Consider the following 41,173-nt stretch of genomic DNA (forward strand, 5'->3'; position numbering starts at 1 on the left):
CCCTTGCTGCTGATGTGGGGTGAGTACGACGTCACCGCCGACCCGCGGCCGCTGGTGGCGCGATTGACTGCCGGTCATCCGAATCGCGGGGGCGCGGTGGTCAATGGCGCCGGTCACTGGACGCAGTACGAGCGCGCCGACGAAGTCAACCGTCAGCTGCTGCGCTTCTTCGACTGATGCCGATGTAGCGCACGCGGCCCGTGTCCTTCCAGCCGCGCAGCGCTGTTGCTGGGCTTGCCCTCTGCAGTTCGCACGGATCGCAGGGCGGAGTAAGTGAATCTGGCATCGTGCCGGCAATGATCGCCTGAGAGTGTTGCAAAGAAGTGGTTGGGGTTTTCGGAATACTGTATAAAAATACAGTTAACGATTCATCATGGGCCTCCCTTCCTTCGATTCCTTTTCCCCGTCCGCGCGCCAGAACGTCTGGCGCGGTGACGAGCTGGGCAGCGCCGACATGCCCGTGCTCGGCACCGGCCACCCCGCGCTCGACGCCGAGCTGCCGGGGGGCGGCTGGCCGATCGGCGCGATGACCGAGGTGCTGCAGGCGGCACCTGAAGCGCATGTCTGGCAACTGCTGCTGCCGGTGCTGTCTCGCGCGGTCGAAACGCGGGGCGGGCCGGTGGTATTGATCGGCGCACCTTACGAGCCCTTCGGCCCGGCGCTCGCCGCCGCGGGGTTGCCGGTCGAGGCGCTGATGTGGGTGCGCAGCGAGGCGTCTGCCGCACGGCTCTGGGCTTGCGAGCAGGCCTTGCGTTGCGCCGACGTGGCGGGCGTTCTGGCGTGGTTGCCGCAGGCGCGCGTGGGCGAGTTGCGCAGGCTGCAACTCGCTGCGGCACAGCATGAGGGGCTGTTGTTCGTCTTCAGGCCTGAATCCATGGCGCAGTCGGCTTCACCGGCGCGGTTGCGGCTGCAGGTGGTTCCGGCAGAAGGCGGGCAGATGGATGTCCATTTGCTGAAGCGCCGTGGCCCGCCGCTGGCAATGCCCTTGACTTTGCCCGCCCGCAGCGAGCGCATGACGGCGTTGCTGGCGGCCAGCCAGTTGCGGCGCAAGCGGCGCATGCAAGAACTGCAAGGCGCGCAAGAAGAAGCAAATCCCGGCACGACCGTGGTCCGTCTGGACTTGCGCAGGAAGGAGGGGCAATTGCATGCAATGGATCGCGTTGCGGTGGCAGCCTGAAGAAGACAGGGCACCTGTGGCTGCAACGGCACCGATGCCTGGCGCGCCAGCCGCCGACACGCCTGTCGCTGCGCCTCCTTCCATCGAAACCCTCGGCTGGTGGGCGCTGCAATTCACGCCGCGTGTCACATGGCTCGACGAAGCGCTTCTGCTCGAAGTCTCGGCCTGCGAGCGGCTCTGGGGCGGGCAGCAGTCGTTGATGCGCCTGATGACCGCTTGGAACCCGGCGCCCGGCACGCGCATCCAGAAAGTGCAGGGCGCCAATGGCTTGATCGCGCTGGCACGGCTGCGGCTGTTCGCGCGCGGCCACAAGCCGCCCGTCGATGTGCCGGCCGCCTTGCCGCTCGGCGCGCTCACGGCTGCACGCGAGCATCTCGACGTGCTGGAGCGCATGGGCTGCCGCACCTGGGGCGACGTGGCGGCGCTGCCGCGCGGCGGTCTTTCGCGGCGCTTCGGCACGACGCTGCGTGAGACGCTCGACATGGCGTGGGGCTTGCGCCCAGAGAAGCACACGTGGCTTACCTTGCCCGATGTGTTCGACCAGAAGCTCGAACTGCCGGCGCTGGCCGAGAACGCGCATGAACTCATGTGGTCGGCCAACCGCTTGTTGTCGGCACTGCAGATCTGGCTGCGCGCGCGCCAGCGCGGCGTGCTGGCGCTCGAACTCGAATGGACGCTCGATTTGAGACGCTTCAACGGGGTGAACCTGCCGCCGCATCAGAGCATCACCGTGCGTACCGCCGAGCCCACGCAAGACATGGCGCATCTGCGCAAACTGATGAGTGAGCGGCTGGCGCTGACCCAGCTCGGTGCGCCTGCGAGCTGGTTGCGCTTGCGCTCGCTCGACACGTCGCCCTGGGCCGGCGCGAGCACGAGCTTCCTGCCTGAAGACAACCGCAAGGGCGACAAGCTGCACGAGCTGGTGGAGCGGCTGAGTGCGCGCTTGGGGGCGCAGCAGGTGCAGGTGCCGGTGGCCCTGGCGGACCATCGACCGGAGGCGATGCAGGCGTGGGGCCCGGCGTTGCGGAGGGGGCTTGCTACGGGCCGTCGCGGGGGGAGCCCCCATCCCTGCCTTCCCCCCAGGGGAGAGGGCGTAAGTACCTTTCCGCCCTGGCTGCTGCGCCAGCCGCTGCGCCTCGAAATACGCGCCGGGCATCCCTGGTACCACGGGCGGTTGCGGCGACTGGTCGGTCCGCAGCGGCTCGAAGGCGGGTGGTGGGCCGACGACCATAACGAAGGCGGCGAGCCGATGGCGCGCGATTATTACGTCGCGGAGAGCCCCGAGGCCGGTCTGGTCTGGGTTTATCGCGAGCGAACTTCCGCCTTGCGCGGAACGAATGAAACGCGCTGGTTCCTGCAGGGGATCTATGCCTGAACTCAGCGACAAACAGTTGATGGCGCGCCGTCCGGCCAAGCTGCATCCACTGCCACCGAAACAGCCGCCAGAGTTATCTACGTTACCAACGCTGCCCGACTACGCCGAGCTGCATTGCCTCACCAACTTCAGCTTTCAGCGCGGTGCCTCCCGACCGGAAGAGCTGGTCACCCAGGCCTATCACCTGGGCTACAAGGCGCTGGCGATTACCGACGAATGCTCGGTCGCCGGCATCGTGCGGGCGCATGTCGCCCTGCGCGACCATCCGCAGGCGCTGGACGACTACGAGCATGAGCACGCCGACGAACCACCGCTCACGCGCAACCCCGATTTCCGGCTGCTCTTCGGCAGCGAGTTCGGCTTCGACCGTTTCAAGCTGGTGGCGATTGCGCATGACCTCGAAGGCTGGGGCAATCTCTGCGAATTCATCACCGCAGCGCGTACCACCAGCGCGCCCAAAGGCGAATACCGTGTGACATGGCCGGGGGGCGGCAGCGATGAAGTTCAGGTCGGCCACGAAAAAAAGACCGAAAGCGAGGTCGCATCGCTGCAGCACTGCGAAATCCTTCTTGCGCCGCATCGCACGGTCGACGTCGACGCTTTATCGGCCGACGTCGCGCACGCCCAAACCTTGTTCGGCGACCACCTCTGGATCGCCGTCGAACTGCTCAACGAGATGGACGACGACCTGTGGCTGCTCACGCTCGAGCAGGTCAGCCAAGCCACCGGCGTACCGTTGGTCGCGGCTGGCGACGTGCACATGCACAAGCGGTCGCGCAAGCCACTGCACGATGTGGTCACTGCAATCCGCGAGGGCAGGAGCGTGGCCGAATGCGGCTTCGCGCTGCAGTCCAATGCCGAGCGGCATCTGCGCCCACGCTTGCGGCTGGTCGACTTGTACCCGCCGGAATTACTGGCCAACACGCTGGTGGTGATGGACCGCTGCCGCTTCGACCCGGACGAAATCAAGAAGCACTACGCGTACCCGCTGGAGCTGCTCGGCAACGGCGAGACGCCGGCGCAAACGCTCGCGCGCAAAACTTGGGAAGGCGCGGCAGGACGCTATCCGCAGGGCGTTCCCGCGTCGGTGAAAAAGCAGATCGAGCACGAACTCGCACTCATCGAGGAGAAGCGATACGAGATGTTCTTTCTCACCGTGGAAGACATCGTCCGCTTTGCCAACGAACAAAAAATACTGTGCCAGGGTCGCGGCTCATCTGCCAACTCGGCGGTGTGTTATTGCCTGGGCGTCACCGCCATCAACCCGATGGTCGGCCATCTGTTGTTCGAGCGTTTCTTGAGCCGCGAGCGCAACGAGCCGCCCGACATCGACGTCGACTTCGAGCACCAGCGGCGCGAAGAAGTCATCCAGTACATCTACGACAAATACGGCCGCGAGCGTGCCGCCATCGCCGCGGTGGTGATCTGCTATCGCTCCCGCAGCGCCTTGCGTGATGTCGGCAAGGCGATGGGTGTCGACGAGCGGCTGGTCGACGAATTCGCCAAGGACCATTACTGGTTCGACACCACCATCCTCGACCAGCATCTGGCCCAGGCGATGGAGCGCTCGGGCGTGCGCGAGCCGCCGCGCAAGCTGGCGCAATGGCTCGAGCTCACGAATGAACTCAAGGGTTTTCCGCGCCACCTGAGCCAGCACGTCGGCGGCTTCGTGCTGACCCACACCAAGCTCACCCGGCTGGTGCCGGTCGAGAAGGCGTCCATGAAAGACCGCTCGATCATCCAGTGGGAAAAAGACGATCTCGAAGCCATGGGCATGCTCAAGGTCGACGTGCTGGCGCTTGGCATGCTGAGTGCCATCCGGCGCGGGCTCGACTTCACGAACCAGTGGCGTGGCAGCTCGCTGGAAATGCATCAGATCCCCAACGACGACCCGAAGGTGTTCGACATGATCTGCGCGGCCGACACCGTCGGTGTGTTCCAGATCGAGAGTCGCGCGCAGATGTCGATGCTGCCGCGCCTGCAGCCGCGTTGCTTCTACGACCTGGTGATCGAGGTGGCTATCGTGCGGCCCGGACCGATCCAGGGCGGCATGGTGCATCCGTACCTGAAGAACCGCGAGAAGCTGCGCCGTGGCGAAGAGATCGAATACAAGTATCCCGATCTCAAGAAGGCTCTAGGCCGGACCCTGGGCGTACCGATTTTTCAGGAGCAGGTGATGCAGATCGCAATGATCGCGGCGCGCTTCACCCCCGACGAAGCCGATGCCTTGCGGCGTGCCATGGCGGCCTGGAAGCACACCGGCCACATCGAGAAGTTCCAGAACAAGCTGATCGACGGCATGGTCGACAACGGCTACGACCGGCCCTTTGCCGAGGCCATCTTCAGTCAGGTCAAAGGCTTCGGTGAATATGGCTTTCCGGAGAGCCACGCGGCCAGCTTCGCGTTGCTGGTGGCCGTCAGCAGCTGGCTCAAATGCTACGAGCCGACCTGCTTTCTGGCCGCCATGCTCGACTCGCAGCCGATGGGTTTTTACTCGGCCTCGCAACTGGTGCAGGACGCGCAGCGCCATGGGGTCGAGGTGCGGCCGGTGGATGTGACGGTGAGTGAGATGGACAGCACGTTGGAGCCTGTGGTGACGGAACAGAGCGGCCATCCCGCAAAGCAAAATCATCCAGCAGTGCGGCTGGGCCTGCGCCGCATCGGCAGTCTCAGTGCAGCCGGTGCCCATCGCCTTCTCCAGGCCCGCGCATTCGCCCCGTTCACCAGCACTGAAGACCTCGCAGTGCGTGCCGACCTCGACGCGCGCGACATGGCCGCGCTGGCGGCATCCGACTCGTTGATGGCCTTGTCGGGCCATCGCCGCCAGCAGGTATGGGATGCCACGGCGCAGCGTCGCGCGCCGGCCTTGCTCAAGGGCGTGCCGATCCACGAAACGCCTTTGCTGCTGCCGCCCGGCACTGAAGGCGAAGAGATCGTCGGCGACTACGCATCCATGAACCTCACGCTGCGGCGCCATCCGCTGGCGCTGCTGCGGCCCCGCATGGCGCGCCTGAAGTTGCTGAGTGCGGCCGAGCTGCACGACCTGCCGCACGGCCGGGTGGTGCGTGCCTGTGGCATCGTCACCATGCGGCAGCGTCCGCAAACCGCCAAGGGCACCATCTTCGTCTCGCTCGAAGATGAGACCGGCATCGTCAACGTGATCGTCTGGAACGACCTGGTCGAAGAACAGCGCGAACCGTTGTTGAAGTCCAAGCTGCTCGCCGTCAAGGGCGTGTGGCAGCGCGACGTGGCCAGCGGCGGCAACGTGCGGCATTTGCTGGCGCAAGGCTTCAAGGACTTGACGCCGTGGCTCGGCCGACTCGCAGGGCAAAACAAAAGCAGAGATTTCCATTGACCAATCAACGCCATTCATCTCGCACCATGCTGGCCGAATCCATCGCTCACGAAGTACCTGTCGACTCGCTTCCGGGCGACATCGTGCTTAGCCGCACCCACGCGCGTCGCTTGCGCGATGTGTACCGATCTTCCGGCTGGCCGTGTTGCGATGCGATCGAGGTCGATCTGCTCGCTGCGGGTTTGCTGGAGCGCGTGCGGTCGGCGCTGGGGTATGAAACATTGCGCGTCACCGACCGCGGCATCGCGCACATCGCCGCATCGCTCGTCGTCAACCGCGCGGCGCTGTCGGCGCACGAGGCGCTGGTCGAGCGTGTGGCGCGCGAGATGACGCGCGCTGGCCGCATCGCCTGGCGCAACCTGAGTTTGCGTGCACGGCTGGCGGGCACCAACGAAGGCGACCCGCATCGCTGGTGCATCGCGCGGCCCGATGTTTTTTCGATCCGCAACACCAGCGTCGAGGCGTATGCCCAACCGATCGTTCACGAAATCAAGGTGCGTCGCTCCGATCTTCTGTCGGACCTGAAGAAGCCCGACAAGCGCGCGGCCTACCTCGATCTGGGTGGCGAGTGCTGGTACGTTTTGGGCTGCGACGCGCGCGGGCGGCCGATCGGTTCTGCCGACGAAATCCCTGTCGAATGCGGCGTGCTGATGCTTGAAAACGATCGACTCGTGGTGGCGCGTGCGGTGGTGCATCGCTCGCAGGCCCGCATGCCGTTCGCAGTCTGGATGGCGCTGGCCAAGGCGCAGCCGGTTCCGGGCTTCGAAGAAGATCTTCAGGTTCCGCTGACCGACTGCGCAACGCTGCCTTCGGTCCGTTGACCAGGGCCTGTTGCTTGCATGGCGCTCCTGTCCGACTCCCTCCCTGCTGACGTAGCGACGCCGCCACGTCCGGCGCTCGACCTCACGGTGTCCGTCAAGTCGCTGTGCGCCTTCGCCGCCAAGGCCGGCGATCTCGACTTGCGCTTCGCGCCCGCGCCCAGCGCGCAGGAAGGCATCGCCGGCCATCACCTCGTTCAATCACGGCGCGGGCCGGGGTTCCAGGGCGAGGTTTCGCTGTCTTCGAGCTTCGGCGGCCTGCGGGTGCGGGGTCGTGCCGATGGCTTCGATGCCGAGCTGGGCCGTGTCGAAGAGATCAAGACGTTTCGCGGGGAGTTCGACGCGATCAAGGGCAATCACCGCGCGTTGCATTGGGCCCAGGCCCGCACCTATGCCGCAATGCTGTGCGAGAAGCACGCGCTGGCCCACATCACGGTCGCGCTGGTCTACCTCGACATCCATAGCGGCGACGAAACCGTGCTTGAAGAACAGCGCACGCGCGCCGATCTGCAAGTTGAATTCGAGGCGCTTTGCAGTCGCTTCATGGCATGGGCGTGGCAGGAGTCTTTGCATCGCGCTGCGCTGGCGCGTGACCTGTCGTCTCTCGCGTTTCCGCACGCCGGCTTTCGACCCGGTCAGCGTGAACTGGCAGAAGGCGTCTACCGCGCCGCCGCGGCCGAGCGTTGCCTGATCGCGCAAGCACCGACCGGTATCGGCAAGACGATTGCCACGCTCTTTCCCTTGCTGAAAGGCTGGACCGCGCATCGCACCGACAAGCTGTTCTTCCTGACCGCGAAGACCTCCGGCCGTGCCGTGGCGCTCGACTCGCTGCGCGTGCTGCGCAAAGACTGCCCCACGTTGCGGGTGCTCGAACTCGCCGCGCGAGAGAAGGTCTGCGAGTACCCGGGCCGCGCATGCAACGGCGACGCGTGCCCCTTGGCGGCCGGCTTCTACGACCGCTTGCCGGCAGCACGCAGCGAGGCGGTAGGGCAGTCATTGCTGAACCGCGAAACGGTGCGAAACGTCGCGTCGGCGCACCGCGTGTGCCCGTACTTTCTGGCGCAGGAACTGGTGCGGTGGAGCGATGTCGTGGTCGCCGACTACAACTACTACTTCGACGGCAGTGCGTTCCTGTACGCGCTCATGATCGACGAAGAGTGGCGCGCCGCGGTCCTGGTCGACGAGGCACATAACCTGATAGAGCGGGCGCGCAGCATGTACTCGTCCGAGCTCGACAGCGCCGCGCTCGCCGTTGCGCTGCGCGTGGCACCGCGTCACATCAAGCAGGCGCTCGACAAGCTGGAGCGCGAGTGGGATTCGCTGCAGCTGGCGCAGCGCGGCGCGACGCCATCCGCCTTTACGCCGTACGCCATCCGCGACCAGATTCCAGAACGCCTGCATCGCGCGCTACAGGAAGCCATCGGCGCCATGTCCGACCACTTCGCGGATCACCCGGCCGAGGCCAACGGCCCGATGCAGCCGTTCTTCTTCGACATGCTTCGCTTCGTACGTCTGTCTGATGAGTTCGGCGAGCACTCGGTACTTGAAAGCACGATCGATGCACATCCTGACGGCCCCTGCGGTTTCGCGATCCGCAACCTGATCCCGGCGTATTTCCTGAAGCCGCGCTTCGAACGTGCGCTGTCTGTCGCGTGCTTTTCCGGAACGATCGCGCCTTTCGCGTTCTATCGTGATGCACTCGGCATGCCGCAAGGCACCGCACATCTCGATGTCGGCTCGCCGTTTCAAACGCACCAGCTCACGGTGCGCGTGGCAATGCAGATCTCGACGCGCTACCGTGACCGCGATCGATCGCTGGAGCGGCTGACGAAGATCATCGCGGCGCAGTACCAGCAACGACCCGGCAACTACCTGGCTTTCTTCAGCAGCTTCGACTACCTGGACAGTGCGTGCGATGCGATGGCCGCGCGCTATCCCGACGTGCCGATGTGGGCGCAGTCGCGTGGCATGCGGGAGTCTGAACGCGAAGCCTTCGTCGCGCGCTTTGTCGCCGGTGGGCAAGGCATCGGCTTTGCTGTGCTGGGAGGCGCTTTCGGTGAAGGAATCGACCTGCCCGGCGAGCGTCTGGTCGGCGCCTTCATTGCGAGTCTCGGACTGCCGCAGCACAACGAATTGAACGACGTGATGCGCGAGCGGATGCAGGAGCGCTTCGGGCAGGGCTATGAATACACGTACCTCTATCCCGGCCTGCGCAAGGTCGTGCAGGCGGCGGGCCGCGTGATTCGCACCGAGCAGGATGCGGGCGTGTTGTATCTGCTCGACGATCGGTTCGCGCTGCCCGAGGTGCAGTGCCTGTTGCCGCCGTGGTGGCGCATCGAGCTTCACTGACCGCGAGCGATCAATGAAGCCCTGCTTCGCGCAGCGCGACGGCGCTTGGCTCAGCTCACGCCGAGATGCGTTCGCACTTCTTCTGCGGATGTGCCGACTTCGGCCACTGCAAGACGCAGCGCCTCCTCGGTTACCCCGAGCCGCTGGGTCCATTGCTCTACCGCAGCGATCTGGGTCACATCGACCGCCTGGCCGGGATTTGTCGGCACGACGATGTCATCGGACTGAGTCATGGTTTGCTCCTTCGTTTGCATGGACGCAATCTTCAGTCGCGCGATGCAGCCCCCAGGACAGACGCGTGCCACGGACCGTGCAGGAAAACGCCCTTACATCCCAAAAGATTGCTTCAGGCGTTGACCCGCGTAGTCCTGCGCTTCCTTGGCCTTTTGTACTACTGCGGCCATGGCCGGTGCGCCGGCGTGCCGACTAGCGGTAGCCCGCTTCGTTGGGGTTGTGGATGATCCAGATCAGATAGCCACTAGAGAAATCGCCCATGCCGCCGCCGGCAAAAATCAGTCGGCCCTGACCCTTGTAGGTCATTTCGAAGCGATGACGGTCGGCGCCGAAATAGAACGGAATCCAGGCCTTGCCGGTCATGTAGGCGCCCTGGTCGGTCGGCGGGCCAGCGAGGTCCGTGACCTGTCGCAAGGGCATTCCGATCTGGAGCTTGGTGAACTTGCTGCCGGGTGCCGGGTTGCCGGTGATTTCGCCTTCGTAGTCGTTCAAGCCCTTGACCGTGCGACCGCTGCCGGCCTCGACCTTGGACGAGTCCGTCACGTTCCCCTTGGCATCGATGCCGGGCTTGGCGCCTCCAGCGTAGGGCGCAGGCGCTGCGGCCGCCGCAGCAGCAGGCGCTGGCGCGGCCGCAATCGGCGCGGCGACTGCAGCGACTTCAGGTGCGCAGCGGTCGAGGTCGACGATCTTCTGTTTGCTTCGGGGCAGATAGCGGTAGTCGCGGACCTTGGCGGTGACGGCGCCGCCCGTGTAGCCGGGCGCGACCGATCGGCACACGAAAAAGGTCTGGTCGGTGCTGTCGACCGCATACGCGCCTGCAGGCACGTTGTGCCCGGTGGCTTTGGCAAGGTCGACGCTGACCGACTTGCCGACCAGGTCCTGCTTCACCTGCTTGCCGGTGCCTTCACCGATGAGGTCCGACAGCGCTGCGTATTCAATGCCTTCGCGCACTGGCTTCACTGGCGCGGCGCGGGCGGGCGCTGGTGCAGCTGCAGCCTGCGCAGTCGATGCAGGCGCGTTGGCAGGTGCCGGCGAGCGCGTGCCGCAACCTGCGCAGAGCGCCAGGATGGCGGCGGCCACGGTCATCGCCGACATGGATGAAGTGGTCGAAGCGTTCGGAGTGGTCAAGGGGGCAAGAGGCCGGGTCGTCGGAGTCACAGTCATTCCTTTTGAGCTATCGAGCTGCGCATTTTGCCGATGTTGTCGCACGCCAAACGAGTTCCTGCCAAGTTGTCCGGTGCACCAAACCAAGGATTCACGCGCCAGAACAGCGCATGCCTTCGGCATTCAGAAGACTCATCGCGCAAAAAGGCCGGCATGGATGTTGCGTGATGTCCATCAGTGTTCCGACGGCACCGTCGCCGCGGCCAACATATTGCCTCCGCCAATGGCGGCGGGATCCGAACGAACTGAGAGCATCGATGCTCGACTGTTCGTCTGTTCCAACCCGATTTGCATCCGCATCCAGCGAGCGGGGGCCGTGTCGACTCTGTCCTGACAGCGTCGGCCACCGCTCCCTTTCACCGGACCGGCTGCGTGCAGGACACGACATGAAAATCGCAGTGATTGGCCACGGCATGGTGGGCCACAAATTTCTCGAACAGCTCCATGCGCTCGGTATCGCCGATGCACAGGTCACGGTGTTGTGCGAGGAGCCGCGCCCGGCCTACGACCGGGTTCATCTCTCTGAATTTTTTGCCGGCAAGACGGCTGAAGATCTGTCTCTGGTCGAGCCGGGCTTCTTCGAGCGCACCGGCTTCACCTTGCGACTGGCGGCTCGCGCAGTGGCCATCGAGCGCCGCGACAACACCGTCACCACCGCCGACGGCGAGGTGGTGCACTACGACAAGCTGGTGCTGGCCACGGGGTCGTCGCCCTTCGTGCCACCGGTGCCCGGCCGCGACCGCCCCAACTGTTTTGTCTATCGCACCATCGAAGACCTGGAAGCGATGAAGGAATGTGGCGCCCGCTCAAAGACCGGCGTGGTCGTGGGCGGCGGCTTGCTGGGACTCGAATGCGCCAAGGCGCTGCGCGACATGGGCCTGGAAACGCACGTCGTCGAATTCGCCCCGCGCCTGATGGCGGTGCAGGTCGACGAGGGCGGTGGCCGCGCGTTGCGCAACAGCATCGAGGCGCTCGGCCTGCACGTGCACACCGGCCGCAACACGGTCGAGATCGTCGACGGCGCGACCGCACGGCACCGCATGGTGTTCGCCGACGGCACCTATCTGGAGACCGACATGATCGTGTTCTCCGCAGGCATTCGTCCGCGCGACGAATTGGCGCGGCAGAGCGTGCTGGCGATCGGCGCGCGGGGCGGCATCGCGGTCGACACCCATTGCCGCACCAGCGACCGCAACGTCTACGCCATCGGCGAATGCGCGGCGTGGAACGACCAGACCTTCGGCCTGGTGGCACCGGGCTACGACATGGCGCGCGTGGCCGCCAAGCACATCGCCGGGCAGGACGACGCCGCCTTTACCGGCGCCGACATGAGCACCAAGCTCAAGCTGATGGGCGTGGACGTGGCGAGCATCGGCGACGCGCACGGCAAGACGCCCAAGTCGCGCGCCTACCAGTACATCAACGAGCACAAGCAGATCTACAAGAAGATCGTGGTCAGCGAAGACGGCAAGCAACTGCTGGGCGCGGTGCTGGTCGGCGATGCCGCCGAGTACGGCACCCTGCTGCAACTCGCGCTCAACGGCATCACGTTGCCGGCCGATCCGGAGTTCTTGATCCTCCCGTCGAGCGACGGCAAGGCCAGGCCCGGGCTCGGCGTGGAGGCGCTGCCCGACAGCGCGCAGATCTGCTCGTGCAACGACGTCAGCAAGGGTCAGATCTGCGCGGCGGTGGGCGAGGGCGTCAGCACCGCCGCCGGCATGAAGGCCTGCACCAAGGCTGGCGCTTCTTGCGGCGGCTGCGTGCCGCTGGTCACGCAGGTCATGAAGATGGAGATGGCAAAGCGCGGCATGGCGGTCAACAACCATCTGTGCGAGCACTTCGCGTATTCGCGCCAGGAGCTGTATCACCTGGTGCGCGTCGGCGAGATCAAGACCTTCGGTGATCTGCTGGCCCAACACGGCAAGGGCCTGGGTTGCGATATCTGCAAGCCGACCGCAGCCAGCATCCTCGCGTCGTGCTGGAACGACTTCGTCTTGAAGAAAGACTTGGCGAGCCTGCAGGACAGCAACGACTATTTCCTTGGAAACATCCAGAAGGACGGCAGTTATTCGGTGGTGCCGCGCATGCCCGGCGGCGAGGTCACGGCCGATGGCCTGATCGCCGTCGGCCAGGTCGCAAAGAAGTACGGCCTGTACACCAAGATCACGGGCGGCCAGCGCGTGGATTTGTTCGGTGCGCGCGTCGAACAGCTGCCGCCGATCTGGGAAGAACTGATCGCGGCCGGCTTCGAGTCAGGCCATGCTTATGGCAAGTCGTTGCGCACGGTGAAGAGCTGCGTCGGCTCGACCTGGTGCCGCTACGGCGTGGACGACAGCATGGGCATGGCGATCGAACTGGAGAACCGCTACAAGGGTCTGCGCACGCCGCACAAGATCAAGTTCGGCGTGTCGGGTTGCACCCGCGAATGCGCCGAAGCACAGAGCAAGGACGTCGGCATCATCGCCACCGAAAAGGGCTGGAACCTCTATGTGTGCGGCAACGGCGGCATGAAGCCGCGCCACGCGGAGTTGATCGCGTCCGACCTGAGCAAGGCCGAGCTGGTCAGGCTGGTCGACCGCTTTTTGATGTTCTACGTGCACACCGCCGACCGGCTGCAGCGCACCAGCACCTGGCGCGACAACCTCGAAGGTGGGCTCGACTACCTGAAGGACGTGCTCATTCTGGACACGCTGGGGCTCGGCGCCCAACTCGAAGCCGAGATGCAGCACGTGGTCGACACCTACCAGTGCGAGTGGAAGACGGCCGTCAACGACCCGGCCACGCGCCAGCGCTTTCGCTCCTTCGTCAACAGCGACAAGAAGGACGAGCACATCGTGTTCGTCGAAGAGCGCGGCCAGATCCGGCCGGCCCGTGCCGAAGAGCGCAAAGCGGAGGCCGAAACCTCCGCCGCCAACTCCACCGCCACCGCCAGCGCCTGAACATCCGAGGACATCTCACCATGACCACTGAAACTTTCCACTGGACTGCCGTGTGCGCGGCCACCGACATCCTGCCCGACACCGGCGTGTGCGCGCTGGTCGACGGCGTGCATGTCGCGATCTTCCACATCGGCCAGGCAGGGCAGTTCTTCGCGATCGACAACGTCGACCCCAAGTCGCGGGCCAGCGTGCTGTCGCGCGGGCTGGTGGGCAGCCTGGGCGATCGCATCGTCGTCGCGTCGCCGCTCTACAAGAACCACTTCGACCTGCGCAACGGCGAATGCATCGAATCCCCGGAGTACTCGGTGCGCGCGCATGCGGTGCGTATCGAACAGGGGCGCGTGCAAGTCGCATTGGCCTGAGCGCATCGCCCGCCCGATCTCTTCTCGTTATTTTTCTTTCTCTCTGCTTCAAGGAATCCCATGGCCTATCTAGCCCCCGCCGAGTTCGTGACCAAGATGGTCGATGCCGGTGAATCCAAGCTGCTGATGTCGACGCGCGACACGCTGATTCGCTCCTACATGGCCGGTGCCATCCTGGCGCTGGCAGCGGCCTTCGCGGTCAGCATCACCGTCAACACCGGCAACGCGCTGGTCGGCGCGATGCTGTTTCCGGTCGGCTTCATCATGCTGTACCTGATGGGCTTCGACCTGCTGACCGGTGTGTTCACGCTGGCACCCTTGGCCGTGCTCGATAAGCGCCCCGGTGCCACGTGGGCCGGCGTGCTGCGCAACTGGGGTCTGGTGTTCGTCGGCAACTTTGCCGGCGCGCTGACGGTCGCGGTGTTCATGGCGATCATCTTCACCTTCGGCTTCAGCGAGGCGCCCAACGTCATCGGCGCCAAGCTCGGCGGCATCGGTGAGGCCCGCACGCTGGGGTATGCCGCACACGGCGCCTCCGGCATGCTGACGCTGTTCATTCGCGGCGTGATGTGCAACTGGATGGTCTCGACCGGCGTCGTCGCCGCCATGATGTCGACCACCGTGTCGGGCAAGGCCATCGGCATGTGGATGCCGGTCATGATCTTCTTCTACATGGGCTTCGAGCACTCGGTCGTGAACATGTTCCTGTTCCCCACCGGCCTGATGCTGGGTGGCAAGTTCACGCTGCTGGACTACCTGATCTGGAACGAGATCCCGACGGTGCTGGGCAACCTGGTCGGCGGACTGACCTTTGTCGGCCTGACGCTCTACGCTACCCACTACAAGACCGCACCCAAGCGCGTCTTGCGCTGAAGCCTCGCTTGCGCAAAACATTGCGGGTCACGCTCGGTCAGCATTCGCTGACCGGTACCAAGTCAGTCAACCAGGACTTTCATGGTGCAATGCTGCCGGAGGGCTCGCTGCGAACGTCCAAAGGCATCGCGGTGGCGATGGCCGACGGCATCGGCTCCAGCCGCGTCAGCCAGGTCGCGAGCGCGGCGGCTGTGCGCGGCTTTCTCGACGACTACTACGCGACCTCCGATGCCTGGTCGGTGCGCCGCTCGGCCCAACGCGTACTGAGCGCCACCAACTCGTGGCTGCACGCGCAGACGATGCGCAGCGACGCCCGCTTCGACAAAGACAGCGGCTATGTCTGCACCTTCAGCGCGCTCATCTTCAAGGGCCGCGACGTGCACATGCTGCACGTTGGCGACGCACGCATCTATCGGCTGCATCCGCACGCGCTGGAGCAACTCACCGAGGACCATCGCGTTCACCTGTCGTCGGTCGAGTCGTACCTGGGGCGGGCACTGGGCGCCGACTCGAACGTCGACATCGACTACAGCGACTGGGCCGCCGAGGTCGGCGAGATCTACTTGCTGGCGACCGATGGCGCCTATGCCCATCTGGACGCGGAAGCCGTGCACGACGCGCTCGCCCGATGCGGCGACGACTTCGACGAAGCGGCTCGGCTGCTGGCGACTGCAGCACGGGACAAGGGCAGCGACGACGATGCCACCGTGCAGCTGTTGCGCATCGACGAACTCCCGGCCGCCGACGCCGCGCAGCTGCAGTCGCAGCGGCAGGCCCTTGCCATATCGCCGCCGCTGGCGCCACGGGCACGCTTCGAAGGCTTTACGCTCGTGCGCGAACTGCAGGTGAGTGCGCGCAGCCACGTACACCTTGCGGTAGACGACGCCACCGGGCAGCAAGTGGTGCTCAAGCTGCCTTCTGTCGACATGCGCGAGGACACCGACTATCTCGATCGCTTCGTGCTCGAAGAGTGGGTGGCGCGGCGCGTCGACAGCCCGCATGTGCTGAAGGCGAGCGCCATCGACCGGCCGCGCGACCATCTGTACGTCGCGATGGAATACGTCGAAGGCCAGACGCTGGCGCAGTGGATGGTCGACCACCCGAAGCCGAGCCTGGACAGCGTGCGCGGCCTCATCGAGCAACTGGCGCTGGGGCTGCAAGCGCTGCATGGCCGGGAGATGCTGCACCAGGACCTTCGCCCCGAAAACGTGATGATCGACCGCACCGGCACGGTCAAGATCATCGACCTCGCTTCGGCCCACGTGGCGGGCTTGGCCGAGAGTGCCGGCGCGCGCGATGCACTCGCCATCGTCGGAACCTTGCAGTACACGGCGCCCGAATACTTCGTCGGCCATGGCGGCAGCGTTCGCTCCGATCTGTTTTCCCTGGCCGTCATCGCCTACCAGATGCTCACGGGGCAATTGCCGTACGGCCTGCACGCATCGCGGGTCCGTTCACCTGCCGACGTCGCTCGGTTGCGCTACCTGCCGGTGCGCCACTTTCGGCCCGACCTGCCCGCATGGATCGATGCCGTGATGCAAAAGGCACTGCACCCCAATCCCGCGAAGCGGCAAGAGGCGGTATCCGAATTCGCTCACGACCTTCGCGCGCCCGGACAGGAGTTTTTGCAAACGCGGACCTTGCCACTCATCGAAAGACACCCAGTGCGGTTCTGGCAGTGCACCACCGGGCTGCTGGTTGTTATCGTTGTCGTTTTGCTGGGCCTGCGCGTTTTGGGGCACTGAGCGTTTTTCGATAAGGATTCACGATGTCGACAGCGACCCCCACGATGCCATCTGCTCCTCCTTCGGTTTCCGTGCCACAGCGTTTCCTGGAGCGTGTGCAAGACCTGCTGGCCGACGGGCAACGAAAAATACTGGGACTCGTCGGCCCGCCGGGTGCCGGCAAGTCCACGCTGGCCGTCGCGTTGCAACGCGAGTTCGCAGCGCTGTCGCAAGTGGTGCCCATGGACGGCTTCCACCTCGCCAACATCGAGCTGCGGCGCCTCGGTCGCGCCGACAGAAAAGGCGCGCCGGACACCTTCGATACGGGTGGCTACCTGAGCTTGTTGCAGCGGCTGCGTCAGCAAGACAAGGGCGAGATCGTCTATGCGCCGGAGTTTCGCCGCGACCTCGAAGAGCCGATTGCCGGCGCTATCGCGGTTCATGCCAAAACGCAACTGGTCATCACCGAAGGCAACTACCTGCTGCACGACCAGGGCGGCTGGGCCGGCGTCGCGGAGCTGCTCGACGAAGTCTGGTTCGTCGATGTCGACGACGGGCTGCGAAACGATCGACTCGTGCAGCGACACCGGCAGTTCGGCCGCAGCCACGAAGCGGCACTCGCCTGGGTCGCCGGCACCGACGAACCCAATGCGCGCCTGATCGACGCCACGAAAACGCGCGCCGGTGTCGTTTTCAGCTGGGGCGAATGACCGCAGCTTGCCGACCGAACTCAGGTCGACGTCTTGTCGAGCTTGAGAAACAGATCGCGATCCGGCGCGAAGTTGGCGTGCAGCGGCAGCAACGCGCCGCCCAGCGCGCGCGCGTCCGAGCCGGTGGTGCCGGGTAGCACCTCGGGGCATTCGACGCCTTCCCAGTTGTAGCGATGCTTCGCCTTGTCGATGGCGTCGAGCATGGCGGCCAGCATGTTGCGGCTGAACGAACCATCGACGATCACGCCTTCCAGGTCGAGCAGGCACGCCGCGCCGTGGATCGCAAAGACGATCGCGTGGGCCGCTTCGTCGAGCCACTGCTGCGTGATGGCGCGCCATGGCGCTTGCAGTGCGCGGTCGTCGGCGACAGCGGATGGGTCGAGCCGGGCGGCCTCGTACAGGCGCTCCAGCGTGATGAGAGACGCCACACTCAGCAACTGCGGTGGCGCGGCTGTGTCGCCCGGCGCCGCACGATTCAGCGCCAGTGAACCCACCGCGCCCGCATTGCCGTTGAGCCCGCCCTGCAGATGGCTGTCGATGACCAGTCCACCGCCGATAAAGGTGTCCACGAAGACGTAGACGAAGCTGCGCACGCTCCGGCCGCGGCCCGCCACCAGCTCGGCGACACATGCTGCCGCCGTGTCCTTGACGAAAGTCACCGGCAACCCCGAAAGCTCCGCGACCTTGGCGCGCACGTCGGTACGGTTCCAGGCCAGGGCGCGCTTTGCATCGATGCCCATCAGCGCCTGCCAGCCGCCGAGCGACAACGGCGCCGCGATGCCGATGCCCTGCAATCGCTCAAGCCCCGACGCACCGAGCAGCCCGCGAAACTCCGCCAGCCGCAAGTCGATTTCTTCGAACACCGCCTCCGGGGTCGGATAGTCGTAGGCCAGGCTGCGACGCGCACGCACCGCGCCGGCGAAGTCGACCAGCAGCATGTCGAGGCTGCGGCGCCCGAGCTTGATACCGATGGAAAACGCGCCGTCCGGATTCAGTGCCAGCGGCACCGACGGCTGCCCGACCTTGCCGCGCAGCAAGGCGCCGCGCAGCAGCAGTCCGTCTTCGATCAGGCGCTTGGTGATGAGCGAAATGGTCTGCGGCGTGAGTTGGGTGAGCCGTGCCAGCGCCGCGCCGGGGAGGGCGCCGTGGTTGCGGATCGCCTGCAGGACTACGCGCTCGTTGTATTGCCGCAGCCCGCCCTGGCTCGACCCGCGAGGGCGCAGCCGGCTGGCCTCTTGTGCGAGCTCACCCGCCACGTTCACGCGAGGCATTCGGCGGGCAACTGCTCGGGCGGCAACGCGCCTGTCATCACTGCCACCGTGTCGCTCATGCTGATCTTCTTCGGATTCAGCACCGCACCGCGCTTGCCCAGTCGCGCCACGTGGATGCGATCGGCAATCTCGAAGACGTGCGGCATGTTGTGACTGATAAGCACCACCGGCAGCCCCTTGTCGCGCACCCGGCGGATCAGCTCCAGCACCATATTGCCCTCCTTGACGCCGAGCGCCGCGGTCGGCTCGTCGAGGATGACGACGTGGTGCGCGAACGCCGCTGCGCGCGCCACCGCGACGCATTGCCGCTGCCCACCCGACAACGTTTCGACCGCCTGCGTCATCGAGCGGATGCCGACCTTCAGGTCGTTCATCCGCATCACGCTTTCTTCAAGCATCCGCTTCTTGTCGAGCATGCGCAGCACGTTGCCGGCAAAGCCCGGGCGGCGGATTTCTCGACCGAGAAACAGGTTCTCGGCGATCGTCATCGCGGGCGCGACGGCCAGGTCCTGGTACACCGTTTCGATGCCGACACGGCGCGCGTCGATCGGCCCCTTGAAGTGGATCACCTTGCCGTCCAAGATGATCTCGCCTTCGTCCGGCACGGTGGCGCCGGAAAGGCACTTGATCAGCGACGACTTGCCCGCGCCGTTGTCGCCGATGACAGCCAGGATCTCGCCGGCACGCAGCTCGAAGTCGGCGCCGTCGAGTGCAACGACTTGTCCATAGCGCTTTATCAGCCCCTTTGCCTGCATCACGATGCGCGGGAGAGTGCTCGCGTCCATCAACGTGCTCCTTTGCGCGACAGCTGGTCCACCGTCACCGCGACGATCACCAGGATGCCGGTGATCAGCACCTGATAGACGGAAGACACGCCCATCAACGTCAACCCGTTGCGCAGCACGCCGACGACGATCGCACCGACCAGCGAGCCGAGAATCATGCCCCGCCCGCCGAACAAACTTGTGCCGCCGAGCACCACCGCGGTGATGGCGTCGAGGTTTTCCGTCTGCCCCGCGTTTGGGTCGCCGACACCGGTGCGCGCCACCGACAGCAGCGACGCGATGCCGTAGAAGACGCCGGCCAGCACATACACGCCGAGCAGCACGCGCTCCGGTGGAATGCCCACCAGCCGTGTCGCTTCCGGGTTGTTGCCCACCGCATAGATGTGCCGGCCACTGGCGGTTTCACGCAGCCAGAACCACACGCCGAGGTACAGCAGGATCATCAGCACCGTGCCGTAGGCGATGTTGGTGCCGCCCAGTGCGAAAGTGCTGCCGAGCCAGTTCATCATCGGCGGCACCTCGGTCACCGTCTGCGCGCCGGAATAGAGCTGCGTGATGGCAAAGGCAATGTTGAAAGTGCCCAGCGTCACGATGAAAGGCGGCAGTTTGATGCGCGTCACGAGCAGGCCGTTGAGCAGCCCGAAGGCGGCCGTCACGCCGATGCCCGCCACTATCGCCAGCGGCGCCGGCAAGCCGAGGTCGGCCGCCAGCTTGGTCATCACGATGCTGCCCAGCGCCATGATCATTCCGCACGACAGGTCGATGCCCGCGGTGAGGATGATCAGCGTCTGGCCGATGGCGATGACGCCGACGACCGTCACCTGCTGCAGGATCAGCGAGAAGTTCTCGCCGCTGAAGAAGCGATCGGTCGTGGTGCCGAAAGCAATGCACGCGATCAGCAGTGCGATGAACGGGCCGAGCTGCCCGATCGGGGGCAGTTTGCCCTTCACTTACTTCTTGCCCCAGCAGAGATCGGTGCCGACCTTCACGTCCTTGCTGTCGACGCCGGTCACCGGCTTGGCTGAGATCAGCGTCACGCCGGTATCGGTATAGCCGCTGGCCTTCTTGCCGGTGGTGGCGTAGTCGATGCCGGCGGCGACGCCCATCGCGGCCATCTTCAGCGGGTACTGCTGCGAGGTCGCGGCGATCTTGCCGGCAGAGACGTCCTTGATGCCGTCGCAGCCGCCGTCGACCGAGACGATCATCACGCCTTTCTCTTTGCCGGCCTTCTGCAGCGCGTTGTAGGCACCGGCCGCGGCGGGCTCGTTGATGGTGTAGACCAGGTTGATGTCGGGGTTCTTCTGCAGGCAGTTTTCCATTGCCGTCTGGCCCTTGGCGCGGTCACCGAAGCTGTCGGCCATGCACACCACTTCAGCCGGCTTGGCCAGTTCGTTGATCTTGGCGTCGAAGCTCTTCAGGCCAAAGCCCTGCAAAAAGCCGTTGTGGCGTTGCGCGCCGACCGGGTGGCCCGGCAGCAGGTCGAGCGTCGCGATCTTCACCGGCTTGCCCGCCATTGCCGCCTTGGCGTACTGGCCGATCAGGACGCCGGCCTGGTAGTTATCGGTCGCAAAGAGGGCGTCGGTGGCGCTGGCCGGATCGGTCGGGCTGTCGAGCGCGATCACCATCACGCCCTTGTCTTGCGCCTTCTTGATGGCGGGAATGATCGCCTTCGAATCGTTGGGCGTGATGAGGATGGTCTTGGCACCGGCTGCGATCATGTTTTCCATCGCGGCCACCTGGCCGGCGTTGTCGCCGTCGGCCTTGCCGGCCCCTGACAGCAGCTTGGCGCCCTTGGCCTTGGCCTCCGCGGTGGCGCCTTCTTTCATCTTCACGAAGAAGGGGTTGGTCTCGGTCTTGGTGACCAGGCCGATGATCGGCTCGGCTGCATGGGCGGGCGCCCAGGCGGCGAGGGCGGCAGAGGTCAGGGCGGCGGCGAGGGTCAGCTTGATCATGGGTTTGTCTCCAGTTGTGGTCGAAAAGTATTGGCAAGGCACGCCAGAGTTTCGGGACTTGGAGTAAATAAATCAAGTGGATTGATTAATGGAAAACCCGGTGATAGAGAGGCGACCGACAAACGGTCCTTGTCAGCAGAAGCGGTGCACTGGAGAGGCGGGGGATCGAGCGGATGTCAGCGGTTGCTGAGGGCTCTTAAGGTGCGCGTGATGCGCCTGTGATGGAGCGGGCGAAGAGAATCGAACTCTCGTCAGTTGCTTGGGAAGCAACAGCTCTGCCATTGAGCTACGCCCGCGGTTCGAGGCGAATTCTAAACGGGCGACCTGGCGCGCAACTCGGCCGGCTTACCCATAACGTGCTTCTCAATAAGAAGTCATTTCAAAGGCCGGAAATCCTCTGGCCTGCCGCCTGGATCTGGCGGCAGGACGCCGCTTACGAGCAAGAAGTACGTTGTTAACCGCCAGCGCAACCGTATAGAGCGCTCCTAAAGCCAACGCCACCCGCATCGCCACCCTGCGCTTTGCCAGCTTCAAACGAGAGAAGGGCAGCAGCGGGCCTGCCGCGAAGCGATAGAACCATTCGCCGGCTACGTTGGGTGGTTTGCCTTGAAGCGCTCGTCGCACGTGGTGCCCTTGCCATGGCTTGAACGACCCGACGGCGTGTGACAAGTGCTTTCCGCCTGGTGCGAGATCCATAGCCTCCGGCCCGAAGGTTTCTAGCCGGGTGGTGGAAAGCGACAACGCGAAGTTCAGCGCGTCTTCATCCGCCGAGTGAAAGAGGTGATCGGCCTCGCCGACCCGGCGCTGTTGCAGCGATCCGCCGCTGTACGCAGCAACGATCCCGCAGATCCGCTGCCATGCGCGCAGCACGTCGATCTGCGCTCGTGCAACGCCGACGAAGCCCGCGTTGTAGTACCGCTCCAGCGGCCGCACTGGCTTCTCTCCATGGCCAGCGAAGAACGCCTGCCACCGCGCTCGTTTCGGGTGATGCGAAGGCATCGACCAGTTCAGGTCCTCGACCAGGGCGACCCCATCCGGCGTGACCCACTGCTCGATTGCAGTCCAGTCGCATTTCACGACCATGTCCGGGTCCATGTAGCTCACCGCACCCACATCGGGTGCGAGCCGTTCCAGGACGTCGAGCATGAAAGTCGGCTTGTAGAAGGTCAGGCTTACCGGCGGATTGAGCTCGACGGTTTGTAGCTGGATCGTTGGCGTGACCTGCAGGCATTTGGTCACGGCATCAAACCCGTCTGCATCGACGATCCACGACGGCAGTGGGCCCCGATGCCCGACCCAGACCGTCCCTTGGTAGCCCGCAGCCGAAAGCGAATTCACCAGCCCGGCAACGCCGTAGTGGTAGTGGCCTTCGAAGAGCGTGCAGACAGCGGTTTCCATTGACAGAAATGATCCCGTAAATAAGGCGGTCGAGGTAAACATCTTTGTCGTTTGTCACATCGCATCGCCACAATTGCAAACAATGTCACGTCGCAATGTGGTTTACCCTAGCCACAAGTTCACAGCGAGCCGAAAAAGTCGCACTTTAGTTCTATCTAATGCCATAGACTACGGTCGAGTTACTTTTAGTTTCAGTGGTTAAAAATTGGTTAACTATTGGTTTCCGGGAGATTTGATGCTGTCTAGTTCCGCAACCGGCTTCCGCGAAAGCCCGCTGATCGCTCTTGGAAGGGTCAACCCGTTGTTGGGCTTGATCCTGCGAGCGGGCGACCTTGGCATCTTTGTAGCCAGTGGAATGTTGGCCTTCGCAGTTCGATTCGGCAGCGTCGAGATGGGCGCCGACTACATGCACACCATCAGCCGTGGCGTGCTCTTCGCCGTCATCGTCCTCAACGGCAGTTCGCTGTACCGGCGCTGGCGTGGCCGCTCGACGGCCGCGGAGCTCCTGAAGGTAATGACGCTTTGGCCGCTCATGTTCTGCCTGATGGCGGTGTATGCGCTTGCGATGAGAGATGGTCACGACACATCACGCTTATGGTGGGGTGGTTGGTTCGGCCTGAGCATCACGGGGGCCTTGCTTTTGAGAATGGCTGTTGGGGCAGCCGTGCGCTGGGTCAGCGCTCAGAAGATAGATACGCGTATTTCTGTCGTGGTCGGCGCAAACCCCGAGGCACAGGGCTTGGTCGATGCCATTCGGCGAGACGATTCGTGCGGAATCGAAGTCCGTGGCTGGTTTGCCACGCATGCCGACCGCGGGGAATTGACCGGTGCGCCCATGCTCGGGCGGCTAGATAACCTTGGCGAGTACGTCGCGTCACGCAACGTCGACCTAGTTTGGCTGGCATTGCCCATGCGCGATCAAGCGAAGATCGCCTTCGCTCTCGACCAGCTAAAGCATTCAACAGCAGACATCAAGCTGGTGCCCGATCTTTTCGGTTTGCATCTGTTGAACCACTCGGTCGAAGAAATCGCCGGCTTGCCGGTGATCACACTGCAACAAACGCCGTTGTTGGGCAGGGCACGTCTAATCAAGGCGGTCGAGGACTTCGTCTTGTCGACGTTGATTCTCTTCATGATCTCTCCGCTGATGATCACGATTGCTATTGCAGTCAAGCTCAGTTCGCCTGGGCCTGTGTTCTATCGACAGCAGCGCGTGAGTTGGAACAACAAGACGTTCTACATGTTGAAGTTTCGGTCGATGCCGACCGATGCGGAGCAAAAAACCGGTGCGGTTTGGGCCAGAGCCGGCGAATCACGGTCGACGCAAGTCGGCGCATTCCTGCGCAAGACGAGCCTCGATGAATTGCCTCAGTTCCTCAATGTGTTGTTGGGTGATATGTCCATCGTCGGACCGCGTCCGGAGCGACCTGTATTCGTCGAGCAGTTCAAGAACGAGATCCCTTCGTATATGAAAAAGCACATGGTCAAGGCCGGCATTACTGGGTGGGCACAGGTCAATGGCTGGCGCGGTTCCACAGATTTGACCAAGCGCATCGAGTGCGACATCGAATACATCGAGAACTGGTCGCTGGGCTTCGACTTGAAAATCATTGTCTTGACGCTGTTCAAGGGCTTTATCAACAAGAACGCCTACTGACGTGAAGGTTGCCATCGTTCACTACTGGCTGGTCGGCATGCGCGGTGGTGAAAAAGTTGTAGAAGTGCTGTGCGATCTGTATCCCGAGGCAGATATCTTCACGCTGGTGTGCGACCCGGCTGCCATCTCCGAGAAGCTCAAGCGCCATCGCATCACGACATCGTTCTTGCAAAAACTAGGCGGCGTGCGGCATTACCAAAAGATGCTGCCGTTGATGCCCTATGCCCTGGAGTCTTTCGATCTCACTGGCTACGACTTGATCATCTCCAGCGAGTCAGGTCCGGCCAAGGGCATCATTCCAGGTCCAGACTCCACTCATATTTGCTACTGCCATTCGCCGATGCGCTACATCTGGGACTTGTATCCGCAGTACCGTTCCGCGGCGGGATCTTTGACTCGTGCCTTGATGTCGCTGACTGCGCCGTCGCTGCGCCAGTGGGACGTAAGCACGTCGCATCGCGTCGACCATTTCATTGCTAACTCCGCCTATGTGGCGCGAAGGATCGAGAAGTATTACCGACGCACTTCCCATGTCGTGAACCCGCCCGTCAACCTCGCACGCTTTGAGCCGGTCGATGCACCGGGGGACTACTACCTGTGTGCAGGTCAGATCACGCCTTACAAGAAGGTTGAAATCGCCGTGGAGGCGTGCACCCGCATGGGTAGGCGGCTTGTCCTTATCGGTTCGGGTGCAGGCCCAGCGCTCCGGCAGCTTGCTGGCCCTACCGTCGAGTTTTTAGGCGCTGTCGACGACGCCACCATGGCGCATCACTTCGCTCATTGCAAGGCGCTTCTTTTCCCTGGGGTCGAAGACTTCGGGATCGTTCCTTTGGAAGTGATGGCGAGTGGGCGGCCCGTTATAGCCTATGCAAAAGGCGGCGCACTAGAGACAGTCGTCGAAGGCAGCACGGGCTTGTTCTTCGCCGAACAAACCACAGAAGCCATGGTCGACGTGATAGAGCGTTTCGAGGCTGTTGCAAGCTCATTTCGCTCCGAGGTGGCTCACTCGCATGCAGCCACTTTTGATACGGTCGTATTCCGGGCACGGATGGCCGAGCTTATCGGCTCGTTGGTTGCCACGCCCCCACGGCTTGCAACCTGACAGGGCGGCCACATGGAGCTAATCCCGGTCGGCATATTCTGGAGCGTTGCGCTGTGGGCCTTGTTCCAGAAGAAGCAGGTGTTGATTTACCTGTTCTTCGCATCCATGCCGTTCGGTTCTTTTGCTGCAATCCCCACCGAGTTGACCGCGGGGCTGACCCTGACGCCGACACCTATCGTCGCCCTGCTGCTGATAGCGCGTGAACTTGGCAATGCACGCGGCTTGACGAAAGCGCTAGACGCTGCCTTGAAGTCATCCGGCTTGCTGCTGCTGTTTCTTTTTTGGCTAGTGGCCGCTATCGTCACCCTGTTCATGCCGCGCTTTTTTGCCGGTCAGGTCGAAGTGGTGCCAGTGCGCGCGGGCGCATTGGCCTCGGACACGGCAATGCTCGCGCCCACTGTTCAAAACCTCTCTCAGTTGGTGTATGTCAGCATCTCGGTACTGGCCGTTTTTGCCTTCGCAAGTGTCTTGCGCGGCGAGGGCATGCGCCGGCACGCCCTGAGTGCTTTGTGCCTGGGTGCGGCCTTCACGGTCTTTACGGGATTTCTTGATTTTGCGTCGCAATACTTGCCTCTTCAGTCGTTCATGGAAGTCTTTCGCACGGCCAGCTACGCACTTATTACCGAGGCAGAAGTTCAGGATGTCAAGCGCGTCGTAGGCTTGATGCCTGAGGCATCGTCTTTCGGCAGTCTCTCTTTGAATTTTCTGACGTCGCTCTACTTTTTTCGACGGGCGATGCGGTCCGGGCATCTTCGTGATCGCGTGGTTCCGGCTTTGATGGGCTTGCTGCTCCTGCTCGTGTGGATGTCGACCTCATCGGCAGCGTATCTTGGTCTGGGCCTTTTCGGCGCGGCGGCGGCTGCGGAGTGGTGCTGGCGATTCTTCGCGTCAGACCGCAATCACTATCTTCGCCATGGTCTTATGGGCGAGTTTTGGTTAGGTGCCGTGGCCGTATGGGCCATTCTTCTGGTCGTTATCGTTGTCCCCAACGTGCTGACTCCACTGCTAGACATGGTCAACGTGACGGTGCTGCAAAAGGCGAACACCAGTTCGTTCGAAGAGCGAGGAATGTGGACCCAGATGTCCTGGAACGCGCTGTTGGCAACTCACGGTTTGGGAGTCGGTCTGGGCGGCAGTCGCGCCTCGAATTTTGCAGTGGCCCTTGTCAGCAATGTGGGATTGGCCGGCGCAGCGCTCTATTTCCTTTTTGTTTTGCAGTGCTTTTTTGTGCGGCGGGCAGGGCGTAGTGACGCCGAGGGAAGTGCTCTCTTATCGGCCGCCCGGTGGTCGTATCTACCCATGTTTTTTGTCAGTCTGACTATTGGCACTACGCCGGACTTCGGTTTGTCCAACGCGTTCCTGTACGGGTTTGCGGTAGCAATTGCCCATAAGATCCTTCAACGCGCCGTCTGGCCCACCGAGGTTCATCGGCTTTTGAGCACCCCGCGTTTCAGGGCGCCACAAGTGCGCAGCGGACGGAGTGCCCGCATTGACTGAGCAACCGAGCGTGGCGAGCCGTGCCGTCGGGGCGGGCGTCTGGACCGTGGGTACGCGTCTGGCCACGAAGTTGATTGATCTGGCAATGCTGCTGTGCCTCGCTCGGTTCCTGGGGCCGGCTGAATTCGGTTTGGTCGCGGTGGCGATGGCTGTGGTCGTTGTCATAGAAGCCTTGTTCGAGCTGCCGATGGCAGCCGCGTTGATTCGTGCGCCTGTTCTGGTTGCAGACATGTTGCACACCGCTTTCACGCTGAGCCTGCTTCGCGGGCTGGTTATCGCCGCTCTGCTGCTTGTTATTTCCTGGCCGTTGGCAGTGTTCAACGAAGAGCCTCGACTGACAGCTTTGCTGGCAGTACTCGCGCTGGCCCCGGCGTTGCGCGGGTTGGTCAGCCCGCGAATGGTGGAATACGCGCGCGCCTTCAACTTTCGCCCCGACGCGATGCTGGAGCTGGTGGGCAAGGCCGCGGCTTTCATCATCGCGGTCGCCATCGCTTTCAATACGCGGAGCTATTGGGCGATTGCTGCTGCGACCGTGTGCGGACCGCTAGTTACAACGTTTATCTCGTATTTCATAGCACCGCTGCGACCGCGTTTTACGCTGACGCATTGGAAGGATTTTTCGAGCCTGATCGGCTGGAATTTCATAGCCCAGTTGGGCTCGGCTCTGAACTGGCAGATCGATCGGCTCCTTCTTCCAAGACTGATTACGACCGCGGCGTTTGGGCAATACGCCATGGGCAAGCAGATATCGGAGCTTCCGATTCAGGCGCTCGTTCAGCCATTGGCTCGTCCTAGTATGGCGGCATTGGCGTCGGCCGCCGAAAGTCGAGGTTCGCGCTACCTGCAGTTGTCTCATGGGATCGCATTCGTCATTGCACCGGTACTGGGGCTAATGCTGGTGTGGCCAGAAGTGCTTGTTCGCGTCACATTGGGAGAGAGCTGGTTGCCAGCCTCGGAGTGGATGCGCTGGATCAGCGCATCGTCGGTGCTGGGGCTACCCGCCATTCTGTTGGGGCCGCTTGCGATGACGCTGGACCGCACGCGCTGGTTGGCTGCACGGACACTCATTGAATTGCTGGTCAGGCTGCCTCTGGTATGGATGGGCGCTTTACGATTCGGGATTCCGGGCGCTATCGCCGGCAGTGCAATCGCGACTGCCATCGGTACTTTTACGGCACTATTTATGGTGCGGCGTCTGAGCGGTGCAGGGGTGATCGCTCAACTGGGGACGCTCTTACGGCCGCTGTTGGCGGTATTGTTGGCTGGCAGCCTGCTGTGGCTGACAAAGCCCGTCGCGCTGGGCGCTTCAAGCCTGCCACAGCTGTTGGTAGCTGCCGTACCGATCGGTATCGTTTATCTGGTTGTCTACGGAACGTGTGCAATGCTTGCATGGCAATGGGCAGGGCGGCCGGCAGGACTCGAACAACACTTGCTCGAGCTTATCCGCAGCAAGATCATGCCGAGGCCGCGTCAAGATGCCACTAGGTCTGTGCTCGGACAAGTCAAAACAAAATGAAGTCCTGAAATCGATGTCAAGAAGTCTCAATGACACAGGCGCCAAGGGCGCTGCCGTAACAAGACTTGCCATCAACGGCAAGTTCCTGCAGCCGAAAACCAGTCGATCCGGAGTCAACCGTGTAGCTCGCGAACTCCTGCGGGCCCTGGACAAAGCACTTGCGGACGATCCCGTGCTTGCGGCTGCTGTGTCGTGCCGTGTGATCATGTCTGCGGGGCAGTACGGCGACCTTCCGCTTTCGCATATTCGAGTGGAATTGAACGATGGGTCCAGCGAAATGGGCTCTTTTATGCGCAAGCTGAATGGGGCGTTTTGGGAGCAACTCGTTTTGCCCCGGCGCATCAAAGGCGACACCTTGATCAACTTTTGCAACACGGGGCCGGTGCTTCACAAAGATGCGTTCACCATGGTTCATGATGCACAGATATACCTATCGCCCGAGTCGTACTCCTTTGCTTTTCGCACTTGGTATCGACTAGTGTTGCCCTGGCTGGGGAAACGCAATACGGCATTACTCACTGTTTCGCAGTTTTCGCGGGAGCAACTGGACCATTTCAGGGTCGCTACCTCGGCACGTATTCGGGTAATACACAACGGCTGCGACCATGTGCTTCGGCTTGTTCCTGATTCGACGAAAGTAGCGGCCTTCAAGTTGGCGGGAAGCCGCTATGTCGTAGCACTCGCCAACGTCCAGCCTCATAAAAATATTCAGGTTCTCCTGAAGGCTTTTGGATCACCAGCGTTACGTGACATCACTCTTGCCCTGTTTGGTTCGGCGACACGTGAGGACTTTGAGAGTCAAGGTCACATTGTTCCCCCCAACGTCAAATTTCTCGGATTTGTCAGCGACGAGCAATTGGTCGGGCTGCTGGAGCAGGCCAAGGCGTTGGCCTTTCCCTCCACGACGGAAGGCTTCGGTCTGCCACCGCTGGAGGCGATGGCACTGGGGTGTCCGGCAATCCTTTCGCCCTGCGGCGCACTACCCGAAGTGTGCGGCGATGCTGCACTGTGGGCCGATTCGCTGGACCCGGTGCAATGGGAGCAGCAGATTGTCCGCCTGTGCAACGACAGCCTGCTGCGCGCCGAGATGCAGCGACGTGGACGAGCGCACGCTGCTCAGTTCACATGGGAAAAGGCGGCACATCGGTTGCTCAAAATAGTGATGGGTAAACCCTGGCCGATTGCGCGCTGATCCAGTCGATGTCGATATGTCTTGTCCCTTACTTACAAAATATGCGCCCGCAACGCCGCATCTTTTCTCTTTCATGAACTCAGAGACTGTCCCCCTGAAAATTGCCATTGCTATTGCCACTGCAGGACGGAGGGAAGTGATCGCGGAAACGATCGACCTCCTGGCCAAACAGTCGCGCATCGCTGACGAGCTGTTAATTTGTCCTGCGCGGGACGAAGATCTCGATATGGCCTGCTTGCAGGATTACCCTGGAAAGGTTCGCGTCTTGCGCGGGCCGGTGGGCTCTTCTGCTCAGCGAAACGTGCTGCTCGACGCCACGGCAGCCGACATTGTGATTTTCTTCGACGATGATTTTTTGCCTGCGAACGACTACGTTGAAGAGGTTGAACTGTTGTTCACCGAGCATCCGACTGTCGTGGTGACGACAGGCAAAGTTCTGGCGGATGGAATCATCGGTCCTGGCCTTGGGCATGCAGATGGCTTGATCATCCTCAAAGCATCCGAGCCAAACGGCGAGACAACAACTTTGGTGTCGGCGTACAACGGATACGGATGCAACATGGCTGTTCGAATGCAGGCCGTGCGCAATAATCGAATTCGCTTTGATGAACGGTTGCCGCTCTACGCATGGCTCGAGGACGTGGATTTCTCAAGGCAGCTCGCGTCATACGGGGAAATCGTTCAAGCGGCGCGCCTTCGGGGTGTTCATCTTGGTACCAAGCGATCGGGCCGCAGCCCCGGACGACGTCTGGGCTATTCCCAGGTAGCGAACCCTTTGTATCTCGCGCGCAAGGGCACCATGCACTGGCCTCGCGCGCTGAAGCAGATTGCAAGAAATCTGCTCGCCAATGCTTTCCGGAGCTTTTCTCCTGAGCCATGGGTTGATAGGCGCGGACGTTTGCATGGAAACATGCGAGCGCTCCGCGATTTGGTCGGAGGGGGAATTTGTCCGGAAAGAGCCGTGAGTCCGTAGAGCCCGTCGCCGAGACTACTGTGCCGATCACTCACCGCTCTTGTGGAAAACACGGCAAATAATATGCGCATTGCGATCGTCTCCAAAATTCCGATGTTCCCCACCACCGGCGGGAATCGGGCGAGAGTTCTTACTCTTGTGCAAGCGCTCCATGCAATGGGCTGCGAGCTGTTTTTCATACTCATTCCATCTCGGCAGCTTGCTGTATTCGATGAAGAAAAGCATGTTGAGCTGTTAGGGGCACACAGATTCGTAATACTTAAAATTACACCGCTGGCTCGAATTAGAGACTTCGCAAAAAAAGCTTTTTACTCGATTCACTACAAACTGTATAAGAAAATAAAAAGAAAAGCCGCGCTACAAAGTAGCCCGGATTATTTGTTTGAGCGAGAAATTACAAGCTCCATCAACGATCTTTTTGAAATTTGGCAGCCTCGGGCAGTAGTAATCGTCTATGTTCATTTTTCTGCGGTATTGGACTCGCTGAACTCGTCCATATACAAAATTATCGATACGCAAGATGCGTTCTTTAATGAATTCACGGCTGAAGCAGAATCGAAAGGCTTGAATCGTGCAGACAAAATTATCGCCATTCAGGATAAAGAAGCCGATTACTTTAGGTCGATACTTCCGCGTGCGAACGGGGACAAGGTGGCGACAATTGGTCACATCACTATTTCCTCCGAACGGGCCGTCCTTAGACAAAATTGCGCTGCTTCATTTGTCGGATCGTTATTCGAAGCAAACATAATTTCGATCCTCTATTTTGTCAATGATGTTCTGCCAGCAATCTTGAAAGAAGTTCCAGACTTCAGGTTGTATGTCGGTGGGTCTATATGCGACGTCCTCCAGGGTAAAGAAGGTGTGATCCCTTTAGGCAAGGTGGACAAGCTTCTTGATCTGTTCGAAAAAGGACCAATCTTGATAAATCCTATTCGGGCTGGCACCGGTCTGAAGATTAAGTTGATTGACGCTATGGCACTGGGTTTACCGGTAATTAGTACCGTCCGCGGAGTCGAAGGATTACCAGACGACATGGTTCAATGCGTGGAGGTCATCGATGATGACGACGCGGCGGCATTTGCAGCGGCCGTCATCAAAATGTGTTTAGATGAGCACTCTAGAGCTACAAAGGGCGCCCAAGCCTTTGAATGCTCTAAGTTCTGGAATGAACGGCAGCGCGGCGGTCCCCGCACGATTCTCGAAGAGGTTAAGAGGTTTTCAGCATAGAACTCGGGGGTCTTCAGCTAATTTCCAAGATTCTCCGCGGATGGAGTCGGCCTCTAAACAAATCGCTGACAGCGACTAGGTTTCCTTTAAGCCGACCCCGACGATCAACCCAGGGTTCCGGGTTCACGCAACGCGCCAGATTGGCAGTCACATTGCGACCCATTTGAGAGAAAGCGCGTGACCACGCGAACGTTCCCTTTTTTGCCATATATATGGGATTGGCTATCTGCGAGTAGCCAAAGCGCACTCCTGAGGTTCGGCCGCGCTTGGTGGCCAAGTGCACACCTCTAAGCGATCGGCTCTGTCCTATGGCACCCTTGGAAGACATTGATCTTGAAAAATCAACGTCTTCCAGCCATGAATAGAGCGGTAGATTCTCGTCGAACGCCGCGCTCGAATCTCGAATAATTGATGCGCGAAATGCCATATTGCAACCGTAGACGTTGTAAATGGTATCTGGTGTGAGATCAGTGCATTCACTGTGTGAACTCAAAATTCTCAGCGCTTCATCGTGCTCTATACCAGGGCCCAAAGCCCCATCCACGATGACTACCCCTGTCATTGCTACAAAATCTGGCGAGGCCGAAAAACAGCTGATTGTCTTTTCTAGAAAATCTACCGCTGGATAAAAGTCATCGTCAAAAAAGACAACTAGATCATCGTGGGAGATTTTCTTAAGTATCAGGTTTCGCTGAGCACAAAGTCCGCGCGCACCGCGTACGACTTCGATTGGATAGGGCAACTTCGAGATGATCGATTCATCGAAATCGTGATCTGTGGCGGGGCAAATAATTACGCGGTCAGGAAGTTTGCGTTGCAGAGTCAATTGCCAGAGCATTTTGTCGAGTACATCTCGCCGGCCGGCAGTAGCGATGCCGACAACAATATGCTCGCTGGCATTGGCTCTCATTCGCAAAAACGTCAATGTTGGAGAACGACAGGTGCGAAACAAGAGATTGCGATATCTTCTTCAGGGGTGCTGATGCCTAAAGCGAGACGCGTGAGCAACACATGGCGCGAGCCAAAATCTTTGATCATTAAGCCGGCATTTGTCAGATGGGATCGCCTTGCAATTTGAAGGTCGCGGTCCTGGCCAACCACTGCAGCGGCCCGAATGGCAGTCGCCAAGCCGATCGCATCGCCCGGCTCTACATAATGAGCCGTGCCCCCAAGGTAATCTTCAATACCGCCAGTACGGGTTAGCACCACAGGACGGCCAGCGTTGATGCCTTCCATTGCCACGGTAATTCCGGAAGCGTGCAGGTTGCCTAGGAGCGGAACCGCAACGACATCTGCGGCATCGTAGGCGGCTATGAGATCCTTGATGCCGACAGCGCTGCGCACGACGAAGTTTGGAACGTCAGCGGATACCAACCGACTTGCCCGTCGACGCTTAGAGAGCACGACGATCTCTATATCCGAATTGTCGCGGGCGACTTTCTTTAGTGTGTCCCAGTCTCTATGCCGGTCGTTCCCCGGTGCAACCACTCGCAACCTGCCGTCAGGCCGAGGTTGCGAAACTGGTACCTCGAATGTCGGCTCGATACCAAAGGGAACTTTGATGACTGAGCGCCCCAGCACTTCGGTACCAAGTTTCGAGTTCAATGCGCTGTGAGTTGTCGCTACGGTCACCTCTTCGAACAGCCAATGATGGAAGCGTTTGCGCAAAGGGCTCCATTTCGACCATTTGTCCCATAGCCAAACACTCTGTCCAACGAGCGGAATCCGCTTCATCAGGTGTAACTTCATCAGCAAGGCGTCTGCAAGATACTCACCCTCCGTGTGGGTCCATATGACATCGGCCGAGTCGGCACATCTGCGATTGCGAAATGCGTGTATCAGATCGAAGCCAAACAAAAACTTGAAACCGCGACGAAGCAAGGACACCGCCTTTGGCTCTGGAGCATCGGCAGAATAATTGAGGTTGACCCAAGTCTGAGCCCAGTGATACCCATACGGTTGTTCCTCAAACACAATGCCTTTTTGGTACGCCTTCGCCCATGTGTCCGGACCGCGTCCGTAGTCAAGATGGACATAGGCCGACGGACGGTTAGACGTCTTAATGGCAGTTAAATCTCGATCGGTTCCTGGTACATTTATCCGTCCAATGTGACCGTCGCCCTTAGTGGCCGTCGTACTCATATTTACGAGCCTCTAAAGAATTTTCGGATTAGATTGGACGGCATACTGGTGCGCAGCATGTTGGTAGATCCGGTGGCTATAGCCGTAGTCTCCGTTATACCTTCGGTTGAAGTTCATTCCATTGAACAACACACCATTGATCGGCGTGCCGGCCTGGGCGAGTCGGCGCACGCTTTCATTCAACTCCTCCAATTTAGTTTTATCGGCTCGAGCCACGAGTAACACTACACCGCAAGCAGGCGCCACAGCGGCCGCGTCAGCTGCTACCAACACTGGAGCAGTGTCTATGACCAAATGATCATAGCGTGATGAGAGCATATCCAAGGCAAGAATGAAGGCCTTAGACTCCAGCATGTCGGCGGGCATGCGGGGCAGCTGTCCGGTAGTCAATACGTCGAGGTTGGGGCGAACCTGGGCGTGAATTGATTCTTGCATTCTGAGCTTCCCTGACAGCAATTCTGACAAGCCACCTTCTTGTTTAAGACCAAATATTCCACGCGGCTCACGTTTTCGAAGGTCTGCGTTGATCAACAGCACTCGCTTGCCAGTCTGCGCTAGCAAAAGCGCAAAATTACTGGCAATAAAGCTCTTGCCTATTCCCGGTGTTGCACCGGTAACGAGAATTCGGTTATTCGACGCTTCGGCCATCGCGATTTTGAGGCTGACGCGTAGCCCCCTCAATGTTTCGACCGGGTAGCTGTGAGGGTAAATGTCTGCCAACAAATTATTTGCCGTGGCTTTATTGTCGCCTTGGTCCAAAAGAGTTTGCTCGGGGCTATGGGGAACAACGGCATACACTTCCAATCCGGTGTGAAGTTCGATGTCTTTTGGACTATGAACGCCGGGCCTCGAACGCGTACGGATCAGAGCAATAGCAGGTCCTACCAAAATTCCCAACATTAATGCGAAAGTCAATACCAGAATCTTCTGCGGCTTGACCGGTACTTTGGATACGGCGGCTTTGTCGAGTAGCCGTACATTGCCGATTTTTCCTTCTTTCAGCAATCGCATTTGCAATGCATTGTTTTGCATAGATTGATAGAGTGCACTGTTAACGCGCACTTCACGTTCAAGTCGCAATGCATCGCGTTGGATATTCGGCATTCCTGCAATGCGCGTGTTGATGGAGCCTAGTTCGCTTTGTACTGCACCGATTTGTTTGTCTAACGTTTGAACCTTGCTGCTCTGGTCTGAAAACGTTGGCTCCGCTTCACGGCGCTTTTGTTGCAGGTCTAAAAGACTGCTCTGCAAATCGGCTGTCTTTTTAAGCCAGACTTTTGCTTCTTCATCGAACGCGATCGTTCCGTTCTGATTTCGAAAGCGCGCGAACGCGTCTTCCGAAGTCTTGAGCTGATTTTCAAACGTCGGGAGTTGCGCATCGAGAAATGCGAGCGTTTTTTCGGCTTCGGCGGATTTGCGCGCCATGTTCTGTCGCACGTATTGATCGCCAATCGCATCGAGCACACGTGCCAGACGCAGACGGTTGCTATCTTCGAGACTGACGCCAATCACATTCGACTGCCGACCCTGCTCCACCAGCTGCAAACGCCCCTGCAACTGCTCGATGGCGCGATCACGTGACGACACGAAGACGGTGAACTTGGCACCGGGTCTGCCTGCCAGCTGGCTCAGTTGAATATCGAGAACGCCGTCGGACAAGGTGTAGCGCAGGGGCTGCCCGAGCACGCCGTTGAGCGGGGCTTCGAGCATTTCATGGCGCACTGTGTAGCGGCCTCCGCCTTGTGTGGTGACGATGAAAGGGCCGGTGTCCTCCAGCGAGGGAGGCACATTGAAGCGAGTCACATCGATGCGCTCGGCTCCGGTCACATAGCCGCCAAGAATGGGCATCGAAAGACCCACATCGTGGCGCGCGAGCCATGCGCCCACTATGGGCAGATATCGCGGCTGAGCGCTCACTTGCAGGTCTGCCTGATCGGCTGCCGCATTGAGCACCATGCGAGAACCAAGAACCTGAAGTTCGCCGGTGAGCGGCGTCTTGACCTCGAACAGCCCGGTGGTCTCGTTCAAAAAGCTTTTGCTGTCCGGCGCAGAGTCTTCAATCTGGATCAGGAGGTTGGCGCGGTAGATCGGAGTGGCCAGCGTCACATAGACCAGGCCCACGAGCAGAGCGAATGCAACGACTCCGCTGATCAGCCATTTGTGGTCGAACAGGATGTCGCTGTAAGCCGAAAGGCGCGGCGCGTCATCCGCGTCGACCATCATCATGGCCTCGCCGGAGCCGGCTAGCGCGCGCTGGCGAGCATCTGGCGTGGAACTGATAGAAGGGCGGCTCATGCTGGATTGGGAAGGCTCAAACGAAAGGTAAATGCCGGCAGGAAACTTGCCGGTACGGGGCCTGCGCAGCCAGGACTGCTGGTCACCAAGATCGGTGCCATGTCAGTGGCCTAGGGCAGCGGAGGATCTAAGGGTGCGCCCCATGGAGGTTTTGAAAGTCATAGCGTAGTGATTCCGGAGAAACGACGCCACAGCGGCGCAAGATCTATGCTCGATAAAAATTTAAGTTTACATTTTGTGCTGAACGTAAACCAAAGTGTTTCGTTTGCCCAACGTCCACTAGTCGATAGTTTTGCGAATTCCTTGACTCGCGTCGCACGGGAACCATCAGTGCGCTGGTCGCGCATCGACACCCGCCGTTCTCGCTGCCGGCAGGGCGGTGGCAAATCCCAAGGACCTTGGCGTCCGCGTGGGGTACGCGAGCAACACCCACGCCGACGACATTGACCACCCGGGTGCGAAGGGGCGAGTGCCCCTTGCAGATCACTCCTCCACTGCAGTACCAAAGTGGTAATTGTCTTTAAATGATATGCAAAGAAAAGTATTCATGCCATTTGAATATTCTGGCGGGCATCGCATGCCAAAACGGGCGAGATTGCTAATCCTCAATCAAATTGACACAACTGCAAAAAATATCACGGTGCAGAATGCCCTTTGCTAAACCGGATTAGGTTGACGGCCACAACTTAAGTTCGCAGTTGACAATGATTCGGTTGGCATTGAAATTGCGCTCGGTAAATAAATAAAAAGCCAGAGACAGCCCTAATACTTATGGGTACGGCCCCTTTTTAATTGGTCTCTGGGAGAGTCTTATGTTGTCGACGTTTGCTATTGGCTTACAGGAAACGCGCCTTTTGGCGTTAGGAAAATTTAATCCGTTATTGGGTTTGGCCCTGAGAACTGGAGACCTGGCTGTATTTGTAGGAAGCGGACTACTGGCATTTGCTCTGCGGTTCGGCCACTCCGAAATGGGCACCGATTACGTGCATGCGGTGACACGCGGTGTGTTGTTCGCGGTCATCGTCTTCAACGGCAGCTCGCTGTACCGAAGCTGGCGTGGACGCACCATCGCCGCGGAGCTTTTCAAGCTCGGCACGCTGTGGCCATTGATGTTCTGCTTGATGGCCGTGTATGCGCTGGCCACGAGAGACGGGCAAGACACATCACGGCTGTGGTGGGGCTCCTGGTTTGGACTCAGCGTCGGTGGTGCACTGCTCTTGCGCGTGGCGGTGAATTCGGCAGTGCGCTCCCGAGTTCGACAGTTAATCGCTGGCTGGGTGCTTCGACTCCAATATAAACAACGACTTAGCGCTCGATTTTCGATATTTTGGTAATGGCACGTTGTTCTATTTTCTATCCATTTCCATATTGGTAGTGTGATCGATTAGAGTAGTGGCGTGTTCATCAAAGTCACCCGCTCCGGCCCGCGCCAATACGTCCAACTCGTCGAAGCCTATCGCGACGATTCCGGACGCCCCAAGCAGCGCACCGTGGCCACCCTGGGTCGACTCGACCAGATGGACAGCGGCCTCGAGTCCGTCATCTCCGGCCTGCTGCGTGTCACCGGTCAGCCCGTTGGCTCGCCTGCTACTTCACCCGCTACATCACGCGCTGTCTCACGCAGGCTGAGCGGCGCGTCTGGTGCTGCAGCGCAACCAGTCGTGCACTTCGAATCGGCACGCGACTTCGGCGACGTCTGGGCTCTCACGCAGCTGTGGAATTCGCTCGGCTTCGATCGTCTGCGAACGCTGTTCCGGCGCACCCGCCACACCATCGACGTCGAGGCCCTGATCCGCGTGATGGTGCTCAACCGCCTGTGCGATCCGGACTCCAAACTCGGCGTGCTGCGCTGGGTCGAGACCGTCAGCCTGCCCGGCATCATGTGCGAGTCGATCAACCACCAGCACTTGCTGCGTGCCATGGACGCGCTGGTCGACAGCCACGAGGAAGTCGAGGCGGTGCTCGCCGGCTTGCTGCGCCCGCTGGTCGATCAGGATCTGGCCATCGTGTTCTACGACATGACCACCATCCGTGCCAGCGGCCTGTCGCAGCAGGAAGGCGACTTGCGCCACTTCGGCATGGCCAAGGAAGGGCTCATCGCCCGCCAGGTCATGCTCGGCGTGGTGCAGACCGCCCATTGCCTGCCGCTGTACCACGAGGTGTTCGATGGCAACACGGCCGAGGTGACCACGCTCAAGCCCATCATCGAGAAGATCGTGCAGCGCTTGCCCGTCAAGCGCGTCATTGCCGTGGCCGATCGCGGGCTGCTCTCGAGCGACAACCTGGCAGATTTGCAGGCCATCACTTTGCCAGGTGGGGGTCAGCTGGAATTCATCCTGGCCGTGCCAGGTCGACGTTATGCGGACTTCATCGATCTACTGGGTCCACTGCATGCGGCGCAGTGCGCCGATGCGCCGTCCGAGGTGGTCACCGAGACGCGCTGGAACGACTTGCGCCTGGTGGTTGCACACGATCCGCAGGTTGCGTTGGAGGCCGGTGCCAAGCGCGACCGGCGCATCGAGGCACTGGAGCAGCAGGCCGCGCAATGGACGGGCAAGCTCGATGCGCAGGACAGCGCAAAGGACAGCCGGAAAGACAGCAAAAACAACAGCGATCAGGCCCGCGTCAAAAAGGTTCGCGGCCGCAAGCTGTCTGACGGCGGTGCACGGGCGCGCTTCTATCGCGAGGTGTGCGAGGCCCATCTGGCACGCATCGTCAAGGTCGACCTCAAGAGTGAGCTGTTCAGCTACGGCATCGATGAGCGCGCCCTGGCGTACGCCCGTCTGATGGACGGCAAGCTGCTGCTGGTGACCAATGTCGCCGACCTCGCGCCTGAGGATGTGGTGCGGCGATACAAGTCACTGGCCGACATCGAACGAGGGTTTCGAGTCCTGAAATCGGAGATTGAGATCGGACCCATTTATCACCGGCTGCCCGGACGCATCCGGGCGCACGCGGCAATCTGCTTCATGGCGCTGATCCTGTACCGGGTGATGCGCACCCGCCTGCACGCAAGTGACACGGCGCTATCACCCGAGCGGGCATTGGCACAACTGCGCCGCATTCAGCATCACCGCATCACTCTGAACGACAGCCAGCCGGTGGCCGGACTGTCGTCGGTCACCACACAACATGCCGCCATCCTGGCGGCACTGGACATCCCAAAACCCAATCTCGATACCCAACTGACCCTGTTGTAGTGGAGCGTTTGATGCGCGGCCCTATATGGATCAACACGTTACGCGTTTAACTGTCGAACTCGGGTGGCCTGGGTGCTGGCCTCCCGAGTTCGACAGTTAAGGATGGTCTGCATAAGTCCACCGCAACATCTGCTTGAACGTTGACCACAGATGAGTCAAATCAGCCTTGGCACCAGTGGGTTCGAGCTCTCCACCAAGAGGACACGCAAGCGCGAATTCCTCGATGAGATGAACGTCGTGGTGCCGTGGGCCGAGTTGGTCGGACTGATCCAGCCCCATGCACCCGCAGGTAAGACGGGTCGGCCACCCTTTGCCGTAGAGACGCTGCTGCGCATCCACTTCATGCAGCAATGGTGTTGCGGCCGGTCGTGAATTGAACCACATGCCGGGCATTTCGTTGACCCATGGGCCGGCATTGGTAATCATTGCCAGCATTGGGTTCGGGAGGTGACGGTATGGGTCAGCCCAACGTCGGCATCTGGGTCAGATATGAGCCGGCGCCAACAGGCCCGAGCCTCTTCCGGCGATGCCAGTGCGGCTGTGCAACTCGCTCGCCACGTCTCCAGCTCGCTCGGGTACACCCCGTGCTCGCGGCACCATGCGCTCCTGGCGGCGTCGGCCATCGCCGCCGTCGTGATCACCGCCTCAAGCCGGGCGCGCGCAGTCCATGCCCGCCCTCGGGCGGGCATGGACTGCGCATCCTCGCGCCAGCGCTCCAGTGTCCCCGCTCCAATGCCGACCTCCCGCGCAACCAGTTCCAGCGCCGCGCTCTCCGGCGGCAGCAACCTTGCTATGATCGGTCCTTGAATACTTGTCCGTATCGAGCCACTCTCATCCTTCATCGCCGCCCCCGGGTTCTTGGTTCTATGCGAGCGACAACTATTCTGACGCGAGGGGCTGGCCACGGCGGCCGGCGATCACGTCTAGATCGTCATCCGTGAGCTTGCCCCATTGTTCCTTGGCCTTGCCGGTGACTTGTTTCCAGTTGCCTTGAATACGATCCCAGTTCATAAGGTTCTCCTTCGCTGTTGCATTGATCAATTGCCAGCTCGCGCCTGCGTGTAAGGCTCAAGGGCGCACGGCAATCTCGTTCTTGACCGCGTTCACGCCGCGCGCGATGCTCTCGGCCGCGGACCTCTCTGCGGCGTTCTTGGCGAAGCCGGAAAGCATGACGGTGCCGTTGAGCGTCTCCACCCTGATGCTGGATGCGTCGACGGCTTTGTTCTCGACATAACGACCCTTGATCGCCGTGGTGATGCCTGCGTCGTCGACATAGCAGGCTGCTGAAATACTGTTCACGGATGGAAAATATGGCCTAGACAGGGGTACTCGAGCCCTTGGCTGTGTCGAAAAAACGGCTCACAGCCCGTTCTACGCCGTTGATAACTTATCGCTGTGCACCCGCGGGCGGTATTTCAGCAGCCTGATAGGCGCCCACGGACTCCTGCCCCCGTGTGACCGCGCAGCCCGATGCAGTGAGCAATGCCACGGTTGCGATAGTGGCAGCGATAGTGGTGCGAATGATCATTCTGAATATCCATTAGAAATTGGTACGTAGCCCCTTGATCATTTAAGCATCGGGGGCTGCGATCGGCGCATCCGCACATCCGCACATCCGCAATACTTGACGCCGCGCAACATCTCGCTCGACCGGCGACCAGTTGTGTTGAATTCGATCGTCATTCGCGATATTGATCCACATCAAGCGCCACCCATGGCGCGACCGTTACAACGATATTGCCTGGAAGAGAGCTGGCCCCGTTGATCTGAACAGATTCCGAAGATTTATAAGTGGATCCTGCGGTGTCAGGCTGCCTCGGCCGAAGGCCGTGGCAGCGAGTCGAAGTACACCACATCGGGTGTGCGGGCCTGCAGGCTCGAAT

At 61.0% G+C, this 41,173-nt stretch carries 30 protein-coding genes, 1 tRNA gene and 4 pseudogenes (1 of these 35 only partly in view); 21 read left to right on the forward strand and 14 right to left on the reverse strand.

Going from position 1 to position 41,173, the window contains the following annotated elements:
- The 6 genes from RCH10_RS21020 to RCH10_RS21045 all read left to right on the forward strand — a co-directional run.
- On the forward strand, window positions 1-177 hold the 3' end of the coding sequence (locus RCH10_RS21020) for an alpha/beta fold hydrolase (RefSeq protein WP_409053893.1). 693 nt of this gene lie to the left of the window's left edge; 177 of the gene's 870 nt are visible here — the last part of the coding sequence; its start codon lies off the left edge, out of view; its stop codon occupies window positions 175-177.
- A 196-nt stretch (window positions 178-373) separates the two neighbouring features.
- Window positions 374-1,177 (forward strand): translesion DNA synthesis-associated protein ImuA, encoded by an 804-nt coding sequence (gene imuA / locus RCH10_RS21025; protein ID WP_409053894.1) that lies wholly within the window; start codon window positions 374-376, stop codon window positions 1,175-1,177.
- A complete protein-coding gene (locus RCH10_RS21030; protein WP_323497554.1) occupies window positions 1,146-2,552 on the forward strand; it encodes a DNA polymerase Y family protein in 1,407 nt (468 codons plus the stop codon). The genes imuA and RCH10_RS21030 overlap by 32 nt, the downstream gene beginning before the upstream one ends.
- Entirely contained in the window at window positions 2,545-5,907 is a 3,363-nt protein-coding gene (locus RCH10_RS21035; protein WP_409053895.1) for an error-prone DNA polymerase, read from the forward strand. Before RCH10_RS21030 ends, RCH10_RS21035 begins: the two co-directional genes overlap by 8 nt.
- Window positions 5,908-5,933: 26 nt before the next feature.
- Window positions 5,934-6,728, forward strand: a complete 795-nt coding sequence (locus RCH10_RS21040; RefSeq protein ID WP_409053896.1) for a hypothetical protein — start codon at window positions 5,934-5,936, stop codon at window positions 6,726-6,728.
- Between the two features lie 18 nt (window positions 6,729-6,746).
- Window positions 6,747-9,074, forward strand: coding sequence for an ATP-dependent DNA helicase (locus tag RCH10_RS21045; RefSeq protein ID WP_409053897.1), 2,328 nt, complete (start codon window positions 6,747-6,749; stop codon window positions 9,072-9,074).
- Between the two features lie 50 nt (window positions 9,075-9,124).
- On the opposite strand, the gene RCH10_RS21050 is transcribed toward RCH10_RS21045, so the two are convergent.
- Together RCH10_RS21050 and RCH10_RS21055 are read right to left on the reverse strand one after the other, a co-directional pair.
- A complete protein-coding gene (locus RCH10_RS21050) occupies window positions 9,125-9,307 on the reverse strand; it encodes a DUF3606 domain-containing protein (RefSeq protein WP_323497557.1) in 183 nt (60 codons plus the stop codon).
- Between the two features lie 193 nt (window positions 9,308-9,500).
- Window positions 9,501-10,436 carry a hypothetical protein gene (locus RCH10_RS21055; RefSeq protein WP_409053898.1) on the reverse strand — a complete coding sequence of 312 codons (936 nt, stop codon included), beginning with the start codon at window positions 10,434-10,436 and terminating at the stop codon, window positions 9,501-9,503.
- A gap of 422 nt (window positions 10,437-10,858) precedes the next feature.
- Between RCH10_RS21055 and nirB the strand changes: the two genes are divergently transcribed.
- The 5 genes from nirB to RCH10_RS21080 are packed head-to-tail and all read left to right on the forward strand — an operon-like array spanning window position 10,859 to window position 17,080.
- Window positions 10,859-13,411, forward strand: a complete 2,553-nt coding sequence (gene nirB / locus RCH10_RS21060; RefSeq protein ID WP_409053899.1) for a nitrite reductase large subunit NirB — start codon at window positions 10,859-10,861, stop codon at window positions 13,409-13,411.
- Window positions 13,412-13,431: 20 nt separating this feature from the next.
- Window positions 13,432-13,773, forward strand: a complete 342-nt coding sequence (gene nirD, locus RCH10_RS21065) for a nitrite reductase small subunit NirD (protein WP_409053900.1) — start codon at window positions 13,432-13,434, stop codon at window positions 13,771-13,773.
- Window positions 13,774-13,833: 60 nt separating this feature from the next.
- A complete protein-coding gene (locus RCH10_RS21070) occupies window positions 13,834-14,646 on the forward strand; it encodes a formate/nitrite transporter family protein (protein WP_323497561.1) in 813 nt (270 codons plus the stop codon).
- Between the two features lie 8 nt (window positions 14,647-14,654).
- Window positions 14,655-16,391 carry a protein kinase domain-containing protein gene (locus RCH10_RS21075; protein ID WP_409053901.1) on the forward strand — a complete coding sequence of 579 codons (1,737 nt, stop codon included), beginning with the start codon at window positions 14,655-14,657 and terminating at the stop codon, window positions 16,389-16,391.
- A 23-nt stretch (window positions 16,392-16,414) separates the two neighbouring features.
- Window positions 16,415-17,080, forward strand: coding sequence for a nucleoside/nucleotide kinase family protein (locus RCH10_RS21080; protein ID WP_409053902.1), 666 nt, complete (start codon window positions 16,415-16,417; stop codon window positions 17,078-17,080).
- Window positions 17,081-17,100: 20 nt separating this feature from the next.
- On the opposite strand, the gene RCH10_RS21085 is transcribed toward RCH10_RS21080, so the two are convergent.
- The 6 genes from RCH10_RS21085 to RCH10_RS21110 form a co-directional block, all read right to left on the reverse strand.
- Entirely contained in the window at window positions 17,101-18,351 is a 1,251-nt protein-coding gene (locus RCH10_RS21085) for an ROK family protein (protein WP_409053903.1), read from the reverse strand.
- A complete protein-coding gene (locus RCH10_RS21090) occupies window positions 18,339-19,136 on the reverse strand; it encodes an ATP-binding cassette domain-containing protein (RefSeq protein ID WP_409053904.1) in 798 nt (265 codons plus the stop codon). The genes RCH10_RS21085 and RCH10_RS21090 overlap by 13 nt, the downstream gene beginning before the upstream one ends.
- Window positions 19,136-20,086 carry an ABC transporter permease gene (locus RCH10_RS21095; protein ID WP_409053905.1) on the reverse strand — a complete coding sequence of 317 codons (951 nt, stop codon included), beginning with the start codon at window positions 20,084-20,086 and terminating at the stop codon, window positions 19,136-19,138. The genes RCH10_RS21090 and RCH10_RS21095 overlap by 1 nt, the downstream gene beginning before the upstream one ends.
- The gene (locus RCH10_RS21100; RefSeq protein WP_323497566.1) at window positions 20,087-21,088 is read right to left on the reverse strand and encodes a sugar ABC transporter substrate-binding protein; all 1,002 of its coding nucleotides are present in this window, start codon (window positions 21,086-21,088) and stop codon (window positions 20,087-20,089) included.
- Window positions 21,089-21,310: 222 nt separating this feature from the next.
- A tRNA-Gly gene (locus RCH10_RS21105) sits at window positions 21,311-21,384 on the reverse strand.
- 67 nt (window positions 21,385-21,451) lie between these two features.
- Window positions 21,452-22,528, reverse strand: a complete 1,077-nt coding sequence (locus RCH10_RS21110; protein WP_409053906.1) for a hypothetical protein — start codon at window positions 22,526-22,528, stop codon at window positions 21,452-21,454.
- Between the two features lie 193 nt (window positions 22,529-22,721).
- Between RCH10_RS21110 and RCH10_RS21115 the strand changes: the two genes are divergently transcribed.
- The 7 genes from RCH10_RS21115 to RCH10_RS21145 all read left to right on the forward strand — a co-directional run bounded on the left by RCH10_RS21115 (window position 22,722) and on the right by RCH10_RS21145 (window position 31,653).
- Window positions 22,722-24,143 (forward strand): undecaprenyl-phosphate glucose phosphotransferase, encoded by a 1,422-nt coding sequence (locus RCH10_RS21115; RefSeq protein WP_409053907.1) that lies wholly within the window; start codon window positions 22,722-22,724, stop codon window positions 24,141-24,143.
- 1 nt (window position 24,144) lies between these two features.
- Complete coding sequence (locus RCH10_RS21120; protein WP_409053908.1) at window positions 24,145-25,245, forward strand: glycosyltransferase; 1,101 nt, start codon at window positions 24,145-24,147, stop codon at window positions 25,243-25,245.
- A 12-nt stretch (window positions 25,246-25,257) separates the two neighbouring features.
- Window positions 25,258-26,742, forward strand: coding sequence for a hypothetical protein (locus RCH10_RS21125; protein WP_409053909.1), 1,485 nt, complete (start codon window positions 25,258-25,260; stop codon window positions 26,740-26,742).
- Window positions 26,743-26,788: 46 nt separating this feature from the next.
- Complete coding sequence (locus tag RCH10_RS21130; RefSeq protein ID WP_409053910.1) at window positions 26,789-28,258, forward strand: oligosaccharide flippase family protein; 1,470 nt, start codon at window positions 26,789-26,791, stop codon at window positions 28,256-28,258.
- Window positions 28,218-29,450, forward strand: a complete 1,233-nt coding sequence (locus RCH10_RS21135) for a glycosyltransferase family 4 protein (protein ID WP_409053911.1) — start codon at window positions 28,218-28,220, stop codon at window positions 29,448-29,450. The genes RCH10_RS21130 and RCH10_RS21135 overlap by 41 nt, the downstream gene beginning before the upstream one ends.
- Window positions 29,451-29,523: 73 nt before the next feature.
- The gene (locus tag RCH10_RS21140) at window positions 29,524-30,423 is read left to right on the forward strand and encodes a glycosyltransferase family 2 protein (RefSeq protein ID WP_409053912.1); all 900 of its coding nucleotides are present in this window, start codon (window positions 29,524-29,526) and stop codon (window positions 30,421-30,423) included.
- A gap of 63 nt (window positions 30,424-30,486) precedes the next feature.
- Window positions 30,487-31,653 carry a glycosyltransferase gene (locus RCH10_RS21145; RefSeq protein ID WP_409053913.1) on the forward strand — a complete coding sequence of 389 codons (1,167 nt, stop codon included), beginning with the start codon at window positions 30,487-30,489 and terminating at the stop codon, window positions 31,651-31,653.
- A gap of 13 nt (window positions 31,654-31,666) precedes the next feature.
- On the opposite strand, the gene RCH10_RS21150 is transcribed toward RCH10_RS21145, so the two are convergent.
- Genes RCH10_RS21150 through RCH10_RS21160 form a run of 3 tightly spaced genes read right to left on the reverse strand, consistent with a single transcriptional unit; the run spans window position 31,667 to window position 36,090 of the window.
- The gene (locus tag RCH10_RS21150) at window positions 31,667-32,563 is read right to left on the reverse strand and encodes a glycosyltransferase family 2 protein (RefSeq protein WP_409053914.1); all 897 of its coding nucleotides are present in this window, start codon (window positions 32,561-32,563) and stop codon (window positions 31,667-31,669) included.
- A gap of 11 nt (window positions 32,564-32,574) precedes the next feature.
- Window positions 32,575-33,795, reverse strand: a complete 1,221-nt coding sequence (locus tag RCH10_RS21155; RefSeq protein ID WP_409053915.1) for a glycosyltransferase — start codon at window positions 33,793-33,795, stop codon at window positions 32,575-32,577.
- Window positions 33,796-33,807: 12 nt separating this feature from the next.
- Entirely contained in the window at window positions 33,808-36,090 is a 2,283-nt protein-coding gene (locus RCH10_RS21160) for a polysaccharide biosynthesis tyrosine autokinase (protein ID WP_409053916.1), read from the reverse strand.
- Window positions 36,091-36,902: 812 nt separating this feature from the next.
- Between RCH10_RS21160 and RCH10_RS21165 the strand changes: the two genes are divergently transcribed.
- The 3 genes and pseudogenes from RCH10_RS21165 to RCH10_RS21175 all read left to right on the forward strand — a co-directional run.
- Entirely contained in the window at window positions 36,903-37,424 is a 522-nt protein-coding gene (locus RCH10_RS21165) for a hypothetical protein (protein WP_409053917.1), read from the forward strand.
- Between the two features lie 63 nt (window positions 37,425-37,487).
- Window positions 37,488-39,290, forward strand: coding sequence for an IS1634 family transposase (locus tag RCH10_RS21170; protein WP_409053918.1), 1,803 nt, complete (start codon window positions 37,488-37,490; stop codon window positions 39,288-39,290).
- Between the two features lie 150 nt (window positions 39,291-39,440).
- Window positions 39,441-39,644 (forward strand): annotated as a pseudogene (locus tag RCH10_RS21175) (IS5/IS1182 family transposase); the annotation flags it as partial.
- Window positions 39,645-39,757: 113 nt separating this feature from the next.
- Here RCH10_RS21175 and RCH10_RS21180 read toward each other — a convergent pair.
- The 3 pseudogenes from RCH10_RS21180 to RCH10_RS21190 form a co-directional block, all read right to left on the reverse strand.
- Window positions 39,758-40,119: pseudogene (locus tag RCH10_RS21180) on the reverse strand (IS3 family transposase); the annotation flags it as partial.
- 68 nt (window positions 40,120-40,187) lie between these two features.
- A pseudogene (locus RCH10_RS21185) lies at window positions 40,188-40,301 on the reverse strand (CsbD family protein); the annotation flags it as partial.
- Between the two features lie 57 nt (window positions 40,302-40,358).
- A pseudogene (locus tag RCH10_RS21190) lies at window positions 40,359-40,577 on the reverse strand (BON domain-containing protein); the annotation flags it as partial.
- Between the last annotated feature and the right edge of the window lie 596 nt (window positions 40,578-41,173).

The sequence above is a fragment of the Variovorax sp. GrIS 2.14 genome, from assembly GCF_046115955.1.
In the GTDB taxonomy this organism is placed as follows: Bacteria; Pseudomonadota; Gammaproteobacteria; order Burkholderiales; family Burkholderiaceae_C; genus Variovorax.

Bases quoted from the DNA above. Each gene is read 5' to 3' on its own strand.
- RCH10_RS21080 (WP_409053902.1), top strand. From the start codon at position 16,415: ATGTCGACAGCGACCCCCACGATGCCATCTGCTCCTCCTTCGGTTTCC.
- imuA (WP_409053894.1), top strand. From the start codon at position 374: ATGGGCCTCCCTTCCTTCGATTCCTTTTCCCCGTCCGCGCGCCAGAAC.
- RCH10_RS21140 (WP_409053912.1), top strand. From the start codon at position 29,524: ATGAACTCAGAGACTGTCCCCCTGAAAATTGCCATTGCTATTGCCACT.
- RCH10_RS21035 (WP_409053895.1), top strand. From the start codon at position 2,545: ATGCCTGAACTCAGCGACAAACAGTTGATGGCGCGCCGTCCGGCCAAG.
- RCH10_RS21085 (WP_409053903.1), bottom strand. From the start codon at position 18,351: ATGCCTCGCGTGAACGTGGCGGGTGAGCTCGCACAAGAGGCCAGCCGG.
- nirD (WP_409053900.1), top strand. From the start codon at position 13,432: ATGACCACTGAAACTTTCCACTGGACTGCCGTGTGCGCGGCCACCGAC.
- RCH10_RS21045 (WP_409053897.1), top strand. From the start codon at position 6,747: ATGGCGCTCCTGTCCGACTCCCTCCCTGCTGACGTAGCGACGCCGCCA.
- RCH10_RS21050 (WP_323497557.1), bottom strand. From the start codon at position 9,307: ATGACTCAGTCCGATGACATCGTCGTGCCGACAAATCCCGGCCAGGCG.
- RCH10_RS21125 (WP_409053909.1), top strand. From the start codon at position 25,258: ATGGAGCTAATCCCGGTCGGCATATTCTGGAGCGTTGCGCTGTGGGCC.
- RCH10_RS21070 (WP_323497561.1), top strand. From the start codon at position 13,834: ATGGCCTATCTAGCCCCCGCCGAGTTCGTGACCAAGATGGTCGATGCC.
- RCH10_RS21100 (WP_323497566.1), bottom strand. From the start codon at position 21,088: ATGATCAAGCTGACCCTCGCCGCCGCCCTGACCTCTGCCGCCCTCGCC.
- RCH10_RS21110 (WP_409053906.1), bottom strand. From the start codon at position 22,528: ATGTTTACCTCGACCGCCTTATTTACGGGATCATTTCTGTCAATGGAA.
- RCH10_RS21135 (WP_409053911.1), top strand. From the start codon at position 28,218: ATGCCACTAGGTCTGTGCTCGGACAAGTCAAAACAAAATGAAGTCCTG.
- RCH10_RS21165 (WP_409053917.1), top strand. From the start codon at position 36,903: ATGTTGTCGACGTTTGCTATTGGCTTACAGGAAACGCGCCTTTTGGCG.
- RCH10_RS21090 (WP_409053904.1), bottom strand. From the start codon at position 19,136: ATGGACGCGAGCACTCTCCCGCGCATCGTGATGCAGGCAAAGGGGCTG.
- RCH10_RS21030 (WP_323497554.1), top strand. From the start codon at position 1,146: ATGCAATGGATCGCGTTGCGGTGGCAGCCTGAAGAAGACAGGGCACCT.
- RCH10_RS21150 (WP_409053914.1), bottom strand. From the start codon at position 32,563: ATGAGAGCCAATGCCAGCGAGCATATTGTTGTCGGCATCGCTACTGCC.
- RCH10_RS21155 (WP_409053915.1), bottom strand. From the start codon at position 33,795: ATGAGTACGACGGCCACTAAGGGCGACGGTCACATTGGACGGATAAAT.
- RCH10_RS21040 (WP_409053896.1), top strand. From the start codon at position 5,934: ATGCTGGCCGAATCCATCGCTCACGAAGTACCTGTCGACTCGCTTCCG.
- RCH10_RS21160 (WP_409053916.1), bottom strand. From the start codon at position 36,090: ATGAGCCGCCCTTCTATCAGTTCCACGCCAGATGCTCGCCAGCGCGCG.
- RCH10_RS21115 (WP_409053907.1), top strand. From the start codon at position 22,722: ATGCTGTCTAGTTCCGCAACCGGCTTCCGCGAAAGCCCGCTGATCGCT.
- RCH10_RS21145 (WP_409053913.1), top strand. From the start codon at position 30,487: ATGCGCATTGCGATCGTCTCCAAAATTCCGATGTTCCCCACCACCGGC.
- nirB (WP_409053899.1), top strand. From the start codon at position 10,859: ATGAAAATCGCAGTGATTGGCCACGGCATGGTGGGCCACAAATTTCTC.